This window comes from Actinomycetospora cinnamomea, from assembly GCF_003096675.1.
GTDB classification, from domain to species: domain Bacteria; phylum Actinomycetota; class Actinomycetes; order Mycobacteriales; family Pseudonocardiaceae; genus Actinomycetospora; species Actinomycetospora cinnamomea.
In genome coordinates, this window is sequence record NZ_QEKW01000014.1 from 1 (window position 1) to 55,381 (window position 55,381).

A 55,381-nucleotide genomic window follows, 5' to 3' on the forward strand; every position below is an offset into this window, starting at 1 on the left:
CTCGATCTTCGTCGCTGATCACCAACCCCGAAGAGGTCATGCAACCAAGATCTCATCTGCACGAACGTGAATCAACTAACGACGCGCGACACTAGGTCGCGTTGGCGCTGACGCGCTCGTGAGCGCCCTGTCGGTGTGCTCCGCTTATTCGTGCCCCGGCACGGATACTCGCTCACGGGCGCGGCGCAGGGTGCGGAGGTGCGAGCGATGCGACGGTCGGTCGTGGTGGTGGGCGCGGGCCCGCGGGGAGCGGGCGTGCTCGAGCGTATCGCCGCCAGCGCCGCCGAGTTCGGGGTCGGGTCGGGCGTGGAGCTCGACGTGCACCTCGTCGACCCGTACCCGCCGGGCGCGGGGCGCATCTGGCGTCACGAGCAGTCGTCGCTGCTGTGGATGAACTCCATGGCCGCCGACGTCACGATGTTCACCGACGAGAGCGTCGTGTGCGACGGCCCGATCGTGCCCGGCCCGTCGCTGCACGAGTGGGCGGTCGACCTGCGCGAGGGTCGGCTGGCCGGCGAGCACGTGCCACCGGGCGAGGTCGGTGAGGAGCTGCGGGCGCTGGGCCCGTCGACGTTCCCGACGCGCCGGCTGCAGAGCTACTACCTCGACTGGGTCCTGCGCCACGTCGAGGCGTCGCTGCCCGCGGGCGTGCACGCGCACCGTCACCGCACTCGCGCCGTCGGGCTCGTCGACGGCTCGCCGCAACGCGTGCGCCTGGCCACGGGCGAGGAGCTCGACGCCGACGCGCTGGTCCTGGCCAGCGGGCACCTCGACGCCGACCCCACCGCCGACGAGCAGGACCTCGTCGCGTTCGCCGAGACCCACGATCTGCAGTACTTCCCGCCCGAGCAGACCACCGACACCGAGCTCGACCGCATCCCGGCGGGCGAGACGGTGATCGCGCGCGGCATGGGGCTCGCCTTCGTGGACCTCGTGGTGCTGCTGTACGAGGGGCGCGGGGGAGGCTTCGAGCCCGACGGCCCCGACGGACGCCTGCGTTACGTCCCGTCGGGTACCGAGCCGGTGTTGCACGTCGGCTCCGGGCGCGGGGTGCCGTACCACGCCAAGACCGAGTACACCCTGCGCGGACCCCGCCCGCCGCTGCCGCGGTTCCTGGGCCCCGAGGACATCGCCGGCTTCGTGCGCCGCGGCGGCGTCGACCTGCGCCGCGACGTGTGGCCGCTGATGGCCAAGGAGGTCGGCTGGGGCTACTACCACGAGCTCTTCCACGGCCACCCCGACCGCGTGCGGGGGACGTGGGACGAGTTCGCGGGCGCGTACGCCGAGGTCGACTGGTATTCGGATGCGCGCGCGGAGCTCGTGGCCGCGCGCGTGCCCGACCCGGACGACCACCTCGACTTCGAGCGCATCGACCGCCCGCTGCACGACGTCTGCGTCGACGACCTCGACGCGCTGCAGGGCACCCTGCGCCACTACATCGACGACGACCTCCGCCGCCACGTCGACGACCGCTACACCGCCGAGCTCGGCGCGTTCGTGGCACTGCTGTCGGTGTACGGGCAGGTCACGGAGCTGTCGGGCACCGAGGCGCTCACCCCGGCGTCGCGGGCGCGGGACCTGTCGTGGTGGCAGAACCTGTTCAGCTCCCTGGCCAGCGGCCCGCCCGGCCCGCGGCTGCGCCAGCTGCTCGCACTCTCGCGCGCCGGCTACGTGCGGTTCCTCGGGGCCGGGCTGGTGGTCGAGGCCGACGAGGGCGCGGGCGTGTTCCGGGCGCGCAGCGACAGCCTCGACGGCGTCGTGGTCGAGGCCCGCACGTTCGTCGAGGCCCGCCTGCCCGCACCCAGCGTGAGCCGCAGCGCCGACCCGATGCTCGCCGCGCTGCACGCCGAGGGCCAGCTCGACGAGGAAGTGCTCGACGTCGGCGAGGGCTGCCCGACGAAGGCGTGCTCGTCGGCGGTGCGCTCGGCCGACGCGGCGGTGGCGCACGGCGAGGGCGCGGTGGTGCTGCACCACACCGGGCTGGTGCGGGTGCGGCCGTCGGACTTCCGTCTCGTCGACGACGACGGCGAGGCGCACCCGACCCGCTTCGCGATCGGGCCGCACACCAACGTGCGCATCCCCGGCGCGTTCACCCGCCCGAACACCAACGCGCTGAGCTTCCGGGCCAACGACGCCCTCGCCCGCGCCGTGCTCGCCCAGGTCGTCCCCGCCGCCGCGAGCCTCTCCGCCTAGCGATGAGAGTGGTCAGCCGGACAACGAATCACGCCAGCCGATCGCGTCGACTTCGGCGGCCACGGCGTCCATCACGTCCATGACGGGCTCGACGCGGAACTGGAAGACCGCGAAGGCGCTGGTCAGCCGGTGCATGTCGGCCGGCTCGTCGGTCTCGATCACGGCGTAGCCGCCGAACTCGCCGACCCGGACGAGGAATTGATGGAAGGTGAGGCTCTCGGGCATCTTCCACGACTGGAACACCTCGAGGACCCTCTTCTGCGCGGCCTCGTAGTCGGCGAAGGACCCACCCGGGCGCTCCCACCAGGTCATGACGTACTTCACGGCTTCCCCCACAGCTAGTGTGAACAGCGTCACAACGCTAGGCGGTGAGCGGGGAACCGCTCAACGACGACTTCGCGTACGGGATCGACCGCGTTCGGCGACCTGGCGACGGGAAGGCGCTTCCATGTGAGCGATGTTCACGGCTGTAGCCGCGAACATCGCGCACATGGGTCAGCGGGTGAAGACGATCTTGCCGGCGGTGCGGCCGTCGAGCATCGCGCGGAAGCCCTCCTCCGCGTCGGCCATCGGCAGCTCCTGGCCGATCTCCGGGACGATGCCCGTGGTCGCGACGAAGTCGAGCAGGTCGCGCAGCTCTGCGAGCGTGCCCATCGTCGAGCCGACGACGTTCTTCTGCAGGAAGAAGACCTGCGCGAGGTCGGCGCTGGGCGCGAAGCCGGAGGTCGCACCCGAGCAGACGATCGTGCCGCCGGGCACCAGCGAGCGCAGCGAGTGCTTCCAGGTCGCCTCGCCCACGGTCTCGAACACCGCAGCCACCTTGCCGGGCAGCTTCGCGTTCGACTCGAACACCTGGTGGGCGCCCAGGCGCAGGGCCAGCTCGCGCTTCTCGTCGGTACGCCCGGTGACCCACACCTGCATGCCGGCCGCGCGGCCGAGCTGGATCAGCGCCGTCGACACCCCGCCCGACGCGCCCTGCACGAGCATCGTCTGCCCGCCGCGCAGCCCGGACTTCGTGAACAGCATCCGGTAGGCCGTGAGCCACGCGGTGCCCATGACCGCGCCGGTCGACGCCGTCATGCCCTCGGGGCGCGGCAGGGCGTTGCGCTTCGGGACGACGACGTGGTCGGCGAAGCTGCCCTGCGCCCACTCGGTGAGCATCTTGCGCGACGGGTCGAGGGTCTCGTCGTCCTTCCAGTCCGGGTCGCCCATCAGCGAGTGCAGGACGACCGGGCTCCCGTCGTCGAGGGTGCCCGCACCGTCACAGCCCAGGATCATGGGGAACTGGTCCTCCTTGATCCCGACCCCGCGCAGGGTCCACAGGTCGTGCATGTTGAGGCTCGCCGCCTCGACCTTGACCCGCACCCAGCCCTCGGGGACCTCGGGATCGGGCCGCTCGCCCACCACGAGGGAGGCGAGGGGGTCGTCGGCGTTGGGCTCGGAGGCGTAGACCGCGAACATGCCCCGCAACCTATCCGGCGCGACTCGACCGCTGCCCGATGAGTTCGGCGAGCGGGCGGAGTTCCACCGGTGACGGCGCCGACCACCCGACGGAGGATCCCCGACCATGAGCACCGCGACCGGCACGTACGCCCCGCTCCCCGGCCTCGACGTCTACTACGAGGAGCACGGCACGGGCGACCCGCTCGTCCTCCTGCACGGCGGGGCGCTGACGCTGGACCTGAGCTTCGGCGCGCTGATCCCGCGGCTCGCGCCGTCGCGCCGACTGATCGCGATCGAGCTGCAGGGACACGGGCGCACCGCCGACCCCGAGGGCCGCGAGATCACCCTCGCCACGATGGCGGGCGACGTCGTCGGGGTCCTCGACCACCTCGGGCTCGCGCGCGCCGACGTGTTCGGCTTCAGCTGGGGCGGGCTGGTCGCCCTGGAGACGGCCGTGCGGCACCCCGAGCGCGTGCACCGCCTGGTGCTCGGCGCCGTGCACACGCGCGCCGACGGCTACCACGCCGAGATCCACGACCCGACGCAGTACGCGACGTCGACCCGCATGCCCACCGAGGACGAGTTCGCCGCAATGGTCGCCGAGTACGAGCGGTACGGGCTCACCTCGTTCGAGGCCGTCGTCGGCGAGCTCGACCCCATCGTCACCGCGGAGGAGAACTGGACGTCCGCGCAGCTCGCGGGCATCGCGGCGCCGACGCTGGTGATGATCGGCGACCACGACTTCGTCCGCGTCGACCACGCCGTCGCGATGGCCGAGACCATTCCCGACGCGGGCCTGGCGGTCCTGCCGCGCACCACCCACACCGCACTGATCCGGCGCGTCGACCTCGTGGTGCCGCTGCTCGAGGACTTCCTGGCCCGCTGAACCGCGTGTCCGCGCCCCGCGTACCGTCGGACCCGTGCTGCGTGCGGTCGCGACCTGGTGGGACGGCATCGAGCTGTGGCTCACCCAGCTCGACTTCACCGTGCAGGTCGTCCTGGTCGTGGCCGTCGTCGGGCCGCTGTGCTGGGGCGCCGCGGCCGTGATCGACACCCTGGTCGAGCGATCGGTCGCGGCGCGGCTCGAGGCCGCCGAACGCCGTCAGCAGCGGGCCGAGGAGTCGACCACGGCGACCACGGCGGGGGACTGACCCGTGGACCGCCGGGCCGCCCGGCTCTGGGTCACCGCGACGCTGGTCGTGCTGCTCCTGCTCGTGATCGTGGTCAACCTGCTCTGAGTGCCGGGGCCGGGCTCAGCCCCCCGGCACCCACGACGGTGCGCGCTTCTCCGCGAACGCCGTCATGCCCTCCTGACCCTCCTCGGAGGCGAAGAACTCGGCCGAGAGCTCGAGCATGGCCTCGAGGTCCTGCTGGAGGTGCTCGCCGCGGTCGCGGCGCAGCAGCGCCTTGGTCGCCGCGAGGGCGCGCGGGCCGCCGCGGGCGAGCATGTCGACGTAGCGGGCGACCTCGGCGTCCAGCGCGTCGGCGTCCACCGCGACGTTGACCAGGCCGACGGCGGCGGCGCGGTCGGCGTCGAAGGTCTCGCCGGTGAGCATCAGCTCGTGCGCGGCTCGGGGCAGCAGGCGCGGGAGTACCGTCGAGGAGATCACCGCCGGGACGACGCCGATGCGCACCTCGGTGAACGCGAAGGTGGCCTCCCGCGCCGCGATCGCGATGTCGCAGGCGGACACCAGCCCGACCCCGCCCGCCCGGGCGGGGCCCGCGAGCCGGGCGATCACCGGCTTGTCGGCGTACCAGAGCGTCGCGAGGATCCGGGGGAACTCGTTGACCCCCTGGTCGCCCGCCCCCGCCCCGCGCGACTCGCGCAGGTCCATCCCCGAGCAGAAGACCGGCCCGGTGTGGGTCAGGACGACGACGCGCACCGCGTCGTCGACCAGGACCGCGTCCAGGTGCGCGGAGAGCTCGCGGCGCAGCTGCGCCGACAGGGCGTTGCGGTTGCGCGGCGAGTCGAGCGTGATCGTCGCCGTCCCGCCCGCGACCTCGAGGTGCACCAGTTCGTCGTCCATGGTCGCCACCTTCGCAGGCCGGGTCCGCCGCCCTGCACCCCGGCGGGTCAGGACCGCGGACGCCACCGCAGCGTGCGGGGGAGGACGACGATCTTGCCCGTCGCGCGATCGCCTTCCATGATCGAGTGCGCATCGCGGATGCGCTCGAGGGGGAGCACCTGTCCGAGCGGGACCACGGCGCGCCCCGCCGCGACGTCGTCGAGGAACTGCTGCAGCACCGGCGCGGGCAGGTCGCCCGCCTCCCCGCCGTACGCGGTGAGCCGCACGCCGCGGGGCAGGTAGTCGATGGGGGAGAAGTCCGGCACCGTCCACTCGTTCGACAGCATCCCGGCGACGCACACCACGCCGTGGCGACGGGCGGCGCGCAGGGTGTCGGGCAGCGTCGGCGTGCCGACGAGCTCGAGGGCGGTGTCGACGCCGCCGCCGAGGACCTCGTGGACGCGGCGCGCGACCCCTCCGTCCCTGCCGTCGTCGATCAGCACGTGGTCGACCCCGAGCGTGCGCAGCCGCTCGGCCTTCGCCTCGACGCGGGTCGTCGCGAGCACGGTGAGCCCGCGGGCCTTCGCGAGCACGGCGGCCGTCATGCCGACCGACGACGTCCCGCCCCGGATCAGCAGGGACTGGCCCGGCTGCACGTCGAGCGCGTCGGTGAGCGCGCCGTACGCGGTCTGCAGCATCTCGGGCACCGCGCCGAGCGTGGGCCAGTCGAGATCGCTGGTGAACGGAATGACCTGTGTCGCCGGGACGCAGGTGTACTCCGCGTAGCCGCCGTCGAACGTGCGCCCCATCCCGCCCATCATCGTGACCACCTGCTGGCCGGCGGTGAACTCGCCGCCCGGACACGCGGCGACGACCCCGGTCGCCTCGATGCCGGGCACGCGGGGGAACGTCACGCCCTCGGCGAGCCCGAGACGGGTGTGCAGCTCGGACCGGTTGACCCCGAAGGCCTTCACCGCGATCAGGACCTGGCCGGGCCGCGGCTCGGGCACGATCCGGTCCTTGATCTGCAGCGCCGTCAGGTCGCCCGGCCCGCTCAGCACGACGGCTCGCATCCTCGCCACGGTTGCCGATCCTGCCCGGCTCTCCCGCCCGGAGCGAACGCGCCGTTCGTGCGCGTAGAAGCAGCGAACGGCGCGTTCGTTCCGACTCCCGGAGCCGCCTTTCGCCGACGACCCCGGCCGCGAGCGCCTCAGGACGAGGCCGGCCGCGCCGCCCTCTCGGGCCGGCCGAAGCCGGCGTCGGCGCTCAGGTCCCGGTCGCGGGTCTCGCGGTAGGTCAGGACCGCGACCAGCGTCAGCACCGAGCTCGCGGCGACGTAGGCCGCGATCGCGTAGCCGGTGCCGAAGGCCGAGAGCAGGGCCACCGAGATGACCGGTGCGAGCCCGCCGGCGGCCACGGAGGCCAGCTGGTAGCCGATCGACACCCCGGAGTAGCGGACCTTGGTGCCGAACAGCTCGGACAGGAAGGCCGCCTGGGGCCCGTACATGGCGCCGTGCAGGACGAGCCCGACGACGACCGCGAGGGCGGTGAGGGCGAAGCTCTCGGTGTTGAGCAGGGCGAAGAACGCGAACGCCCACACGCCGACCCCCGCGGCGCCGAACACGTAGACCGGCCGGCGTCCCACCCGGTCGGAGACCGCACCCCAGAGCGGGATCGTCACCACGTGCACCGCGGCACCGATGAGGACCGCGCCGAGCACGAACGACGACGGCAGGCCGAACTGCTGGGTCATGTAGGTCGAGATGACGATGGTGAAGATGTAGTAGGAGACGTTCTCGGCGAAACGCGCACCCATCGCCGTGACGACCTCGCGGGGGTAGCGGCGGAACACCTCGAGGATCGGCATGCTCTCCTTCGCGGCCGACCCGCCGGCCCGCTCCGCGGCCGCCGCGGCCGCGCGCTCCTGGGCCTGGCGGAACACCGGGGACTCCTCGACCGAGAGCCGCACGTAGAGCCCGATGCCGATGAGGATCGCGGAGAGCAGGAACGGGATGCGCCAGCCCCAGGACTGGAACGCCGCCTCGGACTGCACGACGGCCAGCAGCGCGAGCAGGCCGTTGGCCAGCAACTGCCCGGCGGGCGCCCCGGCCTGTGGCCAGCTCGCCCAGAACCCGCGGCGCTTCGGGTCGCCGTGCTCGGAGACGATGAGCACCGCCCCGCCCCACTCGCCGCCGAGCGCGAAGCCCTGGATCAGGCGCAGCAGGATCAGGATCAGCGGCGCCGCGACGCCGATGGTCGCGTAGCCCGGGATCAGGCCGATGAGGAACGTCGAGACGCCCATCATCATCAGGCTGACGACGAGGAGCTTCTTGCGGCCGATCTTGTCGCCGTAGTGGCCGAAGACCAACCCGCCCAGCGGGCGGGCGATGAAGCCGATGGCGAAGGTGCCGAAGGACAGCAGGGTGCCCGCGACCGGATCGGCGTCGGGGAAGAACACGGCCGGGAAGACGATCGCCGCGGCGACCCCGTAGAGGAAGAAGTCGTACCACTCGACGGTGGTGCCGAGCATGCTCGCGGCGACCACTTTGATGATCGGAGTGCGGGAGGGAGCCGGAGACGGCGACGCGCTCATGAGCGGGAACCGTAGGCGCCCGGATCGTCCCGTACATCACGCGAACCAGACATTCGTCCACCTGGCGCTGGCCGAACCGACGTCCGCACGATCACCCGCGCACCGTGGCCAACGCCGCCCCGAGGTCGGCGACGAGGTCGTCGGGGTCCTCGAGGCCCACGGAGAGGCGCAGGTGCCCGTAGCGGCGGAACTCCGCGGGCCAGCGCGCCGCGCGGGCCCCGGACGTCCCCACGTGCACGATGAGACTCTCGTCGTGGCCCAGCGAGACCGCCGAGGTGACGACACGCAGATCGGCGACGAACCGGTTCTGCAGGTCGGCGTCGCCGTCGAGCGCGAACGCCATCATCCAGCCGTACCCCCGCCCGCCGAGGAGCCGCGTCGCGAGCTCGTGCTGCGGATGGTCCGGGAGGCCGGGGTAGGCGACGTAGGCGACCTCCGGCCGGTCGGCGAGGAACTCCGCCACCCGCTGCGCCGAGGCGAGGTGCTGGCGCAGGCGCAGCGGCAGGGTGATGGCGCCGCGGCCGATGAGCCAGGCGTTGAACGGCGACACCACGCCGCCCACGTCGACCATCGCCTCGGCGCGGATCGCGTCCACGTGCTCGCGCGCGCCGACCACCACGCCGCCCATCGCGTCGCCGTGGCCGTTGATGACCTTGGTCAGCGAGTGCACGACGAGGTCGGCGCCGTCGGCCAGCGGCCGGTAGAGCGGCGGCGGGGTGAACGTCGAGTCGACGCTGAGCAGCGCGTCCCCGGCGTGGGCGATCCCCGCGATCGCGGCGACGTCGCACACCCGGGTCGTCGGGTTGGCGATGACCTCGGTGTGCACCAGACGGGTGTTCGGGCGCATCGCCGCTCGGACGGCCTCGGGGTCGCTCGTGTCGACGAACGTGGCCTCGACGCCGTAGCGCGCGGGCAGGATGTCGGCGAAGAGCCGCCAGGACGCCTCGTAGGTGACGTCCGAGACGACGGCGTGGTCGCCGGAGCGCAGGAACGTGAAGAACACCGCGTGCAGGGCGGCGACGCCGGTCGCGAGCACGACCGCGTCCTCGCCCTGCTCGAGGTGCGCGAGCTTCTCCTGCAGCGCGCGCTGGTTGGCCCCGGTGTTGCGGGTGTACAGCGGCACGTCGAACCCCGACCACGACAGCTCCGAGGGGTCCTCGGGCAGCGCGTAGGAGTTCGCCATCACCAGCGGCGTGCGGATCGCCCCGCTGCCGGCGTCCACGTGATTGCCGGCGTGCACCGCCTGCGTCGCGAAGCCCAACGAGTCGGGACGTTCCTTGTCGGGGCGTGTCACGAGAGCCTCCGGCCATGTGAGCGATCTGGGCCGTCATCACGACCCATGTCACTCACGAGCCGCAGGCACGACGGTGGTGGGGGAGGGGCGCAGCCCGAGGTGCTCGCGCAGCGTCGTGCCCGTGTACTCGGTGCGGAACGAGCCCTTCTCCTGCAGCAGCGGCACCACCTTGTCGGCGAACTCGTCCAACCCGCCCGGCGTGATGTGGGGGACGAGGACGAAGCCGTCCGAGGCGTCGGACTGCACGAAGTGGTCGATCGTGTCGGCCACCCGCTGCGGGGTGCCGACGAACGTGTGCCGGCCGTTCTTCCGGATCACGACCTCGCGCAGCGACAGCCCCTCCCGTTCGCCGAGCTCGCGCCACTCCCGGGCGACCGCGACCGGGTCCTTGTACTGCCGCACGCTCGCGCGGCCCTTCGAGATGTGCCCGCCGGAGTCGACGTCGTCGGAGGTGCGCGGGTCGAACGACGGCACCGGGCCGTCGGGGTCGACGTCGGAGAGGTCGCGGTTCCACACCTGCTCGGCGAAGGCGATCGCCGTGGCCGGCCCTACCTGCTGGTACTGCACCTGCCGGGCGTTCTCGGCCGCCTCGTCCTCGGTGTCACCGAGCACGAACGTGGCCGCCGGCAGGATCTTCAGGTCCTCGTGGCGACGACCGTGCTGGGCCAGCCGGGCCTTGACGTCGGCGTAGAACTGCCGCCCGGCATCGAACTCGGCGTGCCGGGTGAAGATCGCGTCGGCGCTGGCGGCGGCGAACTCGCGGCCCTCCTCGGAGTCGCCGGCCTGAAGGATCACCGGGTGGCCCTGCGGGCTGCGCGGCGTGGGGAAGCGCCCGGCGATGTCGAACTGGTCGGAACGGTAGGTGAACCGGCCCGCCCGGTCGGCGCTGCCGTGGCGGACGAACCGCCCGGCGTCGGCGTCGGCGAGCACCTCGTCGGCGTCCCACGTGTCCCACAGCGCCTTGGCGGCGTCGAGGAACTCCTCGGCGCGCAGGTAGCGCTTGTCCTTGGGCAGGTAGCCGCCGCGGCGGAAGTTCTCGCCGGTGAACTCGTCCCAGCTCGTGACCACGTTCCACGCGGCGCGGCCGCCGGAGAGGTGGTCCAGCGTCGCCAGCTTGCGGGCGACGTCGAGCGGTTCGTTGAACGTGGAGTTCACCGTGCCGGCCAGGCCGATGCGTTCGGTCACGGCGGCCATGGCCATGAGGATCGAGACGTTGTCGGGGCGCCCGACCACGTCGAGGTCGTAGATCCGGCCGCCCTGCTCGCGCAGCCGCAGTCCCTCGGCGAGGAAGAGGAAGTCGAACTTCGCCCGCTCCGCGGTCCGCGCGAAGTGGCGGAACGACGCGAACGCGATGTGGCTGCCGGCCGCCGGATCGCTCCACACGGTGGTGTTGTTGACGCCGGGGAAGTGCGCCGCGAGGTGGATCTGCTTCGGCATCGGTCCTCCTAGACCTGCGCGTACCGGTCGGCGGGACGCTCGAGCCCCAGCAGGCCCCGCAGCGTGTCGGCCTCGTAGGCGGTGCGGTGCAGGCCGCGGCGCTGCAGTTCGGGAACGAGCTCGCCGGTGACGCGGGGCAGGTCGTGGGCGGTGACCGCGGGGCGCAGGCGGGCGCCGGTGAGCCCGGCGTCGTGCCACCCGGCGAGGACGTCGGCGACCTCGGCGGCGGTGCCGACCAGGATGCGGGCGTCGCTGCGCAGCCCTGGTCCTCCTGCGCCGTCGGACTCGTCGAGGCGGCGCAGGCGGTCGTGGGCGGCGCCGGCGGTGTCGTCGAGCACGACGAGCAGGTCACCGAACACGTGCAGCGGCGCCCCGCGCTCGACGCCGCCCTCGGCCTCGCGGACCTGCGCGAGGATCGACGCGGCGTCCCCGGTGGGCCCGTGGCGTCCGGTGCCGTCGGGGGTCACGAACACGACGTCGGCGCTGCGTGCGGCGAGCCGGTAGGCGGTGTCGACGTGCGCGAGCGCCGTCACCACCGGCTGGCCCTGGGGCGGCCGCGGCGTGATCGACGGGCCGCGCACCGAGAAGTGGGGGCCCTCGAAGTCGATGTAGTGCAGCTTCTCCCGGTCGATGAAGCGCCCGGTGGCGGCGTCGCGGATCTCCGCGTCGTCCTCCCACGAGTCCCACAGGCGCCGCTGGACCTCGACGTGGTCGGCGGCCTCGTCGAACAGCGACTCGCGCGTCTCCGCGTCGGGGTCGCGGCGGCCGAACAGCGCGTACTCCGCGGGGTCGCTCGACACCTTCACGCGGACGCCGGCGCGGCCCGAGGTCACCCAGTCGAGCGTGGCGATCTGGGTGGCGACGTGGAACGGCTCGGTGTGCGTCGCGACGATGGTCGGCACCAGCCCGATGTGCTCGGTCAGGGGGCCCACCCGCAGCGCGGTGAGGACGGCGTCGACACGGCCCTGCACGTGGTCGGGACGCTCGTCGGGCAGCGCGAACGCGTCCTCGAACGTCACGAGGTCGAGCAGCCCGGCCTCGGCCTCGCGGACCTGGTCGACCCAGAACCCGGCGGTGAACAGCTCGTCGGCACGGGCGCCGGGTTCACGCCACGACGCGGGGTGCCAGCCGGTGCCGTCGAGGGCGACCGCGAGGTGGAAGGGCGGCCGTGTCATCGGCCGTGTCATCGGCGCTGTCATCGTGCTCCCTGTCTGCTCAGGTGCGGGCCTCCGACGTCGCTCGGGACCGTCAGCGCGACGAAGTCGGGGCGGGCGCGCAGCCGGAACCCGAGCTGCTCGTAGAGCCGGATCGCGGCCGTGTTGTCGGCCGCGGCGTGCAGGAACGGGACCTCCCCGCGCGCCCGGATGCCGGCGGCCACGGCGAGGACGAGCCGTGTCGCCAGCCCCCGGCCACGGTGGGCCCTGTCGGTGCACACCGCGCTGATCTCGGTATACCCCGGCGGGTCGAGACGCTCACCGGCCATGGCGACGAGCTCCCCGTCCACGACCACGCCGAGGTAGGTGCCCAGGGCGCTCGTGCGCGGGCCGAACGGCCCCGGACGAGTCCGCCTCACGAGCTCGCGCATCGCGGGGACGTCGGCGGGGCCGAGGCGCACCAGGTCGGGGTCGGCGCGGCCCGAGACGTCGTCGCCCACCATCTGGACACCGGCCAGCCGGAGTCCCACCGCGAGGGTGAGCGGCTCGAGCGGCGAGAACGCGGGGATCACCGCGCGCCCGTCGCCGACCAGCGCGGCGACGTCGTCCCACTCGGCCGGGGCGCGCGGCGCCGCGATGAACGGCGCGACGTCGGGCTCGTAGCGCACCGCGTCGCCGTGGGCCTCCGCGAGGTGCGCGTGCGGGCCGAGGAGGGCGGCGCGGACCGGGTCGTCGAGCGGGTGCGCACTCATCGGCGGCCCTTCGGGCGCGTGGTCACGACGGGCGGCACGTCCGGCACAACCGAGGTGCCCCCGGACCCATTCCGCCGACCGGTGCCCGGGTGGACCTGGAGGCCGTGCTCGCGCCGGTCCGGGTCTTTCGGCGGTGTCCGGTGTCGGGCCGACCGGCGACCATGGGCGAGCCGACCACCCCGTCACGCCCGAGGACGACCATGCAGAAGCTCTCGCTCGACGCCGAGGCCCGCCAGCAGCTCAGTGCCGCCCGCGGAAGCTCGGCCGCCCGCGCCGCCCGCACGGTCATGGGCGGCCACGGCAACGTCATGCGCCAGACGGTGATCGCGCTGCTGGCCGGTCGTGAGCTGGCCGACCACGTCAATCCCGGTGAGGCGACCCTGGTCGTGCTGCACGGTCGGGTGCGGCTCGTGTCGGAGAAGGACGCCTGGGACGGCCGTCGGGGCGACCTGATCGTCGTCCCCGACGGCCGGCACCGGCTGGAGGCGGTGGAGGACGCGGTCGTCCTGCTCACCGTGGCCAAGCTCGCCGACCGGTCGGACCACGCGGGCGTCGCGAGTGCCTCGAGGCCCGCCCGGAGCTGACGCGTCACCGGCTCGGGCCCGGCTCCCCGACGAGAAGGGCCGCCCGACGGCGGGCGTCACGACGGCCCCGGGACCGGCCGGCCGCCGGGTGCCCGGCCGGGGCACGGGGCCCGCGCCGCCGAGGACCTCGCGCAGTGCCGGTGGGCGGGGTGACCGGCATCCGGCCGCGCCGGCGGAGCTCGGGGACGACCAGCTCCGCGACCTGCTCGCGCGTCGAGGTGGATGCGGCGCGCCACGAGAGCCCTCCCGTCCAGCCGTGCGCGATCTTCGGAGCTATAGCTCGAAAGATCACGCACGTGGGGACGTCGTTGCGGTGATCGGAGCCGGAGCGAGGGACGCCCCGGCTGCGTGGCACGCAGCGGGGGCGCCCCTCGCTGCCCCCCGTGTCGGCTCGCCGCCCCGCAATGTCGGCTCGCCGCCCCGCAATGTCGGCTCGCTGCCCCGAATTGGCTCGCTGCACCGCGTGTCGGCGCAGCCGCCTCAGGTCTCGTCCAGCGTCTCCCGCGGCCGCGCCACCAGTGGCCGGCCGACCAGACCCGCCGCGAGGGTGTCCCCGGCCTGCGGGTCGACGAGGAGGAACGAGCCCGTGGCGGCGATCGCGTCGTAGGGGTCGAGCGGCAACGGCTCGGACACCACGAGGGACGCCTGGCCCATGTCGTTGATCGCCAGCTCGCCGGGGTCCTCGTCGAGCGTGAGGGTCTCGGTGTCCAGCCGGTGGGTGACCGCCCCGACGATCGCCTGCACCGTGCGCGTGCCGTGCCGGAGCAGCAGGCGGGCGCCCGGACGCAGCGGCTTCTCGTGCAGCCAGGCCAGGGTGGCGTCGAACTCGCTGACCGGTTCGGGGCTGCCCGGCGCGGCGAGCAGGGCGCCGCGGGCGATCCCGAGGTCGTCGGTCAGCCGCAGCACGACGCTCTGCCCGACGTGCGCGGCCTCCAGTTCCCCGTCGAAAGTGTCGATGCCCTCGACGCGGGTGCGCTGGCCCTCGGGCAGGACCTCGACCTCCTCGCCGACGCGCACCGTGCCCGCCGCCACCAGCCCGGCGTAGCCGCGGTAGTCGGGGTGGGCCTCGGTGCGGGGCCGCACGACGTACTGCACGGGGAAGCGGAACGGGGCGTCGTGGTCGGGGCCGTCGACCGGCACCGACTCGAGGTGGTCGAGCAGCGTCGGCCCCTCGAACCAGGGGGTGTTGCCCGAACGCAGGACGACGTTGTCGCCGTGGCGTGCCGACACCGGGATCGTGACGACGGCGTCCTCGGCGTAGCCCAACGCCTCGGTGAGCCCGGTGAACTCCTTGGCGATACGCGCGTAGGTGTTCTCGTCGAAGTCGACGAGGTCCATCTTGTTGACCGCGAGCACCAGCCGGGGCACCCGCAGCAGGCCCATCACGGCGACGTGACGCCGGGTCTGCTCGACGACGCCGTGGCGGGCGTCGACCAGCAGCACGGCCAGCGACGCGGTGGACGCCCCGGTGACCGTGTTGCGGGTGTACTGCACGTGGCCCGGGGTGTCGGCCAGGACGAACGAGCGCGTGGGCGTGGCGAAGTAGCGGTAGGCGACGTCGATCGTGATGCCCTGCTCGCGCTCCGAGCGCAGGCCGTCGACCAGCAGCGACAGGTCGGGTTCGGCCGACCCGCCGCGCGCGCTCGCCCTCTCGACGGCCTCCATCTGGTCGGCGAGCACCGACTTGGTGTCGTAGAGCAGCCGTCCGACCAGCGTGGACTTGCCGTCGTCGACGGACCCCGCGGTCGCGAGCCTGAGCAGATCCGGCATCAGAAGTACCCCTCCCGCTTGCGGTCCTCCATGGCGGCCTCGGACAGGCGGTCGTCGGCCCGCGTCGCGCCGCGCTCGGTCAGCCGGCTCTCACGCACCTCGTCGAGCACCTCGTCGAGCGTCGCCGCCGTCGACTCGACCGCGCCGGTGCAGGAGCCGTCGCCGACGGTGCGGTAGCGCACCGACAAGGTGCGGACCTCCTCGCCGTCACGCGGCCCGCCCCACGGTCCGCTGGTCAGCCACATGCCGTCGCGGGCGAACACCTCGCGGGTGTGCGCGTAGTAGATCGAGGGCAGCTCGACGCCCTCGCGGGCGATGTAGCGCCACACGTCGAGCTCGGTCCAGTTCGACAGCGGGAACACGCGCACGTGCTCGCCCGGCTTGTGGCGGCCGTTGTAGAGGTTCCACAGCTCGGGGCGCTGGCGGCTCGGCTCCCACTGCCCGAACGCGGTGCGCAGGCTGAACACCCGCTCCTTGGCCCGGGCCCGCTCCTCGTCGCGGCGCCCGCCGCCGAACACGGCGTCGTGGCGGTGCTCGGCGATGGCGTCGAGCAGCGGCGTGGTCTGCAGCGGGTTGCGGGTGCCGTCGGCGCGCTCGGCGAGACGTCCGTCGTCGAGGTAGTCCTGCACCCGGGCGACCTCGAGGGTCAGGCCGTAGCGCTCGACGACCCGGTCGCGGAAGGCGATGACCTCGTCGAAGTTGTGCCCGGTGTCGACGTGCAGCACCGGGAACGGGATCGGGGCGGGCCAGAACGCCTTGGCCGCCAGATGCACCAGCAGCATCGAGTCCTTGCCGCCGGAGAAGAGGATCACCGGGCGGTCGAACTCGCCGGCGACCTCGCGCATGACGTGGATCGCCTCGGACTCGAGGGCGGCGAGCTGGTCGGTCTGCGTGGGGGCGCTCATCCGTGCAGCCCGCACTCGGTCTTGGCGAAGCCCGCCCAGCGCCCGCTGCGCGGGTCGGCGCCCGGGGCCGGCCTGGCGGTGCACGGCGCGCAGCCGATCGACGGGTAGCCGGCATCGACCAGCGGGTTGACCAGGACGGCGTGCTCGCGGATGTAGGCGTCCATCTGCTCGTCGCTCCAGTGCGCGATCGGGTTGATCTTGACCAGCCCGTGCCGGGAGTCCCAGGTCACCAGCGGCGTCGTCGCGCGGGTCGGGGCCTCGACCCGGCGCACGCCGGTGACCCAGGCGTCGTAGTTCGCCAGCGTCGTCTTCAGCGGCACGACCTTGCGCAGCTCGCAGCACCGGCCGGGGTCGGTGGCGAAGAGGTCCTTGCCCAGCAGGTCGTCCTGCTCGGCGACCGACTGCTCGGGCTCGACCTGCACGATCCGCACGCCGTAGACCTGGGCGACCGCGTCGCGCGTGCCGAGGGTCTCGGCGAAGTGGTAGCCGGTCTCGAGGAACAGCACGTCGACGCCGGGCCGGGCGGCCGCGCCGAGGGCGACGAGCACCGCGTCCTGCATGTTCGACGCGACGATCAGCCCGTCGCCGAAGGTCTCGGCGGCCCAGGCGAGCACCTGGCGGGTGAGCTCCTCGTGGCCGAGCTCGCCCTCGAGGGCGGCGAACCGCTCGCCGGCGGCGAGGGCCTCCGTGCGCAGGTCGTCCTGCGTGTCCGTGCTCGTCATGGGTTTCCTCTCGCCGGCGCCGGTACCGGGGTCAGGACGAACGTGCTGCGGCAGTCCGCGCACTCCCAGGCGCCCTGCGGGTCCTCCCGGGGGCGCAGGTCCTGCTCGCCGCAGTAGGGGCAGTACTGCAGGGCCAGCCTCACGACAGCTGACCCTCGTCCGCGCGCACGACCCACTGGGCGAAGCGCTCGCCGGGCTCGTGGTGCTCGGCGTAGGCGCGGACGACCCGCTCGACGTAGTCACCGAGCTCGGCGGAGAGCACCTTGTGCCCGCGCAGCTTCCGCCCGAAGCCGGCGTCGAGGCCGAGCCCGCCGCCGAGGTGCACCTGGAAGCCCGCGGCGGGCGCCCCGTCGGGGCCGGTGACGATCTGGCCCTTGAGCCCGATGTCGGCGACCTGGATCCGCGCGCAGGAGTTGGGGCAGCCGTTGAGGTGGATCGACACGGGGTGCTCGAGGGCGTCCTGGACGTCGGCCAGGCGTCGGTCGAGCTCCTCGACGAGCTCGCCCGCCCGGTTCTTCGTGTCGACGAACGCGAGCTTGCAGAACTCCAGCCCGGTGCAGGCCATCGTCGCGCGCCGCCACGGGGTGGGCCGGGCGGGCAGGCCGAGGTGGTCGAGCGCGGTGGTCAGCCCCTCGAGCCGGTCGCTCGGTACGTCCAGCACCACGATCTTCTGGTACGGGGTGAGGCGCACCCGGTTCGAGCCCGCCTCCTCGGCGGCCTTCGCGACGCCGACCAGCGTCGAGCCGCTGGTCCGCCCGGCGGGCGGGGCGACGCCGACGTAGTGGTTGCCGTCGACCTGGTCGTGGACTCCGACGTGGTCGATCGTGCCGGCGACGTCGTCGGGCGCGGGGCCGTCGATCAGCTTCCGTCCCAGGTACTCGTCCTCGAGGACCTCCCGGAACCTCTCGGGGCCCCAGTCGGCGACGAGGAACTTCAGCCGCGCGCGGGTGCGCAGGCGCCGGTAGCCGTAGTCGCGGAACACCTTCGTGACGCCGTGCCAGACGTCGGCCACCTCGTCGAGCGGCACCCAGGCGCCGAGGCGCACGGCGAGCTTCGGGTTGGTCGAGAGGCCGCCACCGACGTGCAGGTCGAAGCCGGGGCCGTGCTCGGGGTGCACGACGCCGACGAACGAGACGTCGTTGACCTCGTGGGCGACGTCCTGCTGCCCGGAGATCGCGGTCTTGAACTTGCGGGGGAGGTTCGCGAGCGACTTGTCGCCGATGAAGCGCTCGACGATCTCGTCGATGGCCGGGGTGCCGTCGATGACCTCGTCGGCGGAGATGCCCGCGACCGGCGAACCGAGGACGACGCGCGGGCAGTCACCGCAGGCCTCGGTGGTGGACAGGCCGACGCCCTCCAGCCGGCGCCAGATCTCGGGCACGTCCTCGACGCGGACCCAGTGCAGCTGGATGTTCTCGCGGTCGGTGACGTCGGCGGTGTCGCGCGCGAAGGTCTGGGAGATCTCGCCGATGACCCGCAGCTGCTCGGTGGACAGGGCCCCACCGTCCACGCGCACCCGCATCATGAAGTGCGGCGCGTCGAGCAGTTCCTCCTCGACGTGGCCCGTGTCGGTGCCGGGGAAACCTTCGGCGCGCTGCGTGTAGAGCCCCATCCAGCGGAAACGCCCGCGCAGGTCGGCCGGGTCGATCGAGTCGAAGCCGCGGTGTGCGTAGATGTCCTCGATCCGCGCCCGCACGTTGAGCGGGTGGTCGTCCTTCTTGGACTGTTCGTTCTTGTTGAGCGGTTCGCGGTAGCCCAGCGCCCACTGGCCCTCGGCCTTGCCCTTGCGCGGCTTCGACGCGGCGGCGGTCATCGGTGGTGCGTCCTCCGGGGGCGCAGGCGCACACGTCCGCACGGCGGCGGCTCGCGCACGCCTGCTGACGATCAGTGGTGGGGATGCCCGTGGCAGGGCGGCCGGTCAGCGGCGCAGCTCAGCTCGCCGGGCGGCACAGCGCGCTGGACAGACGCACGAGGTCGACGTGGAGTCGACCGACGAGCATCGGGTCCGGGGTGCGCACGGTGTCGAAGCCTGCCATGTCGTCGGCGCGCTTTCCACCGTTGTGGCGGCGCGCACTCGACGGCGTATTCAGCGGTCATTCCCACAACCAACCGAGCCGCATCCGCGGAATGTGAGAACGTTTTCCGCGCCTCAGACGGGAGTCAGGTCCGTTGCGGCGATGTAGGACGGGCGCGGGGCGGGCGCGGCGTAGGGCTCGCCCGGCGGGTCGTCGGTACTGGCGAAGACGACGAAGAGGTTCGACCGCGGGAACGGGGTGATGTTGTCGCTCGAGCCGTGCATGGTGTTGCTGTCGAACCAGGTCGCCGAGCCGGCCGGCCCGGTGCACGGCACGATCCCGTGGTCGACGGCCAGGCGGGTCAGGGAGCCCTCGTCCGGGACGCCGATCTCCTGGTCGCGCAGCGACTCCCGGAAGTGCTCCGGCGGCGTCTCGCCGACGCACGAGACGAAGCGGCGGTGCGACCCGGGCATCACCATCAGCGGGCCGTTGACGGTGAGGTTCTCGGTCAGCGCCACCGACACGCTGAGCGCCCGGGGCCGGGGCATCCCGTCCTCGGCGTGCCAGGTCTCGAAGTCGGAGTGCCACGAGAACCCGCCGCCACCGAGACCCGGCTTGAAGTTGATGCGGCTCTGGTGGACGTAGACCGCGGAGCCGAGGATCTGCCGGGCCCGGCCCGCCAGCCGCTCGTCGGCGACGAGGCGGGCCACCACCTCCGAGAGCCGGTGGACCTCGAACACCGACCGCACGGCGCCCGAGTGCTTCTCCAGGATCGTGCGGTCGTCCCGGCGCAGTGCCTCGTCGCGCCCGAGCCGCTCCAGCTCCCCGCCGACGGCGGCCACCTCGTCGGCGGTGAGGAGGGCGTCGACGGTGAGGACGCCGTCGCGCTCGTAGGCGAGCAGCTCCTCGCGCGACGCCGGGCCGGGGGCGTCCGGGCCGGCCCAGAGCACCGGATCCGGCCGGTCGAGGATCGCGGCGGCGGTCTCGCCGCGGGTGGGGTAGGCGTCGGTGCGGCCCGCGGTCGTGGTGGGTGCGGTCATCGCTGCGGATCCTCCACGGACTCGGTGAGCAGGGGGTAGACGCCGTCCTCGTCGTGCACCTCGCGGCCCGTCAACGGCGGGTTGAAGACGCACACCGTGGTCATCTCGGTGCGCGGGCGCAGCCGGTGGTGCTCGTGCCCGTCGAGCAGGTAGAGGGAACCCGGCCCGAGCGGGTGGGTGGTGCCGGTGTCGAGGTCGTCGACCTCGCCCTCGCCGGAGACGACGAACACCGCCTCGACGTGGTGGGCGTACCAGAAGTCGTTGACGCTCCCGGCGGCCAGCACGGTCTCGTGCATCGAGAAGCCCACACCCTCACGGGCCAGGACCAGGCGCCGGCTGCGCCAGGTCGGGGTGCGGACGTCACGCTCGCCGCCGCTGATCTCCTCGAGGGTGCGGACGATCATGCCTCTCCTCCCGGTCGGGTGCCGGGCCCGGCCCGGTGGGTCGGGTCGGCCCCCACCGGCCCTCGCGCAGGCCCGCCGCGAGCGTCTCACCTCGATCCCGACCTCGTTCCCCACCGCCGGGCACACTGGCGTCGTGCCCTCCGTGCCTCCCGGCGGCGAGCCCGCCCCGGCCGACGGCGCCCTGCCCGCCGGCGCGCTCGACGGGCTGGGGACGCGTCCGTTCGGCGTCTACGTCCACGTGCCCTTCTGCGCCACACGGTGCGGCTACTGCGACTTCAACACCTACACCGCCTCCGACCTCGGGCTCGGCTCGCTCGGGGCGACCGACGACCCGGCGTCGCCCGCCTCCTGGCTCGAGGGCCTGCGCCGCGAGCTCGACCTCGCCGCCCGCGTGCTCCACGGCGCTGGATCCTCCGGGCCACCGCCTGCCGACACCGTCTTCCTCGGCGGTGGCACGCCCTCGCTGCTCGGCGCGCACGGCCTGGTCGCGGTGCTCGACGCGGTGCGCGCGGCGTTCGGCCTGCGCCCGGGGGCCGAGGTGACGACCGAGGCGAACCCCGAGTCGACGACCCCGCAGCTGCTCGCCGCGATCGCCGACGCCGGCTACACGCGGCTGAGCCTCGGGATGCAGTCCGACGTCGACCACGTCCTCGCCGTCCTCGACCGCCGCCACACACCGGGCGCGGCGGTCCGGGTCGCCCGCGAGGCCCTCGACGCGGGCCTCGCCCACGTCAACCTCGATCTCATCTACGGCACGCCGACCGAGACCCACGACGACCTGCGGCGCTCGCTCGACGCCGTCCTGTCCTCGGGCGCCGACCACGTCTCGGCGTACTCGCTCATCGTCGAGGAGGGCACGGCGCTCGCCCGGCGCGTGGCCCGCGGCGAGCTGCCGATGCCCGACGACGACGTCCTCGCCGACCGCTACGAGATCGTCGACGACGTCCTCACTGGCGCCGGGTTCGGCTGGTACGAGGTGTCCAACTGGGCCCGCACCGTCGGCGCCCGCTGCCGTCACAACCTCGGCTACTGGGGAGGCGGCGACTGGTGGGGCGCCGGGCCCGGCGCGCACTCGCACGTCGGCGGCACGCGCTGGTGGAACCTGCGCCACCCCGCGCGCTACTCGGCGGCGCTGGCCGCAGGCCGCTCACCCGCGCAGGCGCGCGAGCGCGTCACCCCCGACGAGGCCCACCTCGAGCAGGTGCTCCTGGAGCTGCGCACGGTCGACGGGCTGGCGGCCGACGTCCTCGACGCCCCGGGGCGTGCGGCGGGGGAGGAGGCGGCGCGCGAGGGCCTGCTCGCACCCGAGGCCTGGGCGAGCGGCCGGGCCGTGCTCACCCGCCGGGGGCGCCTCCTCGCCGACGGGGTCGCGATCGCGCTCGCGGGAGCGTGAGAGCACGCGGTCTCGAGCCGGCGCGGGGCGAGGGCCTCGACGTGCTGGGTGATCGGCACCAGCAGGTGTCGACCAACAAGCCTTCCCGAGCAGGGACGACAGGACCGTCTGCTCGCGCAGCTTCGCCGGTGCGACCCCTCCGACCTCCTCGCTCGCCTACTGACATGCGAACGCGAGGTCGACCATCCTGAGGACCCGTAGCGGACCGTCGCGGGCCGACGGGCGATGGAGCGTCGCGTCGCCCGTGGAGTCCGCCGACCTCACGGCTGTCCTGCCCGCTCGGGGCCGCGCAGGTCTGGCGTCGGGGGCCACTCGACGGTGCCCTTCGTCGGCTGTGTGATCGGGTAGCTGATGAGGAAGCGACCGACCGCATCGTCGACGCGCACGCCGTAGGCGGTCGGCTCCCAGTCAGGGCCGGCGACCTCCCGCTCGAACTCGGTCGCGAGGACGTCCTCGACCTGCTCACGGACACCCATCGAGGGCGCATCGGTGCTCTCGAGGGCACGGAGGAGATCAGGAGCCCGCCGGCCGAGAACACCGCGGATGGTCTCCGCCGTCTCGGCATCCAGTCGATCCAGCGTGCTCACCTGTGCCTCCAACCGTTCGACGTCTTCGCCCATGTCGTCACGACCTCTCCACGCTCGTTGAGGGAGACGACGGCATCCTGACCCTCGTACCTGTACGTCCCGTTCGGCCGGTACTCCGGCGCCTTCATCGGATTGGCGACGGCGTCGGCCATGGCTTCGTCGGAGACGCCGTGTCGGTCGCGTCCCTCCGCACGTTCCGCGCCGTGCCGCGTCATCCCCGTGATCTCGCTCGGCGCCTCGAACGGCGGTGCCGCCGCCCCGCTCCCGCTGTCCTCGTTGACCTGGAACGGCGTCACCCGGTCGTCGCCGAGCGCGTGGTGCGTGAGATCCACCGCGCCCGCACCGGCCAGGCCCAGCCCCGCCGCGAGGCCCGCGAGCGAGGCGCCACCGACCGGGACCCCGACGGGCGCGCCCACGCCGGTCGCCGTCGCCGCCGTCCCACCGGCGACGCCGAGGGCGCTGACGCCCGCGAGGGTGGCTCCGCCGACGACCGATAGGGCGGAGGCGGGGTGCTGGAGCGCCGCGTTGCCGAGCGAGGCGGCGATGTTGCCGGCCTCGGCGATCCCGGACCCGCCGCCGCCCCGGGGAGCGGTGGCGGGCGCCGCGCCGTCGAGGGCGTCCGCCGCCGTCCGGAACGCCCGAGCCGTGGCCTCGTTCGCCAGGAGGGCCCGCTCGGCCGCCGCCTCCATGAGCGCCTGCCCGTCGGCCACCGCTCGCGCGCGCTGCTGCTCGCCCAGGGCGAAGTCCCGCTGCGCGGCGCGGAGCTCGTCGGCGCACGCGCGCAGCGGTCCCGCGACCCCGGTGACCGCCTCGGCCGCCCGTCGCACCTGCTCGGCGTCGCCGCCGATGCGCGCCAGGGCCAGCGGCGCGGCCGGCCCGGACCAGTCGGTCGTGATCGACCGTCCGTGGGCCGCCAGGTCCTCGCCGACGACGCGCAGTGCGCGGCCGGCACCGGCCAGCTGCTCGGCGGCGGCGAGCATGGCCTCGGGGTCCCCGGCCAGGAGCATCAGCGGGGCGGCTCGAGACCGGGCAGGACGATCGGCGGGGCCTCCCCGGGCCCGAGACCCGCGGCCCCGGCCTGGTCGGTGGCGAGGTACTGGGCGCTCGCCGCGTCCAGCGTGGCGGCGCACTCGGTCACGCTGCCCGCGACCGCCCGGAGCAGGGCGTCGAGCCGCCCGGCGAGGGCGTCGGCCTCCCCGCCCAGCGGCCCGTCGCCGGACGCGCCCGCCGCCGCCCGCGCGCCCTGCCCGGCCTGGTCCACAGCAGCGCCCAGGCGGCCCGCGTCGTCACGCAGCTGATCGGCCCCCCGATGCAGGCCCTCGGGACGAACCTCGATCCCCTCCGGCACGCGGGGATGGTCACACGGCAGCGAGGGCCCGTGGGGTCGTTCCGCGAAGCTGATCGCTCCCGGTGCTCCGTGGACCCTGTGACATCGGGTCGATGGAGCACCTGGAGCGATCTCGTCGCTCCGGAGGGCGCGAGGAGCACGTCGCGCATGATCGAGACGCCTCGGGCGCTGCCGAACGTGCCCCTCGCTGACCTCGTCGGCACCGTCGAGAGGTCGGAGCGCGGGTTGAGCGTGTGCGACGCCACTTTCCTGCGCCGGGCCCGTCCACGATTCCCGCGCACGGCCGACGCGGTGGCGAGCCTCGCCTACCATGGAGTGTCGGACCGACGGGACGTCGCGACGACGGGCCGGAGACGTAGCGGAGCATCCGGGAGGTGGGCGCGGTGAACGCCGAGGAGCGCCGCGTCGCCGTCCTGCGCGCGATCGTCGCCGACTTCGTGGCCACCAACGAGCCGGTGGGCTCCAAGGCCATCGTCGAGCGCCACAACCTCGGGGTCTCCAGCGCGACGGTGCGCAACGACATGGCCGCGCTGGAGGAGGAGGGCTACATCGCGCAGCCCCACACCAGTGCCGGGCGCATCCCCACCGACAAGGGCTACCGGCTCTTCGTGGACCGGTTGCACCAGGTCAAGCCGCTGTCGGCGGCCGAGCGGCGGGCGATCACGCAGTTCCTCGAGGGCGCGGTCGACCTCGACGACGTCCTCAGGCGTAGCGTGCGCCTGCTCGCCCAGCTCACCCGCCAGGTCGCGGTCGTGCAGTACCCGACGTTGACGCGCTCGACGGTGCGCCACCTCGAGGTCGTGCGGCTGACGCCGGCACGTCTCATGCTCGTGCTCATCACCGACACCGGGCGGGTCGACCAGCGCGTGGTCGACCTCGGCGACGTCCTCGACGAGGAGGACGTGTCGCGGCTGCGCGCGCTGCTCAACAACGCGCTGGTGGGCCAGCCGCTGGCGACGGCGTCCGCGCGCATGACCGACCTGCCCGACGACGCGCCCGACGGGCTGCGCTCGCCGCTGGTCAGCGTCGCCGCGGTGCTGGTCGAGGCGCTGCTCGAGCGGCCCGAGGAGCGCCTGGTGCTGGGCGGCACGGCCAACCTCACCCGGGCGGGCACCGACGCCGCGGCGCTGCGCGGCATGCTGGAGGCGCTCGAGGAGCAGGTGGTGGTGCTGCGTCTGCTCACCTCGGCGAGCGACCCGGGCACCGTGACCGTGCGCATCGGCGAGGAGAACGAGTCCGAGGACCTGTGGAGCGCGTCCACGGTGTCGATCGGGTACGGCGCGGGGCATACGGCTCTCGGCGGCATGGGCGTCGTGGGGCCGACCCGCATGGACTACCCCAGCGCCATCGCGGCGGTGCGTGCGGTGGCGCGCTACGTGGGTGAGATCGTCGGGGGACGCTGAGCGCGCGCCCGCGAGGGCGGCGGCGGCACGAGAGCGACAGGACGGACGAGGACCAGCGTGGCGAAGGACTACTACGGAATCCTGGGCGTGTCCCGGGACGCGGACGACGGCGAGATCAAGCGGGCCTACCGCAAACTCGCCCGGGAGCTGCACCCCGACGTCAACCCGGACGCCGAGACCCAGGCACGGTTCCAGGACGTCAAGAACGCCTACGAGGTCCTGACCGACCCGCAGAAGCGGCGCATCGTCGACCTCGGCGGCGACCCGCTCGACACCAGCCCCCGCGGCGGGGGTGGGGCCGGCGGCTTCTCGGCAGCGGGCTTCGGCGGGCTCGGCGACATCATGGACGCCTTCTTCGGCGCCGCCGGGGCCACCGGCGGGCGCGGTCCGCGCAGCCGCGTCCAGCCCGGCGAGGACGCGCTGATCCGCATCGACCTCACGCTCGAGGAGTGCGCCACCGGCGTCGCCCGCGACCTCACCGTCGACACCGCCGTGCTCTGCGAGAAGTGCCACGGCGGCGGCGCCGAGCCCGGTACGCGCACCGAGACCTGCGACACCTGCGACGGCCGCGGCGAGATCCAGAACGTGCAGCGCTCGTTCATCGGCCAGGTCGTCACCGCCCGCCCGTGCCCGGTGTGCCGCGGCACCGGCGAGATCATCCCCAGTCCGTGCGCGCAGTGCGGCGGCGACGGGCGGGTGCGCTCGCGGCGCACGGTCACCGTGCAGGTGCCCGCGGGCGTCGGCGACGGCATGCGGATCCGCATGGCGAACCAGGGCGAGGTGGGCCCCGGGGGCGGCCCGGCGGGCGACCTCTACATCGAGGTCTCCGAGGAGCGCCACGACTTCTTCACCCGCGACGGCGTCGACCTGCACTGCCACGTCAGCCTGCCGATGACGGCCGCCGCGCTCGGCACGACGCTCCCGCAGCGCACCCTCGAGGGCGAGGAGGAGCTGACGATCGAGCCCGGCACACAGCCGAACACCACGCTCACGCTGCGCGGGCGGGGCATGCCGCGGCTGCGGTCGACCGGCCGCACCGACGGGCGGGGTGACCTTCTCGTCCACCTCGACGTCCAGGTGCCCGACCGCCTCGACACCCGCCAGACCGAGCTGCTGCGCGAGCTCGCCGAGCTGCGCGGCGAGGAGCGCCCGGAGCTCGCGGCGCACCGCAACGGCCTGTTCGGTCGCCGGCGTTCGGGCGGCCGCGCGCGGTGACGTCCGCCTGGACCCGCCCGGCCCTGTTCTGGGCCGAGGCGGTGCCCGCGGCCGGTGAGGTCGTCCTCGACGGACCCGAGGGGCGCCACGCAGCGGACGTGCGGCGGGTGCGGCCCGGTGAGGTCGTGCTGCTCGGCGACGGTGCCGGGACGCGGGCGCGGGCGGAGGTCACCGACGTCGCCAGGGGGCGCGTGGTGACGCGCGTGCTCGAGCGCCGCAGCGAGCCGGCGCCGGCGTTGCGCATCGTCCTCGCCCAGGCGCTGGTCAAGGGCGATCGCGGTGAGCTCGCCGTGGAGCTCGCCACCGAGGCGGGTGTGGACGCGGTGCTGCCCTGGCGCGCCGAGCGCTGCGTGGCGCGCTGGGACGACGGCCCGCGGGGGGAGAAGGCGCTCGCGCGCTGGCGGGCGACCGCCCGCGAGGCGGCCAAGCAGGCGCGGCGCGCCCGCCTGCCCGAGGTGGCACCGCCGGTGACCACGCGCGACCTGGCGGCCCGGGGCGACGCGGTGCTGCTGCTCGAGGCCACCGCGGAGCACTCGCTGGCCACGGTGCCCCTGCCCGACGAGGGCGACCTGGTGCTCGTGGTGGGCCCGGAGGGCGGGGTGACCGACGACGAGCGCGCGCAGCTGGTCGACGCCGGTGCGCGCGAGGTGCGGATGGGCCGCGACGTGCTGCGCACCTCGACCGCGGCGGCGGTGGCGCTCGGGGCCCTGGGCGCGCGGACGGCCCGGTGGGGGTGACCGTGACGCGACGCGGGCTGCTCGCGGGGCTGGCCGCACTCGGCGGCGCGGCCGCCTGCGGGAGGGTGAGCACCCCGACCGGCGAGGTCGAGGTGCCCGCGCCCCGGCCCGGCACCCCCGAGCCGCGCCCCCTGACCTACGGGCCCGACCCCGCCCAGTTCGGCGTGCTGCACCTCCCGCCCGGCACCGGTCCGGTGCCCGTGGCCGTCGTGGTGCACGGCGGGTACTGGCGGGCCGCCTACGGGCTCGACCTCGGCACCCCACTCGCGGTCGACCTGACCAACCGCGGGGTCGCGGCGTGGAACATCGAGTACCGCCGCGTCGGCGCCGGCGGCGGCTGGCCCGCGACGTTCACCGACGTGGCCGCAGCGGTCGACCTGCTGACCGCCGAGGTGCAGGAGGCCGCGGGCGGGCGGCTCGACCTCGACCGCGTCGTGCTGCTCGGGCACTCCGCGGGCGGGCACCTCGCCACCTGGGCCGCGAGCCGCGAGCGGTTGCGCGACGGCTCCGTCGCCGCGGCGCCGCGGGTGCGCCCCGTCGGCACGGTCGCCCAGGCCGGCGTGCTCGACCTCGTCGCCGCGGCCGAGCAGGGCCTGGGCGGCGGCGCCGTGGTCGACCTGCTCGGCGGCACCCCGGCCACCGTCGCCGACCGCTACGCCCTGGGTTCGCCCGCCGCCCTCGTGCCCGCCGCCGGGCCCGTGGTCTGCGTCCACGGGGACGCCGACACCGTGGTCCCGCTGGACCAGTCGCAGCGCTACCTCGCGGCCGCGACCGCGGCGCGCGGCGAGGCCCGCCTGCGCGTCCTGCCCGGGGTGGACCACTTCGGGGTGATCGACCCCGCGCACCCCGCCTGGACCGCGGTGCGCGAGGAGGTCGAGGGCCTGCTGTGAGTGGCGCTCGGCCGGTCCGTGGATGCGGCTAGGATTGACGTGAAGACCGACGGCGAGGAGCAGGACAGTTCAGCACGTGACCGGTGACGGAACCTCCCGGATCGTGGTGCCCGAGGCGGCGCTGCTGGCGCTCCTGGGCAAGCGCGACGAGAACCTGCGCGAGGCCGAGAGCTTGCTCGACGCCGACGTCCACGTCCGCGGCAACGAGCTGACCCTCTCGGGCGAGCCGGCGGACGTCGCGTTCGCCGAACGCGTGTTCGCCGAGCTGGTCGTGCTCGCCAGCCGCGGGCAGCAGATCGACCCGGACGCGGTCCGCCGCTCGGTGCGCATGCTGCGCGACGAGGACGACGGGGCCGAGAGCTCGCCCTCGCCGGCCGAGGTGCTCAGCCTCGACATCGTCTCCCGCCGCGGGCGCACCGTCCGACCCAAGACGCTGAACCAGAAGCGCTACGTCGACGCCATCGACGTCAACACGATCGTCTTCGGCATCGGTCCGGCGGGCACCGGCAAGACCTACCTCGCCATGGCCAAGGCCGTGCAGGCGCTGCAGGCCAAGCAGGTCAACCGCATCATCCTGACCCGGCCCGCCGTCGAGGCGGGGGAGCGGCTCGGCTTCCTGCCCGGCACGCTCTCGGAGAAGATCGACCCGTACCTGCGGCCGCTGTACGACGCGCTGCACGACATGCTCGACGCCGAGTCGGTGCCCAAGCTCATGGCCGCGGGCACCATCGAGATCGCCCCGTTGGCGTACATGCGGGGCCGCTCGCTGAACGACGCCTTCATCATCCTCGACGAGGCGCAGAACACGACGCCCGAGCAGATGAAGATGTTCCTGACGCGTCTGGGCTTCAACTCGAAGATGGTCGTCACCGGCGACGTCACCCAGGTCGACCTGCCCGGCGGCTCCACCTCCGGGCTACGGGTGGTGCGCGAGATCCTCGACGGGATCGACGACGTCGAGTTCGCCGAGCTGACCAGCCAGGACGTCGTCCGCCACCGCCTCGTCGCCGACATCATCGACGCCTACGGGCGCTACGACGCCGCTCAGGAGACGCAGCGCCGGCCGCACGCGGTGTCGAACGCGCCCCGCACCGGGCCGCCGGTGGGTCCGCGCAACCGCGAGCGCCGGGGCCGATGACCGACCCCGACACCGACGGGACACCCATGAGCATCGAGATCGCCAACGAGTCCGGCGTCGACGTCGCCGAGGGCCCGATCGTCGAGGTGGCGCGCTACGCGCTGGACCGCATGGGGGTCAGCCCGCTCGCCGAGCTCTCGATCATGCTGGTGGAGCTGGAGCCGATGGCCGAGCTGCACGAGCGCTGGCTCGACGAGCCCGGGCCCACCGACGTCATGTCGTTCCCGATGGACGAGTACGACTCGGCGCGCCGCCCGGACGCGCCGTCGTCCGGCCCGGCGCTGCTCGGCGACATCGTGCTCTGTCCGGCCTTCGCCGCCGACCAGGCCGCGGCCGCCGGCCACGACCTCGACGACGAGCTGCATCTGCTGACCGTCCACGGTGTGCTGCACCTGCTGGGCTACGACCACGCCGAGCCCGACGAGGAGCGCGCGATGTTCGGGCTGCAGGCCGAACTGCTGGCCGACTGGCGCACCCAGCGCGCCGCGGCGGCCCGGTCCGCCCGCGAGCGGGCCGCCGACGACCGCCTGCTCGGGACCGTCGGTCTCGGCGAGGACGGGAGCGCCACGCAGTGACCTCCGCGACCTCCGCCCTGGTCGGGCAGCTCGTCGCCGCGATCCTGCTCGTGCCCCTGGCCGGCGTGTTCGCCATGGCGGACGCGGCGGTGTCCACGGTGTCGCGGGCGCGGGTCGATCACCTCGTCCGGGAGGGCGCCACCGGCTCGCGGGCCCTGGCCGCCGTCGTCGCCGACCGGCCGCGTCACCTCAACCTGCTCCTGCTGCTGCGGCTGACCTGCGAGGCGGCCGCGTCGGTGCTCGGGGCGTTCGTCGCCCTGCAGCTCATCGGCCCGGACGGGCTCGCGCTGCTCGTGGCCGGGGCCGTCGTCGTCCTCGTGTCCTACGTGCTGATCGGGGTCGGCCCGCGCACGCTGGGCCGTCAGCACCCCTACGGCGTGGCGCTGGCCGTGGCGACGCCGCTGCGGATGCTCGCCCGCCTGCTCGGGCCGCTGGCCACGCTGCTGATCCTCGTCGGCAACGCGATCACCCCCGGACGCGGCTTCCGCGAGGGCCCGTTCTCCTCCGAGGTCGAGCTGCGCGAGATGGTCGACATGGCCGAGAGCCGCGGCCTGGTGGACGACGACGAGCGCGCGATGATCCAGTCGGTGTTCGACCTCGGCGACACCCGCGTGCGCGAGGTGATGGTGCCGCGCACCGAGACCGTGTGGATCGAGCGGGAGAAGAGCGTGCGCCAGGCGCTCGCGCTGGCCCTGCGCAGCGGCTACTCGCGCATCCCGGTGATCGGCGAGAACGTCGACGACGCGGTCGGCGTCGTCTACCTGAAGGACCTCGTGCGCCGCTCGCTCGACCAGGACGCGCCGCCCGACGGGCCGGGCGCGGTGGGCGAGGTCATGCGCCCGGCGGTGTTCGTGCCCGACTCCAAGCGCGCGGACGCGCTGCTGCGCGACATGCAGCGCGACCGCAACCACATGGCGCTCGTCGTCGACGAGTACGGCGGCACCGCGGGTCTGGTGACCATCGAGGATCTGCTCGAGGAGATCGTCGGCGAGATCACCGACGAGTACGACGCCGCCGAGCACCGTCCGCTGGAGACCCTCGAGGAGGGCAGCTGGCGGGTCGCCGCGCGCCTGCCGGTCGAGGACCTGGAGCGCGCGACCGGCGCCGAGTTCGACGTCGAGGACGTCGACACCGTCGGCGGGCTGCTGGCCCAGCGGCTCGGGCGCGTGCCCCTGCCCGGGGCCGAGGCCGAGATCGCGGGGCTGCGCCTGCGCGCCGAGGGCGGCGAGGACGCCCGCGGGCGCATGCGCATCCGCAGCCTGCTGGTGTGGCGCCCGGCGGTCGACGAGGCGACGACCGACGGCGACGCCGACAGCGCTCCCACCGACGGCTCCGGCCCGGCGACCGGCGACGATGCCGACCGCCCCGGGGACGCCGGAACCGGGGGCGACCTGGCCCCGACCGGGGCCCGCGACGGGAAGGACGACCGTGGCTGACCGTGCCACCACCGGCGCCACCACGGCCGCCGCCCTGGGCGCACCGAGCGCGCCCGACGCGCTCGACCCCGAGGACGCCAAGATCGTGACGCTGGCGCGGTCGGCGCGGGCGCGCACCGGCGCGGCGCAGGGCGCGGCCGTGCGCGACACCGACGGGCGCACCTACGCCGCGTGCACCGTGGCGCTGCCCTCGCTGTCGCTCACCGCGCTGCAGGCGGCCGTCACGGCGGCGATGGCGGCCGGCGCGCCGGGGCTGGAGGCGGCCGCGGTGGTCGGGGTGACCGACCTCGACGCCGGCTTCGACGACCCGGGCCTGGCCGCCGTCGCCGACGTCACCGCGGACGCGGCGGTGCTCGTCGCGGGCCCGGACGCGGACGCGGTGCACCGGGTCGAGGGCCCGTGACCGTCGCGCCGAGCCCGCGCCACGACGTCGTCGTGGTGGGCGGGGGCATCATCGGGTTCGCGGTGCTGCACGAGCTGCTCGCCGCCGGACACACGTCGGTGGCCCTCGTCGAACGCGAGCACACCCCCGGCACCCACCAGACCGGCCGGAACTCGAACGTCATCCACTCCGGGCTCTACTACGCGCCCGGCTCGCTCAAGGCCCGGCTGGCCGTCGCCGGCTGCGCCGAGACCAAGGCGTTCTGCGCCGAGCACGACCTGCCCCACGCCGAGTGCGGCAAGGTCGTCGTGGCCACCGAGGCCGACGAGCTGCCGCGCATGGCCGAGCTCGTGCGCCGCGGGCGGGCCAACGGCGTCGAGGTGCACGAGCTGGACGAGGCGGGCGTGCGCGACCGCGAGCCGGCGGTCGCCGCCCTCGCGGGGCTGTGGGTGCCCTCGACCGGCATCTGCGACTACGGCGCGATCACCCGGCGCCTGGCCGACCTGGCCGTCGACCGCGGCGCGGTGCTGCACACCGGGCGCGCGGTGCGCTCGGTGGTGCGCCGGCGCCGCGACGTCGTCGTGCGCACCGACCGCGGGGACCTCCTCGCCGGGCAGGTCGTCGTCTGCGCGGGGCTGCGCTCCGACGAGATCGCGCGGGCGTCGGGCTTCGACCCGGGCGTGCGGATCGTGCCGTTCCGCGGCGAGTACTCCGACCTCGTCGGGCCGATCGGCGAGCGCGTGCACGGGCTCGTCTACCCCGTGCCCGACCCGGCGTTCCCGTTCCTCGGCGTCCACGCGACGCGCGGGGTGGACGGGTCGGTGCACGTTGGACCCAACGCCGTGCTCGCCCTGGCCCGCGAGGGCTACGACTGGCGCACGCTGCGGGCGCGCGAGCTGGCCGGGACGCTCGTCGACCCGGGGTTCCTGAAGCTCGCGGGCAGGCAGTGGCGCTACGGGCTGGGCGAGGTCCACCGGTCGCTGTCGCGGCGGGCGATGGCCGCGGCCGTGGCGCGGATGCTGCCCGGGGTCACCGCCGAGCACCTGCAGCCCCCGCACGACGTGGCCCGTCGCGCCGGGGTGCGCGCGCAGGCGATCCGGCCCGACGGGTCGCTGGTCGACGACTTCCTGTTCGTGCAGGACGGGGACACCGACTCGGGGCCCGGGAGCGGGCCGTCCGTGCTGCACGTGCTCAACGCGCCGTCGCCCGCGGCCACCGCAGCCCTGCCCATCGGGCGGGAGATCGTGGCGCGGCTGGAGGGGAAGAGCGTTGACGCAGCCTGAGTTCCCGGAGGGCTTCCGGTCGGGGTTCGCCTGCTTCGTCGGGCGTCCCAACGTGGGCAAGTCGACGCTGACGAACGCGCTGGTCGGGCAGAAGGTCGCGATCACCTCGTCGCGCCCGCAGACCACCCGGCACGCGATCCGGGGCGTCGTGCACCGAGCCGACGGCCAGCTCGTCCTCGTCGACACCCCGGGCCTGCACCGGCCGCGGACGCTGCTGGGCGAGCGGCTCAACGACGTCGTGCGGACCACGTGGGCCGAGGTCGACGTCGTGGGGTTCTGCGTGCCGGCCGACCAGGCGATCGGCCCGGGCGACAGGTTCATCGCCGGTGAGCTGGCCAAGATCGTCGGCAAGACCCCGCTGATCGGTGTGCTGACCAAGACCGACCTCGTCGGCCCCGAGGTGATCGCGCAGCGGCTGGTCGACCTGCAGGGCTTGAGTGGAACTCCTGGGCTCGAGTTCACCGAGATCGTGCCGGTGTCGGCGTCCTCGGGGCACCAGGTCTCGCTGCTCGCCGACCTCCTGCTCGCGCAGATGCCGCCCGGCCCGCCGCTGTACCCGGAGGGCGAGCTCTCCGACGAGCCGGAGACGACGATGATCGCCGAGTTCGTCCGCGAGGCGGCGCTCGAGGGCGTGCGTGACGAGCTCCCGCACTCCCTGGCCGTCGTGGTCGAGGAGATGTCGCCCGGCAAGGTCCTCACCGTGCGCGCGGAGATCTTCGTCGAGCGCCCGTCCCAGAAGGCGATCGTCATCGGCCGCGGCGGCTCCCGGCTCAAGGACGTCGGCACCCGCGCCCGCACCCAGATCGAGGCGATGCTGGGCCAGAAGGTCCACCTGGACCTGTTCGTCAAGGTGGCCAAGGACTGGCAACGCGACCCCCGCCAGCTCCGGCGGCTGGGCTTCTGAGGCGGCTCGTTCGAGCAATGCGGCTTTGCTGGCGTCCAACGCCAGGAACGCCACATCCTCGCCGGCGCGACACGCCGGCCCGGAACGGGCGCGGCCAAGGTTCGGCCGGGCCCCTCGACGACCGGGCGCCGGGTCGTTCCGCTCCTGGCCGGATCGTCCTACGTTGCGGGCATGCAGCGATACCGGGACAAGGTCGCCCTGGTCACCGGCGGCGCCTCGGGGATCGGGGCCGCGATCGGGGCGCGGCTGGTCGCCGAGGGCGCGCACGTCGTGCTGCTCGACGTCGACGCCGACGGTCTCGGGCGGCAGCAGGCGGCGGAGACGATCGTCGCCGACGTCACCGACTCCGCGCAGGTCCGGGACGCGGTCGAGCGCACGGTCGAGCGTTTCGGCCGGCTCGACAACGCCTTCAACGTCGCGGGCTCGGCGCGCTTCGGCACGGTGGTGGACGGCGACGAGGAGGACTGGGCCTGGACGGTCGACCTCGTGCTGCGCGGGGTCTACCTCAGCACCCGCCACGAGGCGCGGGTGATGCAGCCGGGCGCGTCGATCGTCAACATCTCGTCGCTCAACGCCCACGTCCCGCTCTACGGCGCGAGCTCGTACGCCGCGGCGAAGGCCGGTGTGGAGATGTTCACCAAGAACGCGGCGCTGGAGCTCGGCGACCGCGGCATCCGCGTCAACGCGATCCTCCCGGGCCTGATCCGCACGCCGCTGACCGCGGGCTTCATGGACGGCGGGCCGATCGAGAAGGACTTCCTGCAGCGCATCGTCGCGGCGCGGGCGGGGGAGCCCGACGAGATCGCGGGGCCGGCGCTGTTCCTGGCCGGCGACGAGGCGTCGTACGTCAACGGCACGAGCCTGGTCGTCGACGGTGGCTGGGAGATCACGAACTACCCCGATCTGCGACCCGTGGTGCACCCGGCCGGTCCCTAGGGGTGGGACGATGAGGCCGTGGGCTTCTATCGCGACACCGGGGTGGTGCTGCGGCTGCAGAAGCTCGGCGAGGCCGACCGGATCGTCACGTTCCTGACCCACCGCCACGGCAAGGTCCGTGCGGTGGCCAAGGGCGTGCGGCGCACCAGCTCGCGGTTCGGGGCGCGCCTCGAGCCGTTCGGGCACGTGGACCTGCAGCTGCACACCGGGCGCAGCCTCGACATCGTCACCCAGGTGCAGACCCTCGACGCCTTCGGCGGCGGGCTCACGGGCGACTATCCCCGCTACACGGCCGGCTGCGCGCTGCTGGAGACCGCCGACCGCCTCACCTCCGAGGAGGGCGAGCCGGCGCGCGAGCTGTTCCTGCTGCTCGTCGGCGCCCTGCGCGGACTGGCCGGCGGTACCCGTGACCCCTACCTCGTGCTCGACGCCTTCCTCCTGCGCGCCATGGTGATCGCCGGCTGGGCGCCGGCGATCACCGAGTGTGCCCGCTGCGGGGTCGAGGGCGAGCCCTACCACCGCCGGTTCTCGGTGCCCGCCGGCGGCGCGGTGTGCGAGGGCTGCCGCCCGTCGGGCGCCGTCGTGCCGTCGGACCCCACGTGGCGGTTGCTCGAGGCCCTGCGCGACGGCGACTGGGGCACCGCGGAGGGCACCGACGCCGCCGCCCGCCGCGACACCGCCGGCCTCGTCGCCGCCCACCTGCAGTGGCACCTCGAGCGGACCCTGCGCTCGCTGCCGCTGGTCGACCGCCGCGGCGCGGTGCCCCGGGTCGACCTGGGCGGGGCACCGCTGGACGTCGAGGCCGCCGACGATCCGGACGACCGGGCCCCGCATACGGACGCGCCGGCCGAAGGCACCCTCGGCCCCGCCCTGCTGGACGACGCGGATCGACGCTGCGCACCGGGAGCCGCCCTGTGAGTCCCCGCCCGCGCCCCGCGCGCGGACGCACCGACGGCCGTCCGCTGCGGGGCCGCGACGACCCGACCGTGATGCCGCCGACGCCGCACCCCAGCGGCGCCACGCCGCCCGACATCCCGCCCGAGTTGGTGCCGCACCACGTCGCGCTGGTGATGGACGGCAACGGGCGGTGGGCCAACCAGCGGGGCCTGCCGCGGATCGAGGGCCACCGCCGGGGCGAGGGCCAGCTGCTCGACGTCGTGCGCGGGTGCATCGACATCGGCGTCAAGTGGATCTCGGCGTACGCGTTCTCCACCGAGAACTGGCGACGCAGCCCCGACGAGGTGCGCTTCCTGCTCGGCTTCAACCGCGACGTCATCCGCCGCCGGCGTGACGAGATGCACGCGATGGGCGTGCGGGTCCGCTGGTCGGGGCAGCGGCCGCGGCTGTGGCGCAGCGTGATCAAGGAGCTGGAGATCGCCGAGGAGATGACGAAGGACAACGACGTCGTCACCCTCACCATGTGCGTCAACTACGGCGGTCGCGCGGAGATCGTCGGCGCCGCCCGGGAGCTCGCGCGCCGCGCCGCCCGCGGCGAGATCGACCCCGAGCGCATCGACGAGAAGGCCCTCGCCCGCCACCTCGACGAGCCCGACATGCCGGACGTCGACCTGTTCCTGCGCAGCTCGGGGGAGCAGCGGACGTCGAACTTCCTGCTCTGGCAGTCGGCCTACGCCGAGATGGTCTTCCTCGACACGCTCTTCCCCGACTTCGACCGCCGCCACCTCTGGGAGGCGTGTGAGATCTACGCCCGCCGCGACCGCCGCCACGGGGGCGCGGTCGACCGCGCAGAAGGGACCGCGACGCCGTGAGCCGCTCATGAGCCGGGAGGCCGCCACCACCGCGAGCCTGCTCATCACCGCCCGCGAGGCGCTCGAGCAGTTCGTCGAGGTGCACGTCGACGACGACGGCGCGCTGTCCTTCCGCCACGGCGGGGTGCCGTGCGCGGTGCAGGGCGTGGAGCTGGTCGAGGGCCTCGCCGTGCTCAGCCTGACCTGCGTCGTCGCCTGGGACCTCACCGACCCCGACACGCCCCGGCATGTCGCCGAACGCGCGGGCCAGGGCCTGTTCGGCACGCTCGGCGCGATCAGCACCGACCGCGGGTGGGACGTGACGCTGCGCTACGCGTTCCCCGCCGAGGGTCTGGCGGTCGGCCCGTTGGGGACGCTCCTGATGCTCGTCGTCTCGACCGCCTCGCAGGTGCGGGCGGATCTGGTGGAGGCCGCCTGACCGGCCGCCGCTGGTGGTCCGACCGGCGCAGCCCGGCCCGCACCACCGCGGTCGTCCGTCCCCATCCCCGTCGGCTGTCCCCAGGTGACGAGACGGCGTGCGGGGCGCGTCGGACGCCGCTGGCAGCATCGCCGCCGTGAGCACCGAGACCGCCCCGACGCCGGCGCCCCCGCGCCGGGGGACCGGCTCGCTCGTCGCGCTCTGCGGCGTGCTGCTGCTCGCCACGGTCCTGCAGGACCCGCTGGTCCGCCTGCTCGACGTGGGTGCGGTCCGCACCGCGGCCACGGTGTTCGTCGCGATCTGCGTGCAGGCGCTGCCGTTCCTCGTGCTCGGCACCGTGCTGTCCGGGGCACTCGCCGCATGGGTCTCGCCCGCCGCGCTGCGCCGGGTGCTGCCGGCCCGACCCGGGCTGGCCGTGCCCGTGGCCGGGGCGGCGGGGCTGGTCCTGCCCGGCTGCGAGTGCGCCTCGGTCCCCGTCGCACGACGGCTGGTGGGGCAGGGAGTGCCCGAGGCCGCCGCGCTCGCCTTCCTGCTCGCGGCGCCGGCGATCAACCCCGTGGTGCTCGTCGCCACGGCGGTCGCCTTCCCCGACCACCCCGAGATGGTCGGTGCCCGGCTTCTCGGGTCGGCGGCCACCGCGCTCGTCGTCGGCTGGCTCTGGGCACGCTTCGGTCGCGCGGAGTGGATCGCCGCGCAGGTGCGCCGCCCACCGCCGGACGACGGCACGCCGCGATGGGCCGTGTTCACGGAGACGGTGCGCCACGACGTCGTCGACGCCGGCGGGTTCCTCGTGCTCGGGGGTCTCGCGGCCGCGGCGGTGAACGTGCTGGTGCCGCCGGCGTGGCTCGACGGCCTCGCCGGGCACCTCGTGCTCGCCGTCGTCGTCATGGCCCTGCTCGCGGTGCTCCTCGCCCTGTGCAGCGAGGCCGACGCGTTCGTCGCCGCCTCGCTGGCGAGCCTGCCGCTGCTGCCCCGGCTGGTGTTCCTCGTCGTCGGCCCCGCCGTCGACGTCAAGCTGATCGCGCTGCAGGCGGGCGCCTTCGGTCGCGCCTTCGCGCTGCGCTTCGCCCCGCTGGTGTTCCTCGTGGCCGTGGCCAGCGCGGTCCTCGCGGGCCTGTTGGTCTTCGGCGGCTCGGGATGAGGCAGGCATGAGACGCGACGCCCAGCACGTGCTGCTCGTCCTCGTCGGCGGGGTGCTCGTCAAGATCGTCCTCGACGGCTCGTACCTGCGCTACGTGCGGGCCTGGTCCGCCGCTCCGGTGCTCGCCGCGGGCGTCGTGCTGATCACCGTGGCCCTGATCGCGCTCGCGCGCGACCTGCGCCGCCCCACGGCGCCGCCGAGTGGCGAGGACGACCACGACCACGACCACGGTCCCGACGCGCGCGCGGGGCCCGCCGCCTGGCTGATGGTGCTCCCGGTGCTCGCGCTGCTTCTGGTGGTCCCACCGGCCCTGGGCTCGGCGGCGCTGCGGGACACCGGCGCCCGCACGGCCCCGGCGGCCGCCGCACCGGCGGACGAGCCGCTCCCGCCCGGCGACGCGCCGCCCCTCGGTCTGCTCGACGTGGTCTCGCGCACGGCGGCCGACCCGCACGGGACGATCACCGAGCGCGACGTGACGGTCACCGGCTTCCTCGTGCCCGCCGCCCGCACCCCGCCGCCGGGAGCGACCGGGCTCGACGTCGCCCGCCTGGTGATCTCGTGCTGCGCCGCGGACGCGTCCGCGGTGCGCCTGCACCTCGCCGACCCCGCGGATCTGCTCGCAGGCGTCGCCCCGGGTGGGGCCGAGGGCGACCGGTGGGTCGCGATCCGAGGTCGGGTGGTCGCCGGCACCGGGACACCGGCCGACGGTCACGTGCCGACACTCTCGGTCATCGGGTGGTCTCCCGTTGCCGCACCCGTCCCGGTGTACGAATACTGAGCCGGACGGGGGCCCGGAGACGTCGGACAGCCCAATGCGGGACGAAGCAGCTGACACGGCCTTTAGACTCCGCAACCGCCGTCCATCCGGAGAGGAGGGGCGTCCTCGGCCGGAGACCCGGACCGGGAGGCGCGCTCGCGATGACACAAGAACTCTCTTCACCGCCGGGTCCGCCCGACGGACAGCCGGCGGACGAGAGCACCGGGAGCGCCGCCGACCGCCAGCACGGCACCGACTGGGTCGTCTTCGGCATCGGCGCGGCGCTCGCCGTCATCTTCGTCGTGTGGGGCGTCGTCGGCACCGAGAGCCTGACGAACGTCTCCAGCGCCATGCTCAGCGCCGTCATCCGGGGTGGCGGCTGGGGCTTCATCCTCGCCGCCACGGGGTTCGTGGCGTTCGCGCTGTGGCTGGCGTTCAGCCGCTTCGGCCGCATCCGCCTCGGGCGGGACGACGAGCAGCCCGAGTTCCGCACCGTGTCGTGGATCGCGATGATGTTCAGCGCGGGCATGGGCATCGGGCTGATGTTCTACGGCGTCGCCGAGCCCCTGTCCTTCTTCACCGAGCCGCCCCCCGGGTCCGTGATGCCCGGTGACCAGGTCGGCGCGCTGCGGACGGCGATGGCGACCTCGCTCTTCCACTGGACGCTGCACCCGTGGGCGATCTACGCCGTGGTCGGCCTCGCCATCGCCTACTCGACGTTCCGCAAGGGACGCCGCCAGCTGATCAGCTCAGCGTTCATCCCGCTGATCGGCGAGCGGGCCGCCAACGGCGCGGTGGGACGGGTCATCGACATCATCGCGATCTTCGCGACGATCTTCGGATCCGCGGCGTCGCTGGGGCTCGGGGCGCTGCAGATCGGTGGCGGTCTCGACGTCACCGGTTTCCTCCCCGACGCGGGCAACGAGGTCCTCGTCCCGCTGATCATCGTCCTGACCGCGGCGTTCGTCCTCTCGGCGGTCTCCGGCGTCGCCAAGGGGATCCAGTGGCTGTCGAACATCAACATGGTGCTCGCCGGCATCCTGGCGCTGTTCCTGTTCGTCGTCGGCCCGACGGTGATCATCCTCGACCTGCTGCCGACGGCGGTCGGCGCCTACATAGGTGACTGGGCCGAGATGGTTGGGCGCACCGAGGCCACGGGTGGCGAGGCCATGCTCGAGTGGCTGAGCTCGTGGACGGTCTTCTACTGGGCGTGGTGGATCTCCTGGACGCCCTTCGTCGGCATGTTCCTGGCCAAGATCAGCCGCGGCCGCACGATCCGCCAGTTCGTCGGCGGCGTTATCCTCGTGCCGAGCCTCGTGAGCCTCGTGTGGTTCGCGATCTTCGGCGGCACCGCGATCAGCCAGCAGCAGGCGGGCCTGAACCCGGCGGCGGCCGACACGCAGGACCAGCTCTTCGCGGTGCTGGGCGCCTACCCGTGGGCGACGTTCACCGGGCTGCTGGTCATGGTGCTGGTGGCGATCTTCTTCGTCTCCGGCGCCGACGCCGCGTCCATCGTCACCGGCACGCTGTCCCAGGGCGGCTCCGACGAGCCGTCCCGGTGGGTGGTCATCTTCTGGGGCACGGTGATGGGCGCCGTCGCGATCATCATGCTGCTCGTCGGCGGCGAGGACGCGCTGTCCGGACTGCAGAGCCTGACCATCCTGGTCGCCGCGCCGTTCGTGGTGATCATGGTGCTGCTCTGCGTCGCGTTCATGCGCGACCTCAACCACGACCCCGTGATCCTGCGCGAGACCAAGGGGCTCGAGGTCATCGAGCAGGCCGTCGACTACGGCACGGAGAAGCACGGCGAGGACTTCTACCTCCGCGTCCGTGCGTTCCCGGCGGAGAGCTCGCGCCGGTCCGCCACCGGCCCGGAGCCCTCGGGGCCGACGTACGCGGACGTGCGCGGGGTCCAGGACCCGTTCGCCGAGAGCGAGGGCGCGCCGGCGACCCGGTCGGTGCCGCGCGACGACGACCCCGCGGGCACCGAGGTCGTCGACACCGGGCCCGGCGCCGAGGCGACGAAGCACACGAAGCGCGGCAGGCACGAGAGGACCGAGGCCGCCGGCCGGCCGAGCGCCGACCGCGAATAGCGCCACGCACGACGGGCGCCGGGTCCCGAGGGGCCCGGCGCCCGATCGGGTCGGGCAGGTCCGAGTGTCGGGCAGGTCCGAGCGTCGGGCAGGGTCCGAGTGTCGGGCAGGTCCTGGGGGTCAGGTCTGGCGGCAGGCCGCGCACAGACCGAGGATCTCGACGGTGTGGGAGACCTCGGCGAAGCCGTGCTGGGCGGCGACGCGGTCGGCCCAGTGCTCGACGGCCGGGCCCTCCACCTCGACCGTCTTGCCGCACGAGCGGCAGACGAGGTGGTGGTGATGGTGCTCGGAGCAGCGCCGGTACGACGCCTCCCCGGTGCCGGCGCGCAGGACGTCGATCTCGCCGGCGTCGGCGAGGGCCTGCAGGGTGCGGTAGACCGTGGTCAGCCCGATGCCGTCGCCCCGGCGGCGCAGCTCCTCGTGGATCTCCTGTGCGGAGCGGAAGTCGCTGAGCTCGTCGAGCAGCCCGGCGATCGCCGTGCGCTGCCGCGTCGCCCGCCGGCCCGGCACGGAGGGGGCGCGGGATCCGGTCACGACTCCTCCTCCACGTGGGCGACGGCATCGACGACGATGTGGGCGAGGTGGTCGTCCACCAGGCGGTAGACGACCTCCCGCCCGCGCCGGTCGCCGCGCACCACGCCGGCGGACTTGAGCACCCGCAGGTGCTGGCTGATCAGCGGCTGGGTGACCTCGAGCGCGTCGACCAGCTCGTGCACGCATCGCGGGGAGCTGCGCAGCTGCAGCACGATCGCGATGCGCACGGGCGCGGCGAGAGCGCGCAGCAGGTCGCCGGCGGCGACGAGCGCCGCCGACGCGGGGGTCTCCGCGGCCGGCGCGGGCGCGTGCTCGTGGTGTACCGGCGCGACGTCGGTGGGGGTCGTCATCGGCGTCCTCCCGGCGGACGGTGCGGTCACTGCGCGACCAGCCCGGCGGCGATCGCCACGAGCACCGCGAGGCAGAGCACGCGCACGACCCGCTCCGAGGGCGACAGGCGAGTCCACGTCGTGGCGAGCAGCGCCGCGACGCCGAGCGCGAGCAGCCCCAGCAGCAGGGCGCCGACGGGGCCACCGACGATCACCGCGACGGCGAACACGACGGCCACCAGGAGGAACACCGCCACCGCCGGTACCCGCGCCAGCGGCCCGTCGCCCGGCACCATCCGCCCCCGGCGCCCGGCGAACGGCTGCCGTGGTCGTCCCGCTCCCCGCCCGCTCACGGCTCGCCTCCCCGTCCTCGTCCCCGCGGGGGCGTGCGCCCCTACGCTGTCCCTGTCGATAGTGACACTCGTTGTCGATCTGTGGGGGAGGAGCCCGGGTGCTGCTGGTCTGCCGCTTCGCGCCGGACGGCGACGAGGGCTTCCCGGCCCGTGCCCGCCGCGCCGTGGCCCTGCTCGCCGCCCAGCCCGGGTGCGAGGGCGTCGAGCTGGCCCGGGCGATCGAGGAGCCGGGACGCTGGGTGCTCGTCGCCCGCTTCGCCACCGTCACCGCCTATCGGCGCGCGCTGCAGCCGTTCGACGTGCGCGAGCACGTGGTGCCGTTCCTGTCCGAGGCGCTGACCGACGAGCCGGGCACCTACGAGCGCGGTCTCGTCGCCGGTCCGGACGGCGTGACCGAGCACCCGAGCCTGCTGACCGATCGCGCCGGAGGGCCGCCACCCGGCGCCTGAGGCCGTCCGCGGACGCTCGCTACGCTGGGTGCACCCGCACCACCCAGCGATCCCCTGCGATTCCCGGAGTACCACCGTGCCCACCCCCACCGGCAGCGCCCGCATCGAGACCGTGGTCAACCTCTGCAAGCGCCGCGGTTTCGTCTTCCCCTCCGGGGAGATCTACGGCGGGACCCGGTCGGCATGGGACTACGGCCCGCTCGGCGTGGAGCTCAAGGAGAACCTCAAGCGCCAGTGGTGGAAGTCGGTCGTCAACGGTCGTGACGACGTGGTCGGCCTCGACTCGAGCGTGATCCTGCCGCGTCAGGTGTGGGTCGCGTCCGGGCACGTCGACGTGTTCACCGACCCGCTGGTCGAGTGCACGAGCTGCCACCGCCGCTTCCGCGCCGATCAGCTCGCCGAGGACTTCGCCGAGCGCACCGGCGGCCCGTCGCTGGAGTCGACCGACGCCGAGGGCCACGTCCACTACGACCTGTCGAACGTCCCGTGCCCGAACTGCGGCACCCGCGGCCAGTACACCCCGCCGCGCGAGTTCAACATGATGCTCAAGACCTACCTCGGCCCCGTGGAGTCCGAGGAGGGGCTGCACTACCTGCGCCCCGAGACCGCGCAGGGCATCTTCGTGAACTTCGCCAACGTCATGTCGGCGGCGCGCAAGAAGCCGCCGTTCGGCATCGGCCAGATGGGCAAGAGCTTCCGCAACGAGATCACGCCCGGCAACTTCATCTTCCGCACGCGCGAGTTCGAGCAGATGGAGATGGAGTACTTCGTCGAGCCCGGCTCCGACGAGCAGTGGCACCAGTACTGGATCGATGAGCGCACCCGCTGGTACACCGACCTCGGGATCGCGCGGGAGAACCTGCGCCACTACGAGCACCCCAAGGAGAAGCTCTCCCACTACTCGAAGCGCACCGTCGACATCGAGTACCGGTTCGGCTTCAACGCCGGGCAGGAGTGGGGCGAGCTCGAGGGCATCGCGAACCGCACGGACTTCGACCTGACGACGCACTCGAACCATTCCGGGGTCGACCTGTCGTACTACGACCAGGCCACCGACTCGCGCTACCGCCCGTACGTCATCGAGCCCGCAGCCGGCGTGGGGCGCTCGATGATGACGTTCCTGCTCGACGCCTACACCGAGGACGAGGCCCCCAACGCCAAGGGCGGCGTCGACAAGCGCACGGTGCTGCGCCTCGACCCGCGCCTCGCGCCGGTGAAGGCCGCGGTGCTGCCCCTGAGCCGCAACGCCGACCTCTCGCCGGTGGCCCGCGACCTCGCGACGAGGCTGCGGCGGCACTGGAACGTCGAGTTCGACGACGCCGGCGCCATCGGACGTCGCTACCGTCGTCAGGACGAGATCGGCACCCCGTTCTGCGTCACGGTCGACTTCGACTCGATGGAGGACCAGGCCGCGACGGTGCGCCACCGCGACGCGATGACCCAGGAGCGCGTGGCCCTCGATCAGCTCGAGTCCTACCTCGCGGCGCGTCTCGTCGGCTGCTGAGCGTGTCGCCCGGTCGCAGCGAACGCGCTGTTCGCTGCGTCTACGCGCACGAACAGCGCGTTCGCTGCCACGGCCGCGCCCACCCCGGCCCGGCGGCCCGGCACGGTCGGGGTGCTCGCCTACCCTGGGGCACGTGAGCGACCTGACCGAGGTGGCCGACGTCCTGGCCCGCGGCGACGAGGCCCGAGCCGTCGTCCGCGTGCTCGACCGGCACGGGTTCGGCACCGTCGAGCCCGGCCAGCTGCTCGTCGCGGGCGCCGACGGGGCGCTGGGCGGGGTGCTGCTGCACGGCGCGCTGGACGACCAGGCGACGGCGCTGGCGAAGGACGCGCGTGACCGGCCGGGCGTCGTCGAGGCCCACGTCGCCGAGGACGAGGCCGTCGCCGCCGGGCTCGCCTGCGCGGGTGGGGCCACGCTGCTCGGCCACCCGCTGGCCGCCGCGCCGGCCCGGGCGCTCGCCGCGGCGTTCGCGCGCGGGGTGCCGGCCGCGCTGGTGTCGCGGGCCGACGGGTCGGCGTCGCTGGCGATCACCGGCGGCGAGCTCGACGCCGTCGAGGGCTCGCTCGGCTTCGCCGCGGTCGACGGGGCCGCGGTCGCCCACGCGCGCCGGCTGCTCCGCCGGGGCGCGACGGTCACCGAGCGGGTGACGCTCGAGGCGGGCGCCGACGTGCTCGTCGACCTCTGGATCCCCGTGCCCACCATGGTCGTCGTCGGGCCCGGGGCCATCGCCGACGCGCTCGCCGCGCAGGCCGGGGTGCTGGGGTGGACGTACCGCCGCGCCGACACCCTGGCCGAGGCCGACGCGGCGGTCGCCGCGTTCACCGATGCCGACGTCCTCGTGCTGATCGACCACGACCCGGCGTTCGACGCCGTCCTGCGCACGGGCCTGCAGGGGCGCGGGTTCCTGGGTGCCCTCGGCTCGCGGCGCACGCAGGCCGCGCGGCGCGAGCGCCTGCTCGGCGCGGGCGTCACCGAGGAGCAGCTCGGGCGCATCCACGGGCCCGTGGGCCTCGACCTGGGCGCGCGCACACCCGCGGAGACCGCGGTGTCGATCGTCGCCGAGGTCCTGGCCACCCGCAGCGGGCGCGACCCGTCGGCCCTGGGCCGCGCGACCGGGCAGATCGGCGCGTGAGCCGCCCCGGCCCCCGCCCGCCGGCCCCGACCCCCGCCCGCACCGCGCTCGCGTGGGCGCCGCGGGTGGTCCTGGGCGCGCTGGTCGTCGCGCTGCTGCTCGTCGGCGGGACGGCGTTCCGCGTCTGGCAACTCGGTCGGGTCGACGAGCGCCAGCCGGTGGACATGATCGTCGTGCTGGGCGCCGCGCAGTACGACGGGCGGCCCTCGCCGGTGTTCCGCGCGCGGTTGCAGCACGCCCTCGAGCTCTACGAGGAGGGTGTGGCGCCCCGGATCGTCACGGTCGGGGGTGCCGCCGCCGGCGACGCGTTCACCGAGGCGCAGGCCGGGGAGCAGTGGCTGGTGGAGAACGGGGTGCCGGGCCAGGCGCTGCTGCCCGTCGACGAGGGCAGCGACACGTTCGGCAGCTTCGAGGCGGTCGCCGCGGTGGCCGAGGGGCGGGGTTGGCGCTCGGCGGTGCTGGTCAGCGACCCGTGGCACTCCCTGCGCTCGCGCACCATGGCCGCCGACGTCGGCCTCGAGGCCACCACGTCGCCCACCAAGCGCGGCCCCGTGGTGCAGACCCGCGAGACCCAGTTCCGCTACATCGTCCGCGAGACCGGCGCGCTGATCTACTTCCACCTCACCCACGGGTCGTCGGACTTCTCCGACCCCGGACTGGGATGAACGCGCTCCCGGGCACCCCCGCCCACCGTGCCGCGCGCCCCGTCGACGAGGCGCCCAAGGCCGGGCCGGACCGCCGCTCGCCGTTCGCCCGCGACCGGGGCCGCGTGCTGCACTCCGCGGCCCTGCGACGCCTGGCCGGGAAGACCCAGGTGGTGGGGCCCGACGAGGACGCCGAGGTCACCGGCGTTCCGCGCACCCGGCTCACCCACTCGCTCGAGGTGGCCCAGATCGGGCGGGGGATGGCCGAGGACCTCGGTGGCCCGTCGTCCGGGCCGGACCCCGACGTCGTCGACACTGCTGGCCTCGCCCACGACATCGGCCACCCGCCGTTCGGTCACAACGGCGAGCGCGCCCTGCACGCCGTCGCCGCCGACTGCGGCGGGTTCGAGGGCAACGCCCAGACGCTGCGGATCCTCACGCGTCTCGAACCCAAGGTGCTCGACGACGATCAGGACCCGTCCGGCAGTTGCCGGGGGCTCAACCTCACGCGCGCCGTGCTCGACGCCTGCCTGAAGTACCCCTGGGCCCGCCGGGTCGGCAGCCGCAAGTTCGGCGTCTACGCCGACGACGTGCCCGTCTTCAGCTGGATCCGCGAGGGCGCGCCCCCGGACCGGCGCTGCCTCGAGGCCCAGATCATGGACTGGGCCGACGACGTGGCCTATTCGGTGCACGACCTCGAGGACGGGATCCTGGCCGGGCGCATCGTGCTGGGCTGGCTCGCCCGTCCCGCCGAGCGCGCCGAGCTCGCCGCCCTGGCCGCCGAGTCCTTCTCGTCGGCGCCGGCGGCCGAGCTCGAGGCGGCTGCGGAGGCGCTGGCCGCGTTCCCGGCCGTCCGCGCCGCCGCGGCGCACGGGCCCCACGACGGCTCCATGGCCGCGACGGCGGCACTCAAGCGCCTCACCAGCGAGCTCGTCGGCCGATTCGTGGCCGGCACCGTCGAGGCCACGCGGGGCGCGCTCGGCGACCGCGTCCCGTCCGGTCACGGCGCCGACCTCGTCGTGCCCGCCCCGATCGGTGCCGAGGTGGCCGTGCTCAAGGCGGCGGCGCTGCGCTGGGTCATGCGCGACCCGGCGCGGCTCGCCGTCCAGGCCCGGCAGCGCGACCTCGTCACCGAGCTCGTCGAACGCCTGCACGCCGGTGCCCCGCGTGCCCTCGACCCCGTGTTCGTCCCGGCGTGGGAGGCTGCGCAGGACGACGCCTCGAGGCTGCGGGTCGTCGTCGACCAGGTGGCGGTCCTCACCGACGCCGGAGCCGAGCGGTGGTGCGCGCGGCTGCGCGCGACGCCGGCCGTCGGCGGCGGCGAGGTGCTGCGAGGCTCGACCGTGAGGACCCGCGCATGAGCCCCCGAGCGGAGCGGGGAGGCCGATGACCTCCCTCGACACCGTCGGTGCGCGGACGCTCACCCGCGCGCCCCTCGGCGGGCCCCTGCCCGACCTGCTGCGCCGCCGCCCCGCGATGGTGACGACCGTCCTGCTGTCGGTGACCGTCCTCGTCTACGCCGTCCTCGTGGTGCACCGGGCGTGGATCAGTGACGACGGCCTGATCTTCCTGCGCACGGTGCGCCAGGTCCTCGCCGGCCACGGCCCGGTGTTCAACATCGGCGAGCGGGTCGAGGCCAACACCTCGACGCTCTGGACGGGCGTGCTCCTCGGGCTGGCGGCGATCCCCGGCGTGCGCCCCGAGCTGATGTCGATCGGCGCCGGAGCGGTCCTGTCGGTGGCCGCGCTGGCCCTGGCGCTCGACGCGTCCCGCCGGTTCGCGGCGCTGGGGCGGGTGGTGGTGCCGGCGGGCGCGTTGGTGCTGCTCGCGCTGCCGCCGTTCTGGGACTTCGGCACCTCAGGGCTCGAGACGGGGCTGTCGTTCTGCTGGCTGGCGGGCCTGTGGTGGCTGCTCGTGGTGCGCTCGCAGCGGGCCCCGCAGCACTTCGCGGCCGCCCGCCGCCGTCCCGGCCGCGCCTGGCCGACGGCGTTCGTGGCCGGTCTCGGCCCGCTCGTGCGTCCCGACCTCGCCTTGGTCGGGGTGATCGCGCTGGTCGTCCTCGTGCTGCTCGAGCAGCCCCGCAGCGCCCGCGCCTGGGCGCGGATGGTGGGCCTGGGGGCGGTGGCGGCGACGCTGCCGGCGGCCTACGAGGTGTTCCGCGCGGGGTACTACGGCCTGCTCGTGCCGTCGACGGCCCTGGCCAAGGAGGCCGGCGTGCCCCGCTGGGAGCGCGGGCTGGTCTACCTGCGCGACCTGGTCTCCGCGTCCTGGCTCGGTGTGCCGGCGCTCGCGCTCGCGGTCGCCGCCGTGCTGCTCGCCCGGCCCGCCTGGCGCCGACGCCGGAGCGAGCAGCCCACCGACGCCGACGCGCGTCGCACCCGATCCTGGGACGGCATCGCGACCGCGGCCGTGGCCCTCGCCCCGCTCGTGGCCGGCACGGCGATGGTGGTCTACGTCGTGCGCGTCGGCGGCGACTTCATGCACGCCCGGATGCTGCTGCCCGCGGTGTTCTGCCTGCTCCTGCCCGTGATGGCGCTGCCCCTGCGCCGGGTGACGGTGGTGCCGCTGGCCGTGGTGCTGGTGTGGGCCGGTATCGCGGGGGCGTTGCTCCGCCCGCCCTACGACGGTATCGGCGCGGGCGGCATCGCCGACGAGCGCGGCTTCTACACCCAGCTGCTCGCCGACGAGCACCCGCTGACCGCCGACGACTACCGCCGCCACCCCCACCTGCCCTCGGGCGTCGCGCTCCTCGCGCACAGCCCCGGGCCGGTCCTGGCGGTCCAGGCGCCGGGCGACGGCCCGGCGGGCCCCGAGTGGCAGGCGATCGGTTTGCGGGCGGGCGAGCCGAGTGGGCTGATCTTCCTCAACCTCGGGGTGGCCGGCGCCCTCGCCCCGCTCGACGTGCGCGTGTCCGACACCGTGGGCCTGGTCGACCCGCTGGCCGCCCACTCCTCGATCGTCCCGGACGGGCGCGTCGGCCACGACAAGAAGCTGCCGACGGCGTGGTTCGTCGCGGTCGGCGGGGGCACGCCGCCCGACGACCGGGCCGCGTCGCCGGGGGACGTCGAGGCCGCCTCGCGGGCCCTGCAGTGCCCGGCCCTGCGCGAGCTCGACGCCTCGGTCCGCGCGCCGATGACCGCGGAGCGCTTCTGGGCCAACCTCACCGGCGCCTGGGACCGCACGGCCATGCGGTTCCCCCGCGACCCCGTCCTCGCCGACCTGCGCTGCTCGACGCGGTAGAACCTCGCAAGCAGCGACGCCCTATCGGGGCGCTCCCCTGGATGCTGCTTCCACGCGTCCGAAGTCCCCGTTCGCGCCGACCGCCGCGCATCGGCGAGGATGCCGGACGTGCAGCTGATCACCGTCGACGGTCACACCCCGCAGGTCGACCCGAGCGCGTGGATCGCGCCCGGCGCCGTCGTCGCCGGCCGCGTGACGATCGGGCGCGAGTCCGGGGTGTGGTACACGACCGTCGTCCGCGCCGACATGGAGTCGGTGACGGTGGGGGAGGGGAGCAACCTCCAGGACGGCACGGTCGTGCACGCCGACCCGGGATTCCCGGCGGTGATCGGCGACGGGGTGTCCGTCGGGCACCGCGCCGTCCTGCACGGCTGCACCGTGGAGGAGGGGTGCCTCGTCGGCATGGGCGCGGTGGTGCTCAACGGCGCGACGGTCGGGGCGGGCTCTCTGGTCGCGGCGGGCACCGTCGTCACCCAGGGCGCGACGATCCCGCCCGGCTCGCTCGTCGCGGGAGTCCCGGGCAAGGTCCGGCGCGAGCTCACCGAGGACGAGCTCGCCGCCAACCGCGCCAACGCCGAGGCCTACCGCTACCTCCTGGGCCTCCACCGCGGGGCGACGACCTGAGCCCCGCGGCTCAGCCGCCTTGCGCGGACCGCGTCGCCCCACCACACCGGTGCCGCAGCGCTGCCACCGTCCTCCGGCGTCAGGGGACGAGGTACAGCCAGGACGCGGCGACGAACAGCACGAGGGCGATCCACGTCGCCGCGGCGCGGATCCAATTAAGACGCACCCACCGGGCTGGGCAGCGAGCCAGTCGGGCGATGGCGCGGCGGGGTCCCAGGCGAGGATCACCTCATAGTTGGGCTCGGCGCCGAGGCGGGAGGTCAGCAGCGGCCCGGCGACGATGACGGCGAGGCCCAGGGCGGTGAGGACGAACGGGGCCCCGATCGGCGGCAGCGCCAGGCCTACGAGGGCGACGACCGGGGCGATGACCATGGCGGCGACGAGCAGGTAGTTCGTCGGCGGGCGACGGGCAGGAACCGGCCCATGCCCTCGGCGAATCCCGTCGCGTCCTGCCCGGTGTAGATGGGGTGCAGGATCGTGACGAGCATCAGCAGCAGCCCCGACCACAGGGCGACGGCACGACAGTGGCCAGCAGGGCGATCCCGGCGAGCACCGCTCAGCCCTCCAGCACGCGACGTGCGCGGCGAGCGCCAGCAGGGGCACGACCCCGCACCGCGCCCTCACGCTCCGGTCCAGACAGGACGGGCGGGGCGCTCGCGGTGCTCATCGTGGCCTCCTGTCACGCCGCAGGGGTGGACGCCGGCGACGGTCGCGCCCCACCCGGGTGGCTTCGAGGGTCGCCTTCATCACGGCGATGAGCGATCCCGCGGGACGCTTTGGGATCGTGACGCCGCTGTCGGGCCGTCACCGTAGGTGGCCATTGTCGCAGGACAACGACCCGGTGCCACCCCCGTCGTCGGTGCCGGCCCGCCCATCGCACCAGGGATATGACGCAGAGCGATCGGTCGTGGGCTGCCGGTGTCCCAGCAGCGGGAGGGGCGCGGAAGATTGCTGCTCGGGCCGCTCGCTGACCAGCGCCGCTACCACCGAGGTGCGGTTCGCGGCTGTCGGCTTTCGGTCCACCCGACTCTCCATGCGCCCGCACAGTGCCCGGCGACGATCCACCGCGACGCGAGCGCGACGTCCTGGAGCCCCGACTCGCGTGGTTGCGCTCGGTCGAGGGCCGCCGGGCCCGCCTCGACGGCGACGTCGCCGGGCGCGCGACCTAGGCTCGGCCCGATGAGACACGAGGTCACGGCCGATGACACCGCGGTCGCGCTCGGTAGCGGGGAGGTCGAGGTGCTGGGCACGCCACGGCTGGTCGCCTGGTTCGAGGCCGCCACCGTCCAGGCCGCCCGGGACCTGATCGGCGCCGACGAGACCACGGTCGGCAGCGGGGTCCGCATCCGCCACCGGCGTCCGACGCTCGTGGGCGGGCGCATCGAGATCACCGCCGAGCTGCGCGCACGCGACGGCGCGCGCCTGACCTTCGCCGTGCACGCCGAGGACGGGCACGGCCAGGTCGTCGGCGATGGCGAGATCGACCGAGCGGTGGTCGACCGCGCGACGTTCGGCTGACACCGGGACGGCGGTTCGGAGATCAGGCGACCACGAGGCTGACGAGGAAGACGCAGGCTCGTGGTCGAGCACCCCGAGGACGAGGACCGCTCGCCCGGCGGCGGATGTCACGACGCGGATACCGGTCGGGTTGGTGGCGACCCACGGCCGCCCGACCGAGCGCGGCGCGACCTCGAGGGCCGCTCGCACGTCGACGAACTCGGCCAGGAGATCGTCCGGCAGGGTGCCGACCCGATCGTCCAGCGGGTCGACCTCGTACACCGCCGGGCTACAGGCCCGCCCTGGCCCGGGTCACCTCGAACGGCTCATCGGACGGGACCGGCTCGCCCGCGAGCGTCTCCGCCACGCGCTCGACGGCCCGCCGGAAGCGCGCAGGGTCGGCCTGGACGAGCGCGACCCGCCGCCAGTCCTCCACCACGTCATACACCGGCGTGAGGTTCAGGGTCTGCCTGGCCTCGTCCAACGCCGCCTCGTAGGCCTCCACGAACCTCGGGCGGTCCTCGGGGAGCAGGAACGAGCGGATGGTCGCGGGCGACGCTCCGGGGCGCAGAGGGTGCTCCACGGGCTGCGGGGAGGCCGAGCGCGTCATGGCGCGACGGTAGCGAACACCGCCGACACCCGGGACGCCTTCGCGGCGGCCCACATCCGGCTACCCCTGGTCGACCGCGGACCTCTCCGCGCCCGGTCCCTACACTCGATCCCATGGCGGGGCGGATCCGGGACGCGGACATCGCGGAGGTGCGCGACCGCAACCGGGTCGACGAGGTCATCGGCGAGTACGTCGCGCTGCGGCGGGCCAGCGCCGGGTCGGTGAAGGGGCTGTGCCCGTTCCACGACGAGAAGACGCCGTCGTTCAACGTGCGCCCCACCCACGGGACCTACCACTGCTTCGGCTGCGGCGAGGGCGGCAGCGTCATCGACTTCGTCATGAAGATCGAGCAGCTGGGGTTCGTCGAGGCCGTGGAGAAGCTCGCCGACCGGATCGGGTACCGGCTGACCTACGAGGGCGGCGGCTCCAGCGTCCAGCGCGACCGCGGCACCCGCGCCCGCCTGCTCGCGGCGAACAAGCTGGCCGCCGAGTTCTACGCCGAGCAGCTGCGGGCGCCGGGCGAGGCGCAGAAGGCCCGCGAGTTCCTCGCCGAGCGTGGCTTCGACCAGGCCGCGGCCGAGGAGTTCGGCTGCGGGTTCGCGCCGTCGGGGTGGGACAGGCTCACCAAGCACCTGCTCTCCCACGGCTACACGCTCGAGGAACTGGAGAAGGCCGGCCTGTCGCGCCAGGGCAACCGCGGCCCGATGGACCGCTTCCACCGCCGGCTGCTCTGGCCGATCCGTGACCTCGGCGGCGACGTCGTCGGCTTCGGCGCGCGGCGGCTGTTCGACGACGACCGCATCGAGGCCAAGTACCTCAACACCCCCGAGACGCCCGTCTACCACAAGTCGAAGGTCCTCTTCGGGCTGGACAAGGCCAAGCGGGAGATCGCGAAGAGCCGTCAGGCGGTGATCGTCGAGGGCTACACCGACGTCATGGCCATGCACCTCGCGGGCGTGCGCACCGCCGTCGCCAGCTGCGGGACGGCCTTCGGCGACGATCACGTGGCCGTGCTGCGCCGCCTGCTGATGGACGACTCGTTCGACCGGGGCGAGGTCATCTACGTCTTCGACGGCGACGCCGCCGGACAGGCCGCGGCGCTCAAGGCGTTCGAGGGCGACCAGCAGTTCGCCGCCCAGACCTACATCGCCACTGCGGCCGACGGCATGGACCCCTGCGAGCTGCGCCAGGCCTCGGGCGACGTCGCGGTGCGCGACCTCGTGGCCCGCCGCCAGCCGCTGTTCGCCTTCGCCGTGCGCACGATCCTCGGTGAGCACGACCTCGCGACCGTCGAGGGCCAGACGGCGGCGCTGCAGCGCACGGTGCCGCTGGTGGCGCAGATCCGCCGCGAGGACCTGCGCGACGGCTACGCCCGACGCCTCGCGGGGTGGACGGGCTGGCCGGACGAGAACCAGGTGATCCGCCGGGTGCGCGAGAGTGCCGGCGCCCCGGTGGACGCCCCCGCCCGCCGTGACCGGCGCCGCTCGGTCGCCGCGCAGGCCAGGGCCGACGGGCCCCCGGTGCCCGACCGGCGCGACCCGCGGCTGCGCGTGCAGCGCGAGGTGCTCAAGGCGGCGCTGCAGGCCCCGGCGCTGGCCGGCCCGGTCTACGACACGTTGCCCGACGACGCGTTCAGCCATCCCGCCTACCTGGCGGTGCACCAGGCGATCCTGGCCGCCGGGGGCACGGCGTGCGGGCTGTCCGGGCCGAGCTGGGTGGCGGCCGTGGCCGACGAGGTCGGCGGGGGCCACCGTCCCCTGGTCTCGGAGCTGGCCGTGGAGGCCCTGCAGTCGCGCGAGGCCGACGACCACCGCTACATCTCCGGCATGCTCGCGGGCCTGCAGGAGGCGCTGGTGGGCCGCCAGGTGTCCGAGATCAAGTCGCGGTTGCAGCGGCTTTCGCCGGTCACCGACGCCGACGAGTACCACGAGCTCTTCGGCGACCTCGTCGCCCTCGAGCAGTACAAGAAGGCGCTGCGCGACCAGGCCACCGGGGCGGTGTCGTTGTGAGCGGGATGGTCGATCGGTTGCGGACGCTGCTGACCGGGCGTGAGCCGGTGCCCGAGGGCTTCGCCGGCACCCTCGACGACGGCGAGCGGGTGATCGCCGACGGTCGCGGCCCGCGCGGATCGGTCGTGCTGGGCACCGACCGCGGTCTCTGGCTGCCACCGGCGGCGTCGGGGGAGGGTGCGGCGCGGGTCGCCTGGCACCTGGTCTCCAAGGCCACCTGGGCGAACGGCGCGCTCGAGGTGATCGAGGCCGACGAGGTCGACGAGATCGCCGGCGGTGTCGTCCTGCTCGCCGACCGGCCGCCGCGCCGCGTGCCGCTGGTCGAGCCGGGCCGCCTGCCCGAGACCGTGCACCGGCGCGTCACCGCGGCGATCAAGGACAGCCAGCACCACGACCTCGGTAGCGGTGACAGCGGGGGCGGGGCCTGGTTCGTCCAGCGCCGTGTCCCGGGCGCCGGAATCGTGCTGCACGTCCGCCCCGACCCCGGCACCGACCCGGAGACCGTGCGGACGGTCGCGGTCGGGGTGGCCGAGAAGCTGCGCGAGGCGGGGCGGGGCCGCGCCGCCGACGAGGGCCGGGAGTGACCCTCTCCTGGGATCCGGTGCTCTACCGGCGTCACGACGACCACCGGGCACGCCCGTTCCTCGACCTCGTCGGCCGCATCGGGGCGAGCGCCCCCCGCGAGGTCGTCGACCTCGGCTGCGGGCCGGGGCACCTCACGGGCGTACTGGCCGCACGCTGGCCGGAGGCCCGGGTGCGGGCCTCGGACTCGTCGCCGGAGATGGTGGCCGCGGCACGGGAGGCCGGGGTCGACGCCGAGCTCGCCGACGTCCGCGACTTCACGCCGGGCCCGGACACCGACGTCGTGGTGAGCAACGCGGTGCTGCACTGGGTGCCCGAGCACCGCGACCTGTTGGCCCGCTGGGCGGCGGCGCTGCCGTCCGGCGGCTGGCTCGCGGTCCAGGTGCCGGGCAACGAGGCGTCGCCGTCGCACACGATCGCCCGCGACCTGGTGGCCTCCGACGCGTGGGCCGGCCGGCTCCCCGAGGGGCTGGCCGCCTACGGCGTCGGCACCCCCGAGGAGTACGCCCGGCTGCTGGCCGTGGCCCGGCGCGACGCCCACGTCGACTGCTGGGAGACGACCTACCTGCATCCGCTGAGCGGGGACGACCCCGTCGGTGAGTGGATCGCCGGTACGACGCTGCGCCCCGTCCGCGCGGCGCTCGCCGACGCGGAGTGGGAGCGCCTGCGCGCCGACCTCGCCCCGCGCCTGGGCGCGGCCTACCCGCCCGACGACGCGGGGACGACGTGGTTCGGGTTCCGCCGGGTGTTCGCGGTGCTCGGGGCTCGCTGACCGTCAGCGTCCGGGTGCGGCCGATCCGTTGGCCGTGGACCGACCCGGCGCGGTGGGCTCGCCGCCCTCGGACGGGCCGCCGGACGACACCTTGTCCTTGGCGATCGACACACCCGCCTGGACGGCCTCGCCGGCCTTCGCGCGGGCGACCCCGGCCGCACCCTGCACGCTGGGGTGGTCCGCGACCCGCCGGTAGGCGCGGGAGAGCTGCTCGTAGCGCTCGCGGCCCGCCCGCGTCCCGAGGACGTAGCCCACGCCGGCACCCAGCAGGAACGGGATGATCATCAGGTGTTCTCCTCCGAGGTCGTGGTCGGTCCATCCTGCCCCACCCCGTCGGGAGGGGCACCGAGCCCTGTGCGATATCGTGTTCCCGTCCGGCACGGCG

Annotated in this window: 58 protein-coding genes; 33 read left to right on the top strand and 25 right to left on the bottom strand. The window is 74.3% G+C overall.

Features of this window, described 5'->3' with window-relative positions; genetic code table 11:
• The first annotated feature begins 207 nt into the window (after nucleotides 1–207).
• Nucleotides 208–2,193 (top strand): FAD/NAD(P)-binding protein, encoded by a 1,986-nt coding sequence (locus tag C8D89_RS21435; protein WP_116710175.1) that lies wholly within the window; start codon nucleotides 208–210, stop codon nucleotides 2,191–2,193.
• 12 nt (nucleotides 2,194–2,205) lie between these two features.
• Here the strand turns inward: C8D89_RS21435 and C8D89_RS21440 are convergent, their stop codons facing one another.
• Nucleotides 2,206–2,517, bottom strand: a complete 312-nt coding sequence (locus C8D89_RS21440; protein WP_165825854.1) for a DUF3303 domain-containing protein — start codon at nucleotides 2,515–2,517, stop codon at nucleotides 2,206–2,208.
• Between the two features lie 171 nt (nucleotides 2,518–2,688).
• Entirely contained in the window at nucleotides 2,689–3,654 is a 966-nt protein-coding gene (locus C8D89_RS21445; RefSeq protein WP_116710176.1) for a quinone oxidoreductase family protein, read from the bottom strand.
• A gap of 106 nt (nucleotides 3,655–3,760) precedes the next feature.
• On the opposite strand from C8D89_RS21445, the gene C8D89_RS21450 reads away from it, so the two are divergent.
• Nucleotides 3,761–4,522, top strand: coding sequence for an alpha/beta fold hydrolase (locus tag C8D89_RS21450; RefSeq protein ID WP_116710177.1), 762 nt, complete (start codon nucleotides 3,761–3,763; stop codon nucleotides 4,520–4,522).
• A gap of 34 nt (nucleotides 4,523–4,556) precedes the next feature.
• Nucleotides 4,557–4,787: a hypothetical protein gene (locus C8D89_RS21455; RefSeq protein WP_207787363.1), complete on the top strand. Its 231-nt coding sequence runs from the start codon at nucleotides 4,557–4,559 to the stop codon at nucleotides 4,785–4,787.
• A 102-nt stretch (nucleotides 4,788–4,889) separates the two neighbouring features.
• Here the strand turns inward: C8D89_RS21455 and C8D89_RS21460 are convergent, their stop codons facing one another.
• The 7 genes from C8D89_RS21460 to C8D89_RS21490 all read right to left on the bottom strand — a co-directional run bounded on the left by C8D89_RS21460 (nucleotide 4,890) and on the right by C8D89_RS21490 (nucleotide 12,872).
• Nucleotides 4,890–5,663: an enoyl-CoA hydratase-related protein gene (locus C8D89_RS21460; RefSeq protein WP_116710178.1), complete on the bottom strand. Its 774-nt coding sequence runs from the start codon at nucleotides 5,661–5,663 to the stop codon at nucleotides 4,890–4,892.
• Nucleotides 5,664–5,710: 47 nt separating this feature from the next.
• Nucleotides 5,711–6,715: a zinc-binding alcohol dehydrogenase family protein gene (locus tag C8D89_RS21465; RefSeq protein ID WP_116710179.1), complete on the bottom strand. Its 1,005-nt coding sequence runs from the start codon at nucleotides 6,713–6,715 to the stop codon at nucleotides 5,711–5,713.
• Between the two features lie 137 nt (nucleotides 6,716–6,852).
• The gene (locus tag C8D89_RS21470; protein WP_116710180.1) at nucleotides 6,853–8,235 is read right to left on the bottom strand and encodes an MFS transporter; all 1,383 of its coding nucleotides are present in this window, start codon (nucleotides 8,233–8,235) and stop codon (nucleotides 6,853–6,855) included.
• Between the two features lie 91 nt (nucleotides 8,236–8,326).
• On the bottom strand, nucleotides 8,327–9,529 hold the full coding sequence (locus tag C8D89_RS21475; RefSeq protein WP_116710181.1) for a trans-sulfuration enzyme family protein: 1,203 nt from the start codon (nucleotides 9,527–9,529) through the stop codon (nucleotides 8,327–8,329).
• A 48-nt stretch (nucleotides 9,530–9,577) separates the two neighbouring features.
• Nucleotides 9,578–10,966, bottom strand: coding sequence for an NtaA/DmoA family FMN-dependent monooxygenase (locus tag C8D89_RS21480; protein ID WP_116710182.1), 1,389 nt, complete (start codon nucleotides 10,964–10,966; stop codon nucleotides 9,578–9,580).
• An 8-nt stretch (nucleotides 10,967–10,974) separates the two neighbouring features.
• Nucleotides 10,975–12,141, bottom strand: a complete 1,167-nt coding sequence (locus C8D89_RS21485) for an LLM class flavin-dependent oxidoreductase (RefSeq protein ID WP_116710183.1) — start codon at nucleotides 12,139–12,141, stop codon at nucleotides 10,975–10,977.
• Nucleotides 12,142–12,161: 20 nt separating this feature from the next.
• Nucleotides 12,162–12,872: a GNAT family N-acetyltransferase gene (locus C8D89_RS21490; protein ID WP_116710184.1), complete on the bottom strand. Its 711-nt coding sequence runs from the start codon at nucleotides 12,870–12,872 to the stop codon at nucleotides 12,162–12,164.
• A gap of 200 nt (nucleotides 12,873–13,072) precedes the next feature.
• Here C8D89_RS21490 and C8D89_RS21495 point away from each other — a divergent pair, with 200 nt between their 5' ends.
• Complete coding sequence (locus C8D89_RS21495; RefSeq protein ID WP_116710289.1) at nucleotides 13,073–13,456, top strand: cupin domain-containing protein; 384 nt, start codon at nucleotides 13,073–13,075, stop codon at nucleotides 13,454–13,456.
• Nucleotides 13,457–13,936: 480 nt separating this feature from the next.
• Here the strand turns inward: C8D89_RS21495 and C8D89_RS21505 are convergent, their stop codons facing one another.
• From C8D89_RS21505 to C8D89_RS21530, 8 genes are all read right to left on the bottom strand, one after another.
• Entirely contained in the window at nucleotides 13,937–15,226 is a 1,290-nt protein-coding gene (locus C8D89_RS21505) for a sulfate adenylyltransferase subunit 1 (RefSeq protein WP_116710186.1), read from the bottom strand.
• Entirely contained in the window at nucleotides 15,226–16,131 is a 906-nt protein-coding gene (cysD, locus tag C8D89_RS21510) for a sulfate adenylyltransferase subunit CysD (RefSeq protein WP_116710187.1), read from the bottom strand. The genes C8D89_RS21505 and cysD overlap by 1 nt, the downstream gene beginning before the upstream one ends.
• Nucleotides 16,128–16,853 (bottom strand): phosphoadenylyl-sulfate reductase, encoded by a 726-nt coding sequence (locus C8D89_RS21515; RefSeq protein WP_116710188.1) that lies wholly within the window; start codon nucleotides 16,851–16,853, stop codon nucleotides 16,128–16,130. Before C8D89_RS21515 ends, cysD begins: the two co-directional genes overlap by 4 nt.
• Complete coding sequence (locus C8D89_RS29435; RefSeq protein ID WP_165825855.1) at nucleotides 16,850–16,996, bottom strand: hypothetical protein; 147 nt, start codon at nucleotides 16,994–16,996, stop codon at nucleotides 16,850–16,852. The genes C8D89_RS21515 and C8D89_RS29435 overlap by 4 nt, the downstream gene beginning before the upstream one ends.
• Entirely contained in the window at nucleotides 16,993–18,666 is a 1,674-nt protein-coding gene (locus C8D89_RS21520) for a nitrite/sulfite reductase (protein WP_116710189.1), read from the bottom strand. Before C8D89_RS21520 ends, C8D89_RS29435 begins: the two co-directional genes overlap by 4 nt.
• Nucleotides 18,667–18,784: 118 nt before the next feature.
• On the bottom strand, nucleotides 18,785–18,889 hold the full coding sequence (locus tag C8D89_RS31005; RefSeq protein WP_341477332.1) for a putative leader peptide: 105 nt from the start codon (nucleotides 18,887–18,889) through the stop codon (nucleotides 18,785–18,787).
• 113 nt (nucleotides 18,890–19,002) lie between these two features.
• The gene (gene thpD, locus C8D89_RS21525) at nucleotides 19,003–19,908 is read right to left on the bottom strand and encodes an ectoine hydroxylase (RefSeq protein WP_116710190.1); all 906 of its coding nucleotides are present in this window, start codon (nucleotides 19,906–19,908) and stop codon (nucleotides 19,003–19,005) included.
• Nucleotides 19,905–20,312 (bottom strand): ectoine synthase, encoded by a 408-nt coding sequence (locus C8D89_RS21530; protein WP_116710191.1) that lies wholly within the window; start codon nucleotides 20,310–20,312, stop codon nucleotides 19,905–19,907. Before C8D89_RS21530 ends, thpD begins: the two co-directional genes overlap by 4 nt.
• A 133-nt stretch (nucleotides 20,313–20,445) precedes the next feature.
• On the opposite strand from C8D89_RS21530, the gene hemW reads away from it, so the two are divergent.
• Complete coding sequence (gene hemW / locus C8D89_RS21535) at nucleotides 20,446–21,705, top strand: radical SAM family heme chaperone HemW (RefSeq protein WP_116710290.1); 1,260 nt, start codon at nucleotides 20,446–20,448, stop codon at nucleotides 21,703–21,705.
• A 260-nt stretch (nucleotides 21,706–21,965) separates the two neighbouring features.
• Here the strand turns inward: hemW and C8D89_RS21540 are convergent, their stop codons facing one another.
• From C8D89_RS21540 to C8D89_RS21550, 3 genes are read right to left on the bottom strand one after another with little or no spacing between them, the layout of a single operon-like run.
• Nucleotides 21,966–22,325 (bottom strand): CBS domain-containing protein, encoded by a 360-nt coding sequence (locus C8D89_RS21540; RefSeq protein ID WP_133252010.1) that lies wholly within the window; start codon nucleotides 22,323–22,325, stop codon nucleotides 21,966–21,968.
• Complete coding sequence (locus C8D89_RS21545; RefSeq protein WP_116710193.1) at nucleotides 22,289–23,299, bottom strand: WXG100 family type VII secretion target; 1,011 nt, start codon at nucleotides 23,297–23,299, stop codon at nucleotides 22,289–22,291. Before C8D89_RS21545 ends, C8D89_RS21540 begins: the two co-directional genes overlap by 37 nt.
• Nucleotides 23,299–23,640, bottom strand: a complete 342-nt coding sequence (locus C8D89_RS21550; protein ID WP_133252011.1) for a hypothetical protein — start codon at nucleotides 23,638–23,640, stop codon at nucleotides 23,299–23,301. Before C8D89_RS21550 ends, C8D89_RS21545 begins: the two co-directional genes overlap by 1 nt.
• Nucleotides 23,641–24,023: 383 nt before the next feature.
• On the opposite strand from C8D89_RS21550, the gene hrcA reads away from it, so the two are divergent.
• From hrcA to C8D89_RS21640, 17 genes are all read left to right on the top strand, one after another.
• Nucleotides 24,024–25,043 carry a heat-inducible transcriptional repressor HrcA gene (hrcA, locus tag C8D89_RS21560; protein WP_116710291.1) on the top strand — a complete coding sequence of 340 codons (1,020 nt, stop codon included), beginning with the start codon at nucleotides 24,024–24,026 and terminating at the stop codon, nucleotides 25,041–25,043.
• 57 nt (nucleotides 25,044–25,100) lie between these two features.
• Complete coding sequence (gene dnaJ, locus C8D89_RS21565) at nucleotides 25,101–26,258, top strand: molecular chaperone DnaJ (RefSeq protein WP_116710196.1); 1,158 nt, start codon at nucleotides 25,101–25,103, stop codon at nucleotides 26,256–26,258.
• The gene (locus tag C8D89_RS21570) at nucleotides 26,255–26,995 is read left to right on the top strand and encodes a 16S rRNA (uracil(1498)-N(3))-methyltransferase (RefSeq protein WP_116710197.1); all 741 of its coding nucleotides are present in this window, start codon (nucleotides 26,255–26,257) and stop codon (nucleotides 26,993–26,995) included. The genes dnaJ and C8D89_RS21570 overlap by 4 nt, the downstream gene beginning before the upstream one ends.
• Before the next feature lie 2 nt (nucleotides 26,996–26,997).
• Complete coding sequence (locus C8D89_RS21575) at nucleotides 26,998–27,885, top strand: alpha/beta hydrolase family protein (protein WP_243418285.1); 888 nt, start codon at nucleotides 26,998–27,000, stop codon at nucleotides 27,883–27,885.
• A gap of 76 nt (nucleotides 27,886–27,961) precedes the next feature.
• Nucleotides 27,962–29,023, top strand: coding sequence for a PhoH family protein (locus C8D89_RS21580; RefSeq protein ID WP_116710198.1), 1,062 nt, complete (start codon nucleotides 27,962–27,964; stop codon nucleotides 29,021–29,023).
• A 26-nt stretch (nucleotides 29,024–29,049) separates the two neighbouring features.
• Nucleotides 29,050–29,598 (top strand): rRNA maturation RNase YbeY, encoded by a 549-nt coding sequence (gene ybeY / locus C8D89_RS21585; protein ID WP_116710293.1) that lies wholly within the window; start codon nucleotides 29,050–29,052, stop codon nucleotides 29,596–29,598.
• A complete protein-coding gene (locus C8D89_RS21590) occupies nucleotides 29,595–31,034 on the top strand; it encodes a hemolysin family protein (protein WP_116710199.1) in 1,440 nt (479 codons plus the stop codon). Before ybeY ends, C8D89_RS21590 begins: the two co-directional genes overlap by 4 nt.
• Nucleotides 31,035–31,068: 34 nt before the next feature.
• Nucleotides 31,069–31,437 (top strand): cytidine deaminase, encoded by a 369-nt coding sequence (locus C8D89_RS21595; protein WP_116710294.1) that lies wholly within the window; start codon nucleotides 31,069–31,071, stop codon nucleotides 31,435–31,437.
• Nucleotides 31,434–32,699, top strand: coding sequence for an L-2-hydroxyglutarate oxidase (gene lhgO, locus C8D89_RS21600; RefSeq protein WP_243418286.1), 1,266 nt, complete (start codon nucleotides 31,434–31,436; stop codon nucleotides 32,697–32,699). The genes C8D89_RS21595 and lhgO overlap by 4 nt, the downstream gene beginning before the upstream one ends.
• Nucleotides 32,686–33,603 carry a GTPase Era gene (gene era / locus C8D89_RS21605; RefSeq protein WP_116710200.1) on the top strand — a complete coding sequence of 306 codons (918 nt, stop codon included), beginning with the start codon at nucleotides 32,686–32,688 and terminating at the stop codon, nucleotides 33,601–33,603. The genes lhgO and era overlap by 14 nt, the downstream gene beginning before the upstream one ends.
• 171 nt (nucleotides 33,604–33,774) lie before the next feature.
• Complete coding sequence (locus tag C8D89_RS21610; protein WP_116710201.1) at nucleotides 33,775–34,539, top strand: SDR family NAD(P)-dependent oxidoreductase; 765 nt, start codon at nucleotides 33,775–33,777, stop codon at nucleotides 34,537–34,539.
• 18 nt (nucleotides 34,540–34,557) lie between these two features.
• A complete protein-coding gene (recO, locus tag C8D89_RS21615; protein ID WP_116710202.1) occupies nucleotides 34,558–35,457 on the top strand; it encodes a DNA repair protein RecO in 900 nt (299 codons plus the stop codon).
• 71 nt (nucleotides 35,458–35,528) lie between these two features.
• Nucleotides 35,529–36,308: an isoprenyl transferase gene (locus C8D89_RS21620; RefSeq protein ID WP_207787359.1), complete on the top strand. Its 780-nt coding sequence runs from the start codon at nucleotides 35,529–35,531 to the stop codon at nucleotides 36,306–36,308.
• Nucleotides 36,309–36,315: 7 nt separating this feature from the next.
• Nucleotides 36,316–36,726 carry a hypothetical protein gene (locus C8D89_RS21625; protein WP_116710203.1) on the top strand — a complete coding sequence of 137 codons (411 nt, stop codon included), beginning with the start codon at nucleotides 36,316–36,318 and terminating at the stop codon, nucleotides 36,724–36,726.
• A gap of 127 nt (nucleotides 36,727–36,853) precedes the next feature.
• On the top strand, nucleotides 36,854–37,867 hold the full coding sequence (locus C8D89_RS21630) for a permease (protein WP_423717244.1): 1,014 nt from the start codon (nucleotides 36,854–36,856) through the stop codon (nucleotides 37,865–37,867).
• 7 nt (nucleotides 37,868–37,874) lie between these two features.
• Nucleotides 37,875–38,645, top strand: coding sequence for a TIGR03943 family putative permease subunit (locus C8D89_RS21635; protein ID WP_116710204.1), 771 nt, complete (start codon nucleotides 37,875–37,877; stop codon nucleotides 38,643–38,645).
• Between the two features lie 140 nt (nucleotides 38,646–38,785).
• The gene (locus C8D89_RS21640; RefSeq protein WP_116710205.1) at nucleotides 38,786–40,717 is read left to right on the top strand and encodes a BCCT family transporter; all 1,932 of its coding nucleotides are present in this window, start codon (nucleotides 38,786–38,788) and stop codon (nucleotides 40,715–40,717) included.
• Nucleotides 40,718–40,837: 120 nt separating this feature from the next.
• Here the strand turns inward: C8D89_RS21640 and C8D89_RS21645 are convergent, their stop codons facing one another.
• Genes C8D89_RS21645 through C8D89_RS21655 form a run of 3 tightly spaced genes read right to left on the bottom strand, consistent with a single transcriptional unit; the run spans nucleotide 40,838 to nucleotide 41,933 of the window.
• On the bottom strand, nucleotides 40,838–41,251 hold the full coding sequence (locus C8D89_RS21645; protein WP_116710206.1) for a Fur family transcriptional regulator: 414 nt from the start codon (nucleotides 41,249–41,251) through the stop codon (nucleotides 40,838–40,840).
• Entirely contained in the window at nucleotides 41,248–41,601 is a 354-nt protein-coding gene (locus tag C8D89_RS21650; RefSeq protein WP_116710207.1) for an ArsR/SmtB family transcription factor, read from the bottom strand. Before C8D89_RS21650 ends, C8D89_RS21645 begins: the two co-directional genes overlap by 4 nt.
• A 26-nt stretch (nucleotides 41,602–41,627) precedes the next feature.
• Nucleotides 41,628–41,933, bottom strand: a complete 306-nt coding sequence (locus C8D89_RS21655) for a hypothetical protein (protein ID WP_243418287.1) — start codon at nucleotides 41,931–41,933, stop codon at nucleotides 41,628–41,630.
• Nucleotides 41,934–42,031: 98 nt separating this feature from the next.
• On the opposite strand from C8D89_RS21655, the gene C8D89_RS21660 reads away from it, so the two are divergent.
• The 8 genes from C8D89_RS21660 to C8D89_RS21695 all read left to right on the top strand — a co-directional run bounded on the left by C8D89_RS21660 (nucleotide 42,032) and on the right by C8D89_RS21695 (nucleotide 51,044).
• Nucleotides 42,032–42,382, top strand: a complete 351-nt coding sequence (locus C8D89_RS21660; RefSeq protein WP_116710209.1) for an antibiotic biosynthesis monooxygenase — start codon at nucleotides 42,032–42,034, stop codon at nucleotides 42,380–42,382.
• A gap of 76 nt (nucleotides 42,383–42,458) precedes the next feature.
• On the top strand, nucleotides 42,459–43,886 hold the full coding sequence (locus C8D89_RS21665) for a glycine--tRNA ligase (protein ID WP_116710210.1): 1,428 nt from the start codon (nucleotides 42,459–42,461) through the stop codon (nucleotides 43,884–43,886).
• A 133-nt stretch (nucleotides 43,887–44,019) separates the two neighbouring features.
• Nucleotides 44,020–45,018 carry an XdhC family protein gene (locus tag C8D89_RS21670; protein WP_243418288.1) on the top strand — a complete coding sequence of 333 codons (999 nt, stop codon included), beginning with the start codon at nucleotides 44,020–44,022 and terminating at the stop codon, nucleotides 45,016–45,018.
• Complete coding sequence (locus C8D89_RS21675; protein ID WP_423717240.1) at nucleotides 45,015–45,683, top strand: YdcF family protein; 669 nt, start codon at nucleotides 45,015–45,017, stop codon at nucleotides 45,681–45,683. The genes C8D89_RS21670 and C8D89_RS21675 overlap by 4 nt, the downstream gene beginning before the upstream one ends.
• Complete coding sequence (locus C8D89_RS21680; RefSeq protein WP_116710211.1) at nucleotides 45,680–47,023, top strand: deoxyguanosinetriphosphate triphosphohydrolase; 1,344 nt, start codon at nucleotides 45,680–45,682, stop codon at nucleotides 47,021–47,023. The genes C8D89_RS21675 and C8D89_RS21680 overlap by 4 nt, the downstream gene beginning before the upstream one ends.
• Nucleotides 47,024–47,048: 25 nt before the next feature.
• Nucleotides 47,049–48,902 carry an arabinofuranosyltransferase AftB family protein gene (locus tag C8D89_RS21685; RefSeq protein ID WP_243418289.1) on the top strand — a complete coding sequence of 618 codons (1,854 nt, stop codon included), beginning with the start codon at nucleotides 47,049–47,051 and terminating at the stop codon, nucleotides 48,900–48,902.
• A 99-nt stretch (nucleotides 48,903–49,001) separates the two neighbouring features.
• A complete protein-coding gene (locus tag C8D89_RS21690) occupies nucleotides 49,002–49,526 on the top strand; it encodes a gamma carbonic anhydrase family protein (RefSeq protein ID WP_116710212.1) in 525 nt (174 codons plus the stop codon).
• 1,179 nt (nucleotides 49,527–50,705) lie between these two features.
• Nucleotides 50,706–51,044: a thioesterase family protein gene (locus C8D89_RS21695; RefSeq protein WP_116710213.1), complete on the top strand. Its 339-nt coding sequence runs from the start codon at nucleotides 50,706–50,708 to the stop codon at nucleotides 51,042–51,044.
• Between the two features lie 268 nt (nucleotides 51,045–51,312).
• Here C8D89_RS21695 and C8D89_RS21700 read toward each other — a convergent pair whose 3' ends face one another.
• Nucleotides 51,313–51,633 (bottom strand): DUF6247 family protein, encoded by a 321-nt coding sequence (locus tag C8D89_RS21700; RefSeq protein WP_116710301.1) that lies wholly within the window; start codon nucleotides 51,631–51,633, stop codon nucleotides 51,313–51,315.
• A gap of 113 nt (nucleotides 51,634–51,746) precedes the next feature.
• Here C8D89_RS21700 and dnaG point away from each other — a divergent pair, with 113 nt between their 5' ends.
• Genes dnaG through C8D89_RS21715 form a run of 3 tightly spaced genes read left to right on the top strand, consistent with a single transcriptional unit; the run spans nucleotide 51,747 to nucleotide 54,996 of the window.
• Nucleotides 51,747–53,642 carry a DNA primase gene (gene dnaG, locus C8D89_RS21705; protein ID WP_116710214.1) on the top strand — a complete coding sequence of 632 codons (1,896 nt, stop codon included), beginning with the start codon at nucleotides 51,747–51,749 and terminating at the stop codon, nucleotides 53,640–53,642.
• 5 nt (nucleotides 53,643–53,647) lie between these two features.
• On the top strand, nucleotides 53,648–54,226 hold the full coding sequence (locus C8D89_RS21710; protein ID WP_116710215.1) for a hypothetical protein: 579 nt from the start codon (nucleotides 53,648–53,650) through the stop codon (nucleotides 54,224–54,226).
• The gene (locus C8D89_RS21715) at nucleotides 54,223–54,996 is read left to right on the top strand and encodes a trans-aconitate 2-methyltransferase (RefSeq protein ID WP_116710216.1); all 774 of its coding nucleotides are present in this window, start codon (nucleotides 54,223–54,225) and stop codon (nucleotides 54,994–54,996) included. Before C8D89_RS21710 ends, C8D89_RS21715 begins: the two co-directional genes overlap by 4 nt.
• A 3-nt stretch (nucleotides 54,997–54,999) precedes the next feature.
• On the opposite strand, the gene C8D89_RS21720 is transcribed toward C8D89_RS21715, so the two are convergent.
• The gene (locus tag C8D89_RS21720; RefSeq protein WP_116710217.1) at nucleotides 55,000–55,281 is read right to left on the bottom strand and encodes a hypothetical protein; all 282 of its coding nucleotides are present in this window, start codon (nucleotides 55,279–55,281) and stop codon (nucleotides 55,000–55,002) included.
• Between the last annotated feature and the right edge of the window lie 100 nt (nucleotides 55,282–55,381).

Bases quoted from the DNA above. Each gene is read 5' to 3' on its own strand.
- C8D89_RS21685 (WP_243418289.1), top strand. From the start codon at position 47,049: ATGACCTCCCTCGACACCGTCGGTGCGCGGACGCTCACCCGCGCGCCC.
- C8D89_RS21640 (WP_116710205.1), top strand. From the start codon at position 38,786: ATGACACAAGAACTCTCTTCACCGCCGGGTCCGCCCGACGGACAGCCG.
- C8D89_RS21680 (WP_116710211.1), top strand. From the start codon at position 45,680: ATGAACGCGCTCCCGGGCACCCCCGCCCACCGTGCCGCGCGCCCCGTC.
- C8D89_RS21470 (WP_116710180.1), bottom strand. From the start codon at position 8,235: ATGAGCGCGTCGCCGTCTCCGGCTCCCTCCCGCACTCCGATCATCAAA.
- C8D89_RS21495 (WP_116710289.1), top strand. From the start codon at position 13,073: ATGCAGAAGCTCTCGCTCGACGCCGAGGCCCGCCAGCAGCTCAGTGCC.
- C8D89_RS21635 (WP_116710204.1), top strand. From the start codon at position 37,875: ATGAGACGCGACGCCCAGCACGTGCTGCTCGTCCTCGTCGGCGGGGTG.
- cysD (WP_116710187.1), bottom strand. From the start codon at position 16,131: ATGAGCGCCCCCACGCAGACCGACCAGCTCGCCGCCCTCGAGTCCGAG.
- C8D89_RS21505 (WP_116710186.1), bottom strand. From the start codon at position 15,226: ATGCCGGATCTGCTCAGGCTCGCGACCGCGGGGTCCGTCGACGACGGC.
- C8D89_RS21540 (WP_133252010.1), bottom strand. From the start codon at position 22,325: ATGGGCGAAGACGTCGAACGGTTGGAGGCACAGGTGAGCACGCTGGAT.
- C8D89_RS21650 (WP_116710207.1), bottom strand. From the start codon at position 41,601: ATGACGACCCCCACCGACGTCGCGCCGGTACACCACGAGCACGCGCCC.
- C8D89_RS21515 (WP_116710188.1), bottom strand. From the start codon at position 16,853: ATGACGAGCACGGACACGCAGGACGACCTGCGCACGGAGGCCCTCGCC.
- C8D89_RS21720 (WP_116710217.1), bottom strand. From the start codon at position 55,281: ATGATCATCCCGTTCCTGCTGGGTGCCGGCGTGGGCTACGTCCTCGGG.
- C8D89_RS21625 (WP_116710203.1), top strand. From the start codon at position 36,316: ATGAGCCGGGAGGCCGCCACCACCGCGAGCCTGCTCATCACCGCCCGC.
- dnaG (WP_116710214.1), top strand. From the start codon at position 51,747: ATGGCGGGGCGGATCCGGGACGCGGACATCGCGGAGGTGCGCGACCGC.
- C8D89_RS31005 (WP_341477332.1), bottom strand. From the start codon at position 18,889: ATGGCAGGCTTCGACACCGTGCGCACCCCGGACCCGATGCTCGTCGGT.
- C8D89_RS21700 (WP_116710301.1), bottom strand. From the start codon at position 51,633: ATGACGCGCTCGGCCTCCCCGCAGCCCGTGGAGCACCCTCTGCGCCCC.
- C8D89_RS21610 (WP_116710201.1), top strand. From the start codon at position 33,775: ATGCAGCGATACCGGGACAAGGTCGCCCTGGTCACCGGCGGCGCCTCG.
- C8D89_RS21620 (WP_207787359.1), top strand. From the start codon at position 35,529: ATGCCGCCGACGCCGCACCCCAGCGGCGCCACGCCGCCCGACATCCCG.
- ybeY (WP_116710293.1), top strand. From the start codon at position 29,050: ATGAGCATCGAGATCGCCAACGAGTCCGGCGTCGACGTCGCCGAGGGC.
- C8D89_RS21435 (WP_116710175.1), top strand. From the start codon at position 208: ATGCGACGGTCGGTCGTGGTGGTGGGCGCGGGCCCGCGGGGAGCGGGC.
- C8D89_RS21545 (WP_116710193.1), bottom strand. From the start codon at position 23,299: ATGCTCCTGGCCGGGGACCCCGAGGCCATGCTCGCCGCCGCCGAGCAG.
- C8D89_RS21480 (WP_116710182.1), bottom strand. From the start codon at position 10,966: ATGCCGAAGCAGATCCACCTCGCGGCGCACTTCCCCGGCGTCAACAAC.
- C8D89_RS21465 (WP_116710179.1), bottom strand. From the start codon at position 6,715: ATGCGAGCCGTCGTGCTGAGCGGGCCGGGCGACCTGACGGCGCTGCAG.
- C8D89_RS21485 (WP_116710183.1), bottom strand. From the start codon at position 12,141: ATGACACGGCCGCCCTTCCACCTCGCGGTCGCCCTCGACGGCACCGGC.
- C8D89_RS21490 (WP_116710184.1), bottom strand. From the start codon at position 12,872: ATGAGTGCGCACCCGCTCGACGACCCGGTCCGCGCCGCCCTCCTCGGC.
- C8D89_RS21690 (WP_116710212.1), top strand. From the start codon at position 49,002: ATGCCGGACGTGCAGCTGATCACCGTCGACGGTCACACCCCGCAGGTC.
- C8D89_RS21445 (WP_116710176.1), bottom strand. From the start codon at position 3,654: ATGTTCGCGGTCTACGCCTCCGAGCCCAACGCCGACGACCCCCTCGCC.
- C8D89_RS21695 (WP_116710213.1), top strand. From the start codon at position 50,706: ATGAGACACGAGGTCACGGCCGATGACACCGCGGTCGCGCTCGGTAGC.
- C8D89_RS21530 (WP_116710191.1), bottom strand. From the start codon at position 20,312: ATGATCGTCCGCACCCTCGAGGAGATCAGCGGCGGCGAGCGTGACGTC.
- C8D89_RS21450 (WP_116710177.1), top strand. From the start codon at position 3,761: ATGAGCACCGCGACCGGCACGTACGCCCCGCTCCCCGGCCTCGACGTC.
- C8D89_RS21460 (WP_116710178.1), bottom strand. From the start codon at position 5,663: ATGGACGACGAACTGGTGCACCTCGAGGTCGCGGGCGGGACGGCGACG.
- C8D89_RS21710 (WP_116710215.1), top strand. From the start codon at position 53,648: ATGGTCGATCGGTTGCGGACGCTGCTGACCGGGCGTGAGCCGGTGCCC.
- C8D89_RS21520 (WP_116710189.1), bottom strand. From the start codon at position 18,666: ATGACCGCCGCCGCGTCGAAGCCGCGCAAGGGCAAGGCCGAGGGCCAG.
- thpD (WP_116710190.1), bottom strand. From the start codon at position 19,908: ATGACCGCACCCACCACGACCGCGGGCCGCACCGACGCCTACCCCACC.